Source organism: Streptomyces sp. NBC_01334, from assembly GCF_035983595.1.
GTDB classification, from domain to species: domain Bacteria; phylum Actinomycetota; class Actinomycetes; order Streptomycetales; family Streptomycetaceae; genus Streptomyces; species Streptomyces coriariae.
Genome location: NZ_CP130718.1, coordinates 5,882,178 through 5,939,848 on the forward strand (window position 1 = coordinate 5,882,178; position 57,671 = coordinate 5,939,848).

Below are 57,671 nucleotides of genomic sequence, written 5' to 3' on the forward strand. Positions count from 1 at the left end.
GGACTCCTCGCTGCCGGTGACCGACCCGCATGTGCCGGGCCGCCCGCACGACCACGACCATGTCCACGCCCACGAGACCGGCAAGGACAACCTCTACTCATGACGGTCGCGCTGATGTGGGAGGCCCGGGCGGTCACCGGCCGGGGCGAGGACCTGCTGGCCTGGGCGCGGGCGCAGGATCTCGCGCCCGCGCCCAGGCGCCGGGAGACCTTCCGCGCCCCGCAGGACCGGGTGCTGGTCATCACCTGGTGGGACGCCGACTACGACGCCGTCCTCCCCGAACTTCCCGATCCCGACGCGGCGTTGGTGAGCCGGGCCGCGCACCGGTGGCGGTTCGAGCCGGTGCCGGACCAGACGTGAGCGGCCGGGGCCCGTCCGCGAGGAGCGGGTGCGCAGGCCCCACCCCGGACGAACCGACCGACGAACCGACCGACGAACCGTCCTGGTACGGCGTCCGGTGCGTCTTCCGGCACGGCCCCCTGGGCGTCTACGAGGAGCGCATCACCCTGTGGACGGCGCGGTCGGCGGCCGAGGCGATCGAGCGGGCGGAGACCGAGGCCGCCGAGTACTGCGAGGACCTCGACGGCGTCGAGTACGCGCGGCTCGCCCAGGCCTTCACCCTGTTCGGGACGCCCGGCGACGGCGCCGAGGTGTTCTCCCTCATGCGCGCGAGCACGCTGCCGCCGGGGGAGTACGTGGACCGGTACTTCGCGACGGGGGACGAACGTACGGCGTGAGGTGAACGGCGTGAGGTGAACGGAGTCAGGCGAGCACCGTGCGGTGCGCTCGCCCTGCCTCGTCGCCCGCTACGGGCACGGTTGCGGCTACGGCTGTGGTGCCGACAGTGCCCACACCGACGTCGCCAGGGTTCCCGCGCAGAGGGCGAAGGTCACCGTCCGGACCAGGCTCCCGTCGGTCAGGACGAAGCCCGCGACGACACCGAGGACGGTGCTCGACGCGGCCGTCACGGCACCGCGCCGCCAGGGACCGGTCGGGCGTGCGACGGTGTCGGCGGGGAGCACGAACGCGTCCCGCAGATCCGCGCGGACGGCCTCCTGGTCGGCGAAGGACATGCCCGGCGGACGGCGGTGGCGCAGCCTTCCGAGCGGGACCAGGCGGGTGCCGTCGGGGAGGGCGACCACCGTCGGGCGGCCGGGTGAGCCGTGGGCGGTGACCGGGGCCCCGGCGGGCAAGCAGTCCAGGGCCGGGTGCCACATGACCCGCTGCCAGTGGTCCGTGCCCTCGGGGGAGGTGAGCCACAGCCAGCTCGTGGTCCGGTTCGGCCAGATCGCCGGGCGGCGGCTGCCGCAGCGGACCCGGGCCGTCATCGGGCGGCCCCGGCGGCGGGCCGTGAGGCGGAAGCGCAGGCCGCGCCAGAGCCAGATCCCGACCAGGGGGAGGGCGACCGCCGTGCCCAGGAAGACCGGGGCGAGGAGGTCGTCCTCCCGCGCCGTCTCGTCCGGGTCGGCCGGGAAGCCCTCGGCGGTGGCGGGGTCGTAGGCGACGGGGAAGTCCTCGCCCTCGGCGTGGCGGTCGGTGCCGTGGACGGCGAACCGCTGGAGGTGCGACCGGCCCTCGTCGTCCGTCCAGCGCACGCGGACGTCCCGGTCGTCGCCGATGCCGTCCGCGACGACCACGCCGACCGTCCGTGCGGTGGCCCGGTCGCGGGCGTCCGCGTAGCGCTCGGCGTGCCACCCCGCCCACGCGGCGAGCAGGGCGTAGCCGGTGAGGACGACGGCCAGGCCGAGGAGGCCGGTGCGCAGGGCGGGGCCGGGGCGGTTCATCCGGTCTTCTCCCTCGGTCCCGCGGACATCGGCAGCGCGCGCAGCGGCCCCGGGTCCCCGCTGTCCAGTGCCTCGCCCACCAGCTGGTGGACGTCGACGGCATCGCCTCCGTCGGGCGCGGTGAGGACGGTGTCGAGCCAGGGGCCCGCGGGTGTCCAGCCGGCCGCGCGCAGCGGCCCGACGAGCGTCCGGCTCACGGCGGCCATGAGGGCGCTCCGCGCGAGCCGGTCGCGTGCGGCGGCGGGCGCCCGCCGCAGGGACGGTTCGAGCCGACGGGCCAGCCGGGGCCAGGTCCCGTCGGCGATGGCGTCCAGGGCGACCGCCACCGCCTCCTCCGGGGCCTTCCGGCGGGTGGTGAGGCACAGCAGGAGGGGGCCCGTGCCGTCCTCCAGCTGCCGGCGTCGGTCCGCGTCCGTGCCGAGGAGGCGCACCGGGGTGCCGTCGGTGGCCGTCCCGCCGTCCTCGTGCCCGGTGATCTGCCGGAGGCACCACGTCTCCACCGTCGCCGCCGTGCGCAGACCGAGGGGCGCGGGGCCGTAGGGCGCCTCCGGGTGGGTGGGCAGGGCCGCCAGCCGCTGTCGCAGGGGCGGGTGGTCGGCCGTGGCGTACGGGTCGAGGGCGTCGTCCTCCGCGGCGGCGCGGGCCGCGCGGCGGGCCACGTGCGGGTCGCTGAGGGCGGCGTCCAGGGCGTCGTAGAAGTCCTCGGGGTAGGACTCCTCTTCGGCCAGCTGGGACAGCCAGGTCTCGCCGAGGCGCTCGAACACCGAGCCGACGAGGGCCGTCCGGCGCAGCGCCCCGGCCGTCGCCGCCGTACCGGCGATCCTGGCCGCGTCGGCGTCGGCGGCCGTCTCCGCGCGCCACAGCACGGGCTGGGAGGCGCGCAGCAGGGCGCCCGCCAGAGGGGCCAGGGGGCGGAAGCGGCCTTCCAGGCGCTCCGCCGACCGGGCTCGGGAGTACCGCAACAAGGTCGCGCGCGGGCTGGACACGTGCCGCTCGTGGGCGAGTTCGTGGGCGATCACGGACGCCAGCTGGGCCTCGGTCAGGGTGCGCAGCAGGGGCAGGCCCAGGAGAAGGACCCGGGTGCGCACCCCGGAGACCCGGGCGCGGCCCAGCGACGCCCGGACGTCCGGCACGATCCGCACGAGGAGCGGCCGGCGGAAGCCGAGCCGATCGGCGACGTCCTGGACCAGCGCGGCCAGCTCCGGTTCGTCGGCGGGGCGTACGACGCGGCCGGGGAGGGGCCCCGGCGCCCCCAGCACGCCCCTCGTGACGATGGCGACGAAGAGGATCAGCAGCGTCAGGGCGGGCGAATCCCTCCAGAGCACGAAGAGGACGAGCAGCCCCGCCCCGAAGCCGACCGGCGGCAGCCAGGCGAGGGTCAGCAGCAGCCCGCCGAGCAGCCACTGACGGCCCCTGTGCTCCGCAAGCTCCGCGTACTCGGGGGACTTCACCGCGTCAGTGTCACAGAGGGACAGCGCCCGCGAACACGTCAATCCCGCAGGACGTCCGCCTCGCCCCGCAGCCGCCGCTCCGCCCCGACCTCGCGCACCGGCCCGGCGAGCCGTACCCGCGCCACCTCCCGCACCTGCCCGCTGGACGTCCCCAACCGCAGCTCCAGATCCCCGGGTTCGACCACCCGGCGTCCCGCGCGGTCGGTGAACGCCGACAGGTCGGCGTGGAAGCGGAAGGTCACCCGCGCCGACCCGCCCGCCGCCAGCTCCAGCCGCTGATAGCCGATCAGCCGTACGTCGGGGCGGGTGACGCTCGCCACCGGGTCGTGCAGATACAGCTGCACGACCTCCGCGCCCGCCCGACCGCCGGTGTTGCGGACCGTGACGGACAGGTCGTACGAGCCGTCCGTGCCGATCTCCGCGTCCGGGCCGGAGAAGTCCTCCCACGCGAACTCCGTGTACGAGCGCCCGTGTCCGAACGGGTACAGCGGGGTCGGGTCCAGGTTGCTGACCTCGCCGGCCAGACCCAGCGGCGGCTGGAGGTAGGTCCAGGGCTGACCGCCCGGCACGCGCGGCACGCTCACCGGAAGCCGGCCCGAGGGATTCACCCGGCCCGAGAGCACGCCCGCCACCGCCGGACCGCCCTCCTCGCCCGGGAAGAAGGCCTGGACGACCGCACCCAGCCGCCCGTGCCAGCGGCCGAGCGCGTACGGGCGGCCGGTGAGCAGGACCAGGACGACCGGGACGCCCGTCGCGACCAGCGCGTCCAGCAGTTCGCCCTGGACGCCGGGCAGGGTCAGGTCCGCCACGTCGCAGCCCTCGCCCGAGGTGCCCCGGCCGAACAGGCCCGCCCGGTCGCCCAGGACGGCCACGCAGACGTCGGCCTCCGCGGCGCGGGCGATGGCCTCGGTGAAGCCGGAGGGGTCCGGGTCCGAGACTCCGCACCCTTCCGTGAACGTGACCTTCGCGTCGGGGAGTTCGCCCCGCAGGGAGTCCAGCACGGTGGGGATCTCGATGCCCAGGTCCACCTCGGGGTGGTGGGTGAGGACATGGGACGGGAAGGAGTAGCAGCCCAGCATCGCCAGCGCGTCGGCAGCCCGCGGGCCGACCACGGCGACGCGGGTGTCGGGAGCGAGGGGGAGCAGCCCGTCGGGGTTGTCCAGCAGGACCACCGACTCCTCCGCCAGCCGGCGGGCCAGGGCGCGGTTCGTCGCCGGGTCGAGATCGACCGACTCGGGGCTCGGCGGCTGCCAGTCCTCGTCCAGCAGGCCCAGTTCGCACTTCTGGAGCAGGACGCGGTGGGCGGCCCGGTCGACCAGCTCCTCGGGGAGTTCGCCGGCGCGCACGGCCGCGACCAGTGTCTCGCCGTAGTACTTCACGGTGGGCAGCTCGACATCGATGCCGGCCGCCAGGGCGAGGTGGGCCGCCTCCGCGGGGGTGCCGGCGACCCGGTGCAGGGTCTGGAGGAAGCCGATGCCGAAGTAGTCGGCGACGACCGTGCCGGTGAAGCCCCACTCCTCCCGCAGGAGGCGGGTCAGCAGTTCGGGGTCGGCGGAGGCCGGGACGCCGTCGCGTTCCGTGTAGGCCGCCATCACCGAGCGGGCGCCGCCCTCCCGCAGGGCCATCTCGAAGGGCGGCAGGGTCACATCGGCGAACTCCCGGGTGCCCGCCCGCACCGGGGCCAGGTTGCGGGCGCCCGCCGAGGAGGCGTACCCCGCGAAGTGCTTGAGCGTGGCGACGACCCCGGCGGACTCGAGCCCGCGGACATAGGCCGTGCCGACCGTGCCGACCAGGTACGGGTCCTCGCCGATCGTCTCCTCGACCCGTCCCCAGCGCGGGTCGCGGACGACGTCCAGGACGGGGGCGAGGCCCTGGTGGACGCCGACCGCGCGCAGGTCGCGGCCGATCGCCCGGCCCATCTCCTCCACCAGCGGCGGGTCGAAGGCGGCGCCCCAGGCCAGCGGGACCGGGTAGGCGGTGGCCCGCCAGGCGGTGAAGCCGGCCAGGCACTCCTCGTGGGCGACGGCCGGGATGCCGAAGCGGCCGGCCGCGGCGATCCGCCGCTGGGCGAGGGCCAGCGCACGGGCGCCGAGCGCGGGGTCCACGGGCGCGGTGCCGAAGGACCGGGTCAGCTGGCCGAGCCCCCGGGTGATCAGCTCGTTCCAGTCGTAGTCGGCGGTCATGTCGTGCTGATGCGGGGCGACTCCGTCGCCGTCCGTCGCGGCGCCGACCCACACGCCGTACAGCTGGGCGGTCTTCTCCTCCAGGGTCATCCGGGAGAGGAGGTCGTCGACACGGGCGGCGGCGGGCAGGGCGGGGTCACGCCAGGGGGCGGTGGTCATGAAACTCCTGTCAGAGGTCGGTGAGCCACCAGGTGGACAGTCGGTGCGGAGAGCAAGTGGTACGAATGTTTCGAGCTGTACTTCGAATGTTCCGGGAACCTATGGCGTCGCAATAGGTTCGTCAAGAGGTCGCGTGGCGATACGATCGCCGCCATGACACCCTCGGAGCCCGTGGAAACGCGGACAGAAGCGCGGCCGACGCAGACCGCGACGCTCGCGGAGATCGCCCGTGAGGCCGGCGTATCGGCACCGACTGTTTCGAAGGTCCTCAACGGCCGCGCCGATGTCGCCCCGACGACCCGCACCCGCGTCGAGGAACTGCTGCGCGCCCACGGCTACCGACGCCGCCGCGCCGAGGCGACCCGCTCCCCTCTGATCGACCTGGTCTTCCACGAGCTGGAGAGCGCCTGGGCGATGGAGGTCATCCGGGGCGTGGAGAACGTGGCGCGCGACGCCGGGCTGAGTGTCGTGCTCAGCGAGAGCGCCGGACGGCTCACACCCGGCCGGACCTGGGCCGACCAGGTGGCGGCCCGCCGCCCGCACGGGGTCGTGCTGGTCCTGTCCGGGCTCGACGAGTCCCAGCGGGCGCTGCTGACCAGCCGGTCCATCCCGTTCGTGGTGATGGACCCGGCCGGCGACCCGGGCGCCGACGTGCCGTCCATCGGGGCCACCAACTGGCAGGGCGGCCTCGCCGCGACCCGGCATCTGGTCGAACTGGGGCACCGACGGATCGGGGCGATCAGCGGGCCGCCGCAGATGATGTGCAGCCGCGCCCGGATCGACGGCTACCGGGCCGCGCTGGAGACGGCCGGGCTGCCGGTCGACCAGCAGCTGATCAAGACCGGGGACTTCCACCACGAGACCGGCTACCGGCTCGGCCGCGAGCTCCTCGACCGCCCCGACCGGCCCACCGCCGTCTTCGCGGGCAACGACCTCCAGGCGCTCGGCTGCTACGAGGCCGCCCGTGAGCTGGGGCTGCGCATCCCGGAGGACGTGAGCGTGGTCGGCTTCGACGACCTGCCGGTGGCCCGCTGGGTGGGCCCGCCGCTGACGACCGTCCGGCAGCCGCTCACGGAGATGGCCGAGGCGGCCGCCCGGCTGGTGCTGGAGCTGGGGCGCTCGGCGTCCCAGGAGACGCCGACGGCGACGCGGGTGGAGCTGGCGACGAGCCTGGTGGTGCGGACGAGCACCGGGGCGCCGCCCGCCCGGTAGGGCGCGGAAACGCGGGTGGCCGGAAGTTGACGTATTGACGGGTGTGACGGACACCTCCACACTCCTCCGAAGTCAATCGGTTGCACGACCGAAACTTTCGGAGGCACCCGCAATGAGATCCTCCAGTTCGTCGATACGTGCACGTCTCGCCGCCCTGCTCGCCGGGGCGGCCACCGTCGGCGCCCTCCTCAGCGGAGTGGCGCACGCCGCCGACACCCCGCTGCGCGACCTCGGGGCGGCCAAGGGCAAGGTCGTCGGCACGGCGGTCACCGGCTCCAAGCTCACCGGGACCTACGGCGACATCGCCGGGGCGCAGTTCGGCTCGCTGACCCCCGGCAACGCCATGAAGTGGGGCTCGGTGGAGCCGACCCAGGGCTCCTTCAACTGGGCGGAGGCCGACCAGATCGTGGCCTTCGCGCAGGCCCACAACCAGCAGGTGCGCGGCCACACCCTGGTCTGGCACAGCCAGAACCCCAACTGGCTCACCAACGGCACCTGGACGTCCGCCCAGTTGAGCACCCTGCTGCAGAACCACATCAACACCGAGGTCGGCCGCTACCAGGGGAAGATCGCCGCCTGGGACGTCGTCAACGAGCCCTTCAACGAGGACGGCACCTACCGCTCCACCCTCTGGTACAACGGCCTCGGCACGGACTACATCGCCAACGCGCTGACCTGGGCGCGGGCCGCCGACCCCGCCGCCGAGCTGTACATCAACGACTACAACGTCGAGGGCGTCAACGCGAAGAGCACCGCCCTCTACAACCTGGTCAAGTCACTGAAGGAGCGGGGAGTCCCGATCGACGGGGTCGGCCTGCAGGCCCATCTCATCCTCGGTCAGGTCCCGTCCACGTTCCAGCAGAACATCCAGCGCTTCGCCGACCTCGGCGTCGACGTGGCCATCACCGAGCTGGACATCCGGATGACGCTCCCGTCCGACAGCGCCAAGCTGGCCCAGCAGAAGGCCGACTACAAGGCGGTCACCGCGGCCTGTGTGGCGGTGGCGCGCTGCGTGAACCTCACCGTGTGGGGCTTCACCGACTCCGACTCCTGGGTGGAGAGCACCTTCCCGGGGCAGGGGGCGGCGACGCCGTACGACGCGAACTACGCGCCGAAACCGGCGTACTACGGCATCGCGGAGGCGCTGGGCGGCACGACGACACCTCCGCCGACCGGCGCGTGCACGGCGGCGTACGGCGTCGGCAGTCAGTGGAACACCGGGTTCACCGGGAACGTGACGATCTCCTGCTCGGGCGCTGCGCTCTCCTCGTGGAAGGTGACCTGGACGTACGGCGCGGGCCAGCAGATCACCCAGGCCTGGAACGCCGGCTGCACCCAGTCGGGGGCGGCCGTGACATGCGTGAACGCCTCGTACAACGGGTCTGTCCCGGACGGGGGTTCGGTGAGCTTCGGGTTCAACGCGAGCTGGAGCGGCAGCAATCCGGTACCGACGGTGACGCTGGGCTGAGGATCGTGAGATTTTCACAAGAAGTTCGCCGTGGGGCGGCTGTCCTAACAGTTCGCTCATAATTCGGACTTACGTTCCTGTGTGTGACGCGACACGAGGAGCAGGGCGACGGGGGCAGACAGGCCGGCCGGCGGTCGAGAGTGCTGAAGGCCGCCGGTCTCACCCTGGCCGCCGCCCTGGTGGTGGGCATCGGGACGGCGGGCTGGGCCTACTGGCACCTCAACGACAACATCAAGAGCGTCGACATCGACAACGCGCTCGGCGACAACCGCCCCGCGAAGGCGGTCACGGCCCCGTCCCCCTCCGGCTCGGCGTCCGCCTCCCCGCTGCCCACCGAGGCCGTGAACATCCTGGTGCTGGGCTCGGACTCGCGCAGCGGCGAGGAGAACCAGGCGCTCGGCGGCGGCGACAGCTCGGGCGCCCGTTCCGACACCGCGATGGTCGTGCACATCGACGCGGGCCGGACGACGGCCACCGTCGTCAGCATCCCGCGCGACACCCTCGTCACCCGCCCCTCCTGCCCGCTGTCCGACGGCGGCTCGACGGCGGTGGCGTACGGGGCGATGTTCAACACCGCCTACTCGGTCGGCGGTCCCGTCTGCGCCGTCAAGACGGTCGAGTCGATCACCGACATCCGCATGGACCACTACATCGAGGTCGACTTCTCCGGCTTCGCGAAGCTCGTGGACGCGCTCGGCGGGGTCACCGTCACCACCGACGAGGACATCGACGACGACGACAGCCATCTGCATCTCGCGGCCGGCACCCATCATCTGGACGGCACCCGGGCGCTCGCCCTGGCCCGCACCCGGCACGGCATAGGCGACGGCAGCGACCTCGGCCGCATCGGCCTCCAGCAGACGCTGGTGAAGGCCCTGCTGGAGCAGATCGCCTCGACCGACCTGCTGACCAGCCCCACCGAGCTGTACTCGGTCGCCGACGCGGTCACCGGCAGCCTCACGACGGACACCGGCCTCGACTCCCTCGCCGCGCTGATGGAGCTCGGCCAGAGCCTGCAGGGCCTCTCGGCCGCCCACCTCAAGACGGTGACCATGCCCGTGGTGGCGGCCCCCTCCGACCCCAACCGGGTGGTGGCACAGGAACCGGCGGCGAGCGAGCTGTGGGCGTCGCTGAGGTGAACCGGCCCCGCCAGGGCGCGTCCGACCATTCCCACCGGGCGCGCGGCGTCACGCCCTAGGTCAGACACGCCCTAGGCGCGGGTACGCCCCAGCAGACCGTCCACCACCGCCGCCAGCTGCGCGGCCACGTCGTAGTCGGCCGTCACCTCCTCCCACCGGTCCGCCAGCGCGGACAGCCGGGGGAGTTCACCGGCGTCGTCCGGGGTGACGAGGGCGGGGAAGAACGGCTTGCGGGCGGGGTCGGCGGCGCGGCGGGCGTCAGCGCGCCGGAAGACCAGGGCGCCGTGGACGACGTACCAGATCGTGCGGTAGGCGTGGATCGCCGCCTCGGGGGACAGTCCGCAGGCGATGGCCGAGTCGATGATCTCCTCGGGCATCCACAGCGCGCCCTTGTCGGTCAGATCGCCGAGGCTCAGTACGTCGACGACCCAGTCCACCTCGCTCAGGATCGCGTGCATGTGGACCGCGGTGGCGAGGACACGGTCGCGCGGATGCTCGGGCAGCGCCGGCCGCGCGAACGTCTCCGCCATGCCCGACAGCGTGAGCATCAGCAGCTCGTCCTTGTCGCGCACATGGTGGTAGAGCGCCATCGGGGTCGCGCCGACCTCCTTGGCGACCCGGCGCATGGAGAGCGCGCCGACCCCCTCCTCCTGGATGATCCGCCGGGCCACGTCCACGATCTGCCGCTTCTCGATGCGCGGGGGCCGGCCCACCGCACGCTTCTCCTCAGTCACCCTCCCCGTCGCACACCCCTCGCTGGTTACTGCCGGTGCTGCTCACCGTGCAGTTCCTGGTCTCCCTGGACGTGTCCGTCGTCAACGTCGCCCTGCCCGGCATCGGCCGCGGCCTCGGCTTCGGCGCCGAGTCACTGGCCTGGGTCGTCAACGCCTACGCCCTGACCTTCGGCGGGCTGCTCATGCTCGGCGGCCGGCTCGCCGACGTCGTCGGCCGGCGCCGGATCCTGAGGGCCGGCTTCGTCGTGTTCGGCGTCGCGAGCCTGGCCGGCGGGCTCGCCCAGACGCCGGGGCAGCTGATCGCCGCCCGGGCCGTGCAGGGCGTCGGAGCGGCCGCGCTCGCGCCGGTCGCGCTCGTCCTGATCACCGTCAACCACCCGGCGGGGGCGGCCCGCGCACGCGCCCTGGGGCTGTGGGGCGCGGCCGGCGCCGTGGGCGGGGCGGTGGGCGTGCTGGCCGGCGGCCTGCTCACCGACTGGGCGGGCTGGCGCTCGGTCATGCTGGTCAACGTGCCCGTGGTGGCGGCGGCGCTGCTCCTGGCCCGGTCCGCCGTACCGGCCGACACCGGCGGGGGCTCGCGCGCCCGCCTCGACGTCGTCGGTGCCTTCCTCGTCACCGCCGGGACCGCGCTGCTGGTGCTCGGTCTGGTGCGCACGGAGACCTACGGCTGGACGGCCTGGCAGTCGGCGGGGCTGCTGGCCGCGGCGGTCGTCCTGCTGGCCGCGTTCGCCGTGGCCGAGACACGGGTGCGGCAGCCGTTGCTGCGGCTCGGGCTGCTGGGCAACGGTCCGGTGCTCGCGGCGAACGTCTTCGCCCTGCTGATGTCGGCGGGCCAGTTCGCCGCGTTCTACTTCACCTCCCTCTACCTCCAGCAGGTGCTCGGCTACGGACCGACGGCCGCCGGAAGCGCGTTCCTGCCGTTCTGCGCGGGCGTCGTGGCCGGCACGGTGATCGCGACCCGCACGATCGGCCGGCTCGGCTCCGGACGGCTGCTGCTGGGCGGCGGCCTGATCGGCGCCGTCGGCATCGCGCTGTTCGCGGCCACCGTGGCGGTGGACGGCGGCTTCCTCGTCTCCGTGCTGCTGCCGCAGACGGTCGCGAGCGTGGGGATCGGCATGTGCTTCGTCCCGCTGGGCACGGCCGCCACCGAGGGGGTCGCCCCTGAGGAGACCGGCATGGCCTCGGGACTGCTCAACAGCTCGCGTCAGGTGGGCGGGGCCGTGGGGCTGGGCGTGCTGGTGACGGTCGCGGCGGGGCAGGACGGCGCGGGCGGCCGGCAGGGGCTGGTCGACGGGTACTCCGCCGCCTACTGGGTGGCGGCCGCGCTGCTCGCGGTGGGCGCGGTGGCGGCCGGGCTGACGTACGGGAAGGGAGCCGGGAAGCGGGCGCGGAAGGGGGCGCGAGCTGCGGAAACGCCGGCCGGAAAAGATTCCCCGGAAAAGTCCGGCGAGGGTGTCGATCCGGTGGTCCCCCGTTCGACGAAGGGATGAGAGGCCGGGAAGGACCCGGCTCACCGCATCCGAGGAGTCACCATGCCCCGCTACCTGTCGCTCGTGAAGATCGACGAGGCCACCGCCCCCGCCGAGGGCCCCAGTCCCGAGCTGATGCAGCGGATGGGCGAGCTGATCGAGGAGGTCACCAAGGCCGGCGTCATGCTCGACACCGCCGGGCTCACACCGTCCGCGCAGGGCGTCCGCGCGCACTGGGAGGGCGGGAAGATCTCCCTCACCGACGGACCCTTCACCGAGTCCAAGGAGGTCGTCGGCGGCTACGCGCTCATGCAGTGCAAGGACATGGCCGAGGCCGTCGAGTGGACGAAGCGGTTCCTGAAGGTGCACGAGGAGCACTGGACGGTGACCTGTGAGGTGCGGGAGATCGCGGAAGGCTGAGCCTTCCTTGGCCTGAACGACCGCCGGGGTGTTCGATGGTGGGCTGTGGAACAACAGCCCGCCTCGGACCCCCGCACCGCCCCGGATCCGCGTGCCGCCCCGGACCCCCGCACCGCCCCGGACCCCCGCGGCGCCCCGGATCCGCGTGCCCCGCGACCGCCGGACCCCCGTGCCGCCATCGAGACCGTCTTCCGCCTCGAGTCGCCCCGCGTCATCGCCGCCGTCGCCCGTGTCGTGCGGGACGTCGGCATCGCGGAGGAGCTGGCTCAGGACGCCCTGGTCGCCGCCCTGGAGCAGTGGCCGCGCGACGGGGTGCCGGACAACCCCGGCGCCTGGCTCACGGCAACCGCCCGGCACCGCGCCGTCGACCTGGTCCGGCGCCGGGAGAACTACGCCCGCAAGCTCCAGGAGATCGGCCGCAGCCTGGACCTGGCGGCCCCGCCGGAGGAGCCCGCCGACCCGGACGCCATCGACGACGACCTGCTCCGGCTCGTCTTCACCGCCTGCCACCCGGTGCTCTCCGCCGAGGCCCGCATCGCCCTCACCCTGCGCCTGCTCGGCGGCCTGAGCACACCCGAGATCGCCCGCGCCTTCCTGGTCCCCGAACCGACCGTCGCCCAGCGCATCGTCCGCGCCAAGAAGACCCTGGCCACCAGGAACATCGCCTTCGAGGTGCCGTACGGACCCGACCGCGAGGCCCGGCTCGGTTCGGTCCTCGACGTCATCTACCTCATCTTCAACGAGGGGTACGCGGCCACCGCGGGCGACGACTGGCTGCGCCCAGCGCTGTGCGAGGACGCGCTGCGGCTGGCCCGGCAGCTCGCGGCCCTGATGCCGAAGGAGCCCGAGGTCCACGGTCTGGCCTCGCTGCTGGAGTTCCAGGCGTCCCGCACGGCCGCCCGCACCGCCCCCGACGGCAGGCCGGTCCTCCTCAAGGACCAGGACCGGCGCCGCTGGAACCGCATGCTCGTCGCCCGTGGCATCGCCGCCCTGGACCGGGCCGGCGCCGTGGCCACCGGCGCTCCCGGCCCGTACGCCCTCCAGGCGGCCGTGGCCGCCTGCCACGCGCACGCCCACACCTACGAGGACACCGACTGGACGGCCATCGCCACCCTGTACGCGCTGCTGGCCGCCCGCACCCCGTCCCCGGTCGTCGAACTCAACCGCGCGGTCGCCGTGTCGATGGCGGACGGCCCGGGGCCCGCGCTGGAGATCGTCGACCGTCTCGTCGCCGAACCGACCCTGCGCGGCTACCACCTCCTCCCCAGCGTCCGGGGCGACCTGCTGCTGCGGCTGGACCGGACGGCGGAGGCGAGGGCCGAGTTCGAGCGGGCCGCGGAGCTGACGGGCAACGAGCGGGAACGCGAGCTGCTGCGGGCGCGGGCCGACGAGTGCCGACCGAACTGAGGGCACCTCGCAGCTCGCACCTCCGCAGCCCGCACCTAAAGCCCCGGCAATTTCGAACGTGTGTCGGCCGCAAATGCGTTCCCTTTGTGGCGGGGGCGACCTAGAGTGATCCGGCCGCTGTGAAACGACTGTGCGGCCGAGGGGAAACGGCGACGGGGGACGACGCCGACCCGACCCGGCCCACGCGCGGCTCCGACGACATCATGTGATCCCCGGGGGTCGACAACTTGAGACTGTTCACGCGCCGCCGTGCCGCGGCGCTCGCCACCGTGGCGGCGCTCGCCGCCGCGGGCACCCTGGCCGCCGTACCCGGCGCCGTCGCCGACGACGCCGGACCCTGGCCGGGCACCGAGGGCAAGATCCTCAACGACGGCGGGTTGCTCATCGACCCCGCCACCGGCCAGACCAGCACCATCCCCAACGTGGGCAGCTACGCCACCTGGGCACCGGACGGAAGCCGCGTGGTCAGCGTGTCCGGCCAGATCTCCAGCGTGCTGCCCAACGGCACCAAGAAGATCACTCTGCCGTGGGCGCAGGGCCTGCGCTCCAGCGCCCCGTACGAGGACCTGACCTTCTGGAACGGCGGCCGCTACGTCGTCTTCGCCAGCGGCGGCCAGCTCGCCTACGGCCCCTCCGACGCCTCGTGGGCGCCCGGCCCGCTGCTGCCGGCGAACCTGGAACCGGCCACCGTCTGTGACTCCGAGCCGAGCGTGAACGTCAAGGGCCTGGTCGCGTTCGAGCGCCGCGCCGGCAGCTGCAACGCCGGTGCCGGCGTGTACGTCTACGACGGCGCCGCGAACACGGTCAAGCTCGCCCTGGCCGACGCCGAGCAGCCCGCCTGGTCGCCGGACGGCACCAAGCTGGCGTTCGTCCGCAAGGACACCGACGGCAACCCGCAGATCTTCACGGCGAACGCCGACGGCACCGACGTCAAGCAGCTCACCGCCGGCCCGCGCCGGTACGCCGCCCCCTCCTGGTCGCCCACCGGCAAGCGGATCCTCTTCGACGCCCACACCTCGCCGAACAGCGACGACGTGCACACCGTCGAGTACGTCGACACGACGACCGGCGAGCTGACCGCGGTCACCGGCGCGACGCAGAGCAACCACGTCGGGAACCCCAGCTGGCAGCCGCTGCGCAAGAACGGCACCGCGCGGATCTGGGGCGCCAACCCCTACCTCACCGCCACCGCCTCCTCCCGCTGGACCTGGAACACCGTCGGCGGGAGCGAGCCCGGCCTGATGGACGCCAAGTCCGCGGTGCTGGTCAACCAGGACGACCCGGCGTACGCCGTCACCGCGCCCGCCCTGGCCGGCCGGAAGGAGGGCCCGGTGCTGATGACGCAGAAGACCGGGCTGTCCTCGACGACGAAGAACGAGCTGAAGCGGATGCTGAAGCCCGGCAAGCCCGTGTACCTGGTCGGCAGCACGTCCGTCCTGGACAACACGGTCCTCAACCAGGTGAAGGCGCTCGGCTACGTCCCCGTGCGGCTGACCGGCGCGGACCGCTACGCGACCTCGGTGATGGTGACCAGGACGATCACCTCCGCCCCCAAGTACGTCTTCCTGGCCGGCGGCACCGAGTACCGCGCTGCCCTCTCGGCGGCGGCCGCGGCCGGCTCGGACGGCGCCGCCAGCGCGGGCGGTGTCGTGCTCACCAACGGCAACAAGCTGACCGCGTCGGTGCAGTCGTACCTGAACAGCCTGAACCCCGACAAGACCATGATCATCACGGTCGGGGCGGCGGCGAAGTACGCGCTGACGCACTCGAGCTTCTCGCGCTGGCCGTCGACGTACTCGTACTACCCGATCTCGGGCACCACGGACCCGTCGATCTCGGTGGCCATCGCCCTGTTCTGGTGGTCCGCGCCGAGCCAGACCGCCCTCGCCTACTCCGGCTCCTGGCGCGACGGCGTGTCGGCGGCCTCGGCGATGAACGTCTTCGGACCGCTCCTGTGGACCACCAGCGCCGCCGCCCCGTCGGCCGAGCTCACCAGCTACTTCCAGCGTGAGACGGCCAGCGTCAACTTCACGGCGGCCTTCGGCATCAACAGCTCGATCTCCCCGGCCGCGCTGAACACCGTCGGCGCGACGATGGGCCCGGGCAGCGCCTACGTCACGTACACCCCGTACTTCAACGGCGTCATCCCGCCGAGCACGTCGGCGAGCGCCTTCGCCGCGCGCACCGACGGCGACGCCTCGGACACCACCGCGCAGCGTCCCGGCGCGGTCGGCGCCCAGCCGAACCTGGCACCGCTCAAGACGCTCCACCGGCAGTAACGGCCGACCCGGCGGGGGCCCCGACGAGCATCGTCGGCGCTCCCGCCACCCGCGTCAGGAACACGGTCGCCGAGTGCGGCCCCTGACCCTTGGGGAGCACCTTCCTGCGCAGTTCCTCCGGCTCCACCGCCGACCCCCGCTTCTTCACGGTCAGGATCCCGACCCCCCGCTCCCGCAGCAGCGCCTTCAACTTCTTCACGTTGAAGGGCAGTCGGTCGGTGATCTCGTAGGCGGTGGCGTACGGGGTCGGACGCAGGGCGTCGGCGGTGACGTAGGCGATGGTCTCGTCGATCAGCCCGCCGTCGAGCTCCCGGGCCACGTCGGCGACCAGATGGGCCCGGATGACGGCGCCGTCGGGCTCGTACAGATACCGCCCGACCGGCCGGACGTCCGGGTCGGGCAGCCCGGCGCCGAGCAGGGTCCGCGGCCCCGGGAGCAGAGTGGCCCGCACGGCCCCTGGCTCGGTGCCGAACCACAGCACCGCCTCCTTCACGTCCCCGCCGTCCGAGATCCACTCGGCCTCGGCCTCGGCCGGGATCGCCTCGTGCGGCACGCCGGGCGCGATCTTCAGGGCGGCGCGCGGGGCGGCGAGGGCGGCGCCGACCGCCCACGACAGGGGAGGCGAGTACGCCTCGGGATCGAAGATGCGCCCGCGGCCTCCTCGGCGCGCCGGATCGACGAAGACGGCGTCGTAGCCACCGGTGTCCACCTCGGTGACGTCCGCCTCCCGCACCTCGATCAGCGCGCTCAGCCCCAGCGCGTCGGCGTTCGCGCGCGCCACCTCCGCCGTGACCGGGTCCCGGTCCACGGCCAGCACCCGGATCCCGGCCCGGGCGAGCGCGATCGCGTCGCCGCCGATCCCGCAGCACAGGTCGGCGACCGACGTCACGCCCTGTGCCTTCATCCGCTCGGCCCGGTATCCGGCGACACTCGCCCGCGTCGACTGCTCCACCCCGTTCGGCGTGAAGAACATCCGCTCCGCGTCCGACGCCCCGAACTTCGCCGCCGCTCGCCGGCGCAGCCGGGCCTGGCCGAGCGCCGCGGACACCAGGCCGGCCGGGTGCTCGCGGCGCAGCCGGGTGGCGACGGCGAGTTCGTCGGCGGGAGCGGTGCCACGCACCAGGTCGAGGAGGGCACGGCCCTCGGTGGTGAGGAGGGGAGCGAGGTCGTTCACCACCTCATTGTCGACCAGCGGTCCGCGGCACCGGTCACCGCCCGCCGCTGCGGGTCCCTTTGGGCCAGTCGGTGGATGGTGTGTCTTCGGCGGAGGTGTCGGGCGGGGTTGCCGGGCGGCGGCTGCGAGGATCCGGCGCCATGGGACCTGTCGTACAAAATGATGACAAGCGCGACTGTTCTCGGGTATCGCGTCGGCGCGGGCCGGTCCGCCGACGCGCGGGCGTCCGGAGCCTGATCACCGTCCTCGCCCTGGCCACCATCGCCTCGGGCTGCGCGGGAGGCGGCGAGGACGCCGGCCGCGCGGCCCGCCCCGCGCCGGGCCAGCAGCCCCGGAAAGCAGGGCCTCCCCCCGCGGCGCCCCCCGCCCGCGCCCTGCACTCGTACGCCTCCAGGCTCCGCGCCGCACACCGGGCCCGGGTCGCCGCGGCGAAGCGCTGGGGCCTGAAGCAGGTCCCGTTGACACCCCCGGCGCCGCCCGCGAACAGGCCGGAGATCACCACCCGCAAGGGCTTCGAGGTCGACGATCACGAGGCACTCGGCCTCCCGCCGGTCTTCACCACGATCCCGACCAGGGACCGGATCGTCTTCCTCACCATCGACGACGGCGCCGAGAAGGACCCGGCGTTCCTGCGCATGATGAGCGAGCTGAAGATCCCGTACACCGCCTTCCTCAGCGACTACCTGGTCAAGGACGACTACGACTACTTCAAGAAGATGCAGGACCGGGGCGTGGGACTGAACAACCACACCCTGCGCCACCCCTACCTGCCCGCCCTCTCCTACGCCCGCCAGAAGCGCGAGATCTGCGGCATGCAGGACGTGATCGAGAAGCGCTACGGCAAGCGCCCCACCCTCTTCCGGCCGCCTTTCGGCAACTACGACCAGGACACCCTGCGCGCCGCGAAGACCTGCGGCGTGCGCTACGCCCCGCTCTGGGCCGAGGAGGTCTTCGTCGACCACTGGGAGTACCGCGAGTGGGACCAGGACCTCCACCCCGGCGACATCGTCCTGAGCCACTTCCGCGGCCGCGGCGACTGGAAGGGCACGATGCCCGACATGGTCCGCCGGTTCCTGAACAAGGTCACGGCGAAGGGGTACGCGGTGGCGCGGCTGGAGGACTACCTGTGAGGACGCGGGGGCTGCCGGCCGTACTGCTGATCCTGACGACACTGGCGACCCTGGCGGGCTGCGCCCAGTCCGTCGACCCGATCGAACGGCTCGGCAAGAAGGCCGCCGCCCGGGTCCGCCCGCACGGCCCGGCCGGACAGGACGCGTACCGCCACTGGGGTCTGACGGCCCCGCTGGCCCCCGCGCCGCGCCACCCCGCCCGCTCCCTGGCGGGCAGCCCGGGAGCGGCCTTCCCGCCGGTCGTCGACCACGTCCCGACCACCGACAGGGTCGTCTTCCTCACCTACGACGACGGCGCCGAGCGCGACCCCCGTTTCGTCGACATGGTCCGCGAGCTGCGTCTTCCGGTGAGCATGTTCCTCACGGACAGCGTGGTGGGCCCGGGCTACGCCCACTTCGCGCGCCTGCGGTCCGTCGGCGCGAACATCCAGAACCACACCCTGGACCACCCGGCCCTGCGCGGCCTGCCCTACGCCGGCCAGCGCGCCGAGATCTGCGGCCAGCAGGACAAGCTCCGCGCCCGCTTCGGCCTGCGCCCCCGGTTCTTCCGTCCGCCCTACGGCACCTACGACACGACCACCCGACGCGCCGCCGCCGACTGCGGCATCGCGGCCATCGTCCTGTGGCGTGCCTCGATGGGCCCCACCGACCTCACCTACACGCACGGCCCCCACCGCCTCCACCCCGGCGACATCATCGCCGTGGCCCCGGACGAGTCGACGGGCCCGGGGCTGAGGGAACGGACGACACGCCTGCTGAGGCGGGTACAGGAGCAGGGCCTGACGGTGGCCAGGCTGGAGGACTATCTGTAGGACGCGTGCGTTTCAGCCCGTCCGGCGATTGAGGACGAGGCCCCTTCGGGGCCGAAGCGGGGGCCCGGGGGCGGCAGCCCCCGGTACGGGACTCACGCGGGCGCACAACGGCAAAAGGGCCACTCACCCAGGCTGAAATCCGGCCGACGCGCCGCAGGCATTGGCACTCCGCTTGACCGAGTGCTAATCGCGGTCATAGTCTCAGTTCTGGCACTCCCCCCTGGAGAGTGCCAACACGCGACGGGCAGGTCCGGCACCCGCGACGACGGATCCACCTGGTCGCCACCTCAGACAGTTAGCCCCGTGAGATCTCCGAAGGGGGAGGTCGGATCGTGACGACCACCAGCTCCAAGGTTGCCATCAAGCCGCTCGAGGACCGCATTGTGGTCCAGCCGCTCGACGCCGAGCAGACCACCGCCTCTGGCCTGGTCATCCCGGACACCGCGAAGGAGAAGCCCCAGGAGGGCGCTGTCCTCGCGGTGGGCCCGGGTCGCTTCGAGAACGGCGAGCGCCTGCCGCTCGACGTCAAGGTCGGCGACGTAGTCCTGTACAGCAAGTACGGCGGCACCGAGGTGAAGTACAACGGCGAGGAGTACCTCGTCCTCTCGGCTCGCGACGTGCTCGCGATCATCGAGAAGTAATTCACCCAGTTTTGCAGTGAACTGCGCTCCTGGCCCCGCGACTTTGTGAAGCCGGGTGCTGGGGGCGCAGTTCGTTTCTCCCACGTTTTCCGAGAGGGCTGAACCGCTCCCATGGCGAAGATCCTGAAGTTCGACGAGGACGCCCGTCGCGCCCTCGAGCGCGGCGTCAACAAGCTTGCCGACACGGTCAAGGTGACGATCGGCCCCAAGGGCCGCAACGTCGTCATCGACAAGAAGTTCGGCGCCCCCACCATCACCAACGACGGTGTCACGATCGCCCGCGAGGTCGAGCTCGACGACCCGTACGAGAACCTCGGTGCCCAGCTGGTGAAGGAGGTGGCGACCAAGACCAACGACATCGCGGGTGACGGTACGACCACCGCCACCGTGCTCGCCCAGGCGCTGGTACGCGAGGGTCTGAAGAACGTTGCCGCGGGTGCCTCCCCGGCCGCCCTGAAGAAGGGCATCGACGCCGCCGTCAAGGCCATCTCCGACGATCTGCTGGCCACCGCCCGCCCGATCGACGAGAAGTCCGACATCGCCGCCGTCGCCGCGCTGTCCGCCCAGGACCAGCAGGTCGGCGAGCTCATCGCCGAGGCGATGGACAAGGTCGGCAAGGACGGTGTCATCACCGTCGAGGAGTCCAACACCTTCGGTCTGGAGCTGGACTTCACCGAGGGCATGGCCTTCGACAAGGGCTACCTGTCGCCGTACTTCGTGACGGACCAGGAGCGCATGGAGGCCGTCCTCGAGGACCCCTACATCCTCATCAACCAGGGCAAGATCTCCTCCATCGCCGACCTGCTGCCGCTGCTGGAGAAGGTCATCCAGACCAACTCCTCCCGCCCGCTGCTGATCATCGCCGAGGACCTCGAGGGCGAGGCCCTGTCGACCCTGGTCGTGAACAAGATCCGCGGCACCTTCAACGCGGTCGCCGTGAAGGCCCCCGGCTTCGGTGACCGTCGCAAGGCGATGCTGCAGGACCTCGCGGTCCTCACCGGCGCCACCGTCATCTCCGAAGAGGTCGGCCTCAAGCTCGACCAGGTCGGCGTCGACGTGCTCGGCTCCGCCCGCCGCGTCACCGTCACCAAGGACGACACCACGGTCGTCGACGGTGCCGGCGACTCCGCCGAGGTCCAGGGCCGGGTCGGCCAGATCAAGGCCGAGATCGAGAACACCGACTCCGACTGGGACCGCGAGAAGCTCCAGGAGCGCCTCGCGAAGCTGGCCGGCGGCGTGTGCGTGATCAAGGTCGGCGCCGCCACCGAGGTGGAGCTGAAGGAGAAGAAGCACCGTCTCGAGGACGCCATCTCCGCGACCCGCGCCGCGGTCGAGGAGGGCATCGTCTCCGGCGGTGGCTCCGCGCTCGTCCACGCCGCGAAGGTGCTCGAGGGCGGCCTCGGCAAGACCGGCGACGAGGCGACCGGTGTCGCCGTCGTCCGCCGCGCCGTCGTCGAGCCGCTGCGCTGGATCGCCGAGAACGCGGGCCTCGAGGGCTACGTCATCACCTCCAAGGTCGCCGAGCTCGACAAGGGCCAGGGCTTCAACGCCGCGACCGGCGAGTACGGCGACCTGGTCAAGGCCGGCGTCATCGACCCGGTCAAGGTCACCCGCTCCGCCCTGGAGAACGCCGCCTCCATCGCCTCCCTCCTCCTGACGACCGAGACCCTGGTCGTCGAGAAGAAGGAAGAGGAAGAGCCGGCCGCCGCGGGCCACTCCCACGGTCACTCCCACTGACGCAGCGCGTCGGTACACCGGCCCGGGTCGACAGGTACTGACCCAGGTCGCAGGCACGGCAGAGGCCCGGCACCCCACGAACAAGGGGTGCCGGGCCTCTGCGTCGCCTACCGCTCCAGCGCGTCCAGCGCCCCCAGCTGCTCCATCAGCCCCAGCCGGTCGTACTGCCACCAGGCCTCGACGATCTTCCCGTCCTCCCGGCACCGGAAGACGGTCGTCCCGGTCATGCCGACCTGCTTCCCGGTCGCCGGGATTCCCATGAAGTCACCCTTGTGGGTGCCGCTCCAGGTCCACCGGTTGCACACGCGGTCCCCCTGCTCGATCTGGTCGTCGAGGGAGAAGGCGAAGTCGAACCCGCCCCGCCACATCTCGACCTCCCGGCGCATCGCGTCCATCCCCATGGTGTCCTGCTCGTTGGCGGGATCGTGGTCGTGATACTCCTCGGCCAGCAGACCGTCGAGCGGCGGCAGTTCGCCCCGCGTGCCGATCGCCTCGAAGAACCGCCGTGCCGTCCCGGCGTACAACTGCTCGTCCCGTACGACATCGAGATCCGTGAAGGTCGGCATCTCGTCGCACAGGGCCACCAGCTCCCGGAAGACCTTGTCGGTCTCCGGAAGGTTCGAGTTCCGCATCGCCTCCTCGTACGAAGGGAACTCCACGATCTCGATGAAGTGCGAGGCGTCCGCGCGGTCCTTGCCGACCACCGCGTGCGACGCGGTCCGCTTGCCCCTGGTCTGTTCGACCCAGGTGTCCATCAGCCGGTCCATCTCGTCGAACCGGCTGGTCTTGCAGTCGATGAGCTGTACGAACGTCATGACGCCGCCTCCGGCCCCCCTGGGTCCGGTCCCTGTCACGCCCATTTTCCCACCGGAGCGCCGACGCCACCCGCCCACCGCCCGGCCCGCTACTGCGGCCCGTACTTCCGGCCCGTCCTCGAACTGATCCCGCCCAGCAGCGAGCGGGGCGTCACCTTCACCAGGCCCATCAGAGCCTTGTAGCGCGGGTCGGGGATCGACAGCGACTTCCCGCGCGCCAGGTCGTGCAGCGCCGCCGCGACCAGCTTGTCCGCGTCCAGCCACATCCAGCCCGGGATGTTGTCCGTGCCCATCCCTGCCCGCTCATGGAACTCCGTGCGCACGAACCCCGGGCACAGCGCCATCAGCCGCACCCCGCTGCCCGCCAGGTCCTTCGCCGCGCCCTGGGTGAACTGCACGACCCAGGCCTTGGACGCCCCGTACGTCCCGCGCGGCACGAACGCAGCCACCGAGGCCACGTTGACGACACCCCCGCGCCCGCGCTCGCGCATCGCCGCCGTCGCCGCGGACGTCAGCCGCAGCACCGCCTCGCAGTGCACCTTGAGCATCTTCAGCTCGTCGGCCATGGACACGTCGAGATAGCGGCCCTTGTTGCCGAAGCCGGCGTTGTTGATCAGCAGGTCGACGGGGTGCTTGCGGTCACCGAGCCGGGCGGCCACCGCCTCGATGCCCCCGTCCGTGGCGAGGTCGGCCGTCAGCACCTCCGCCTCGATGCCGTGCCGGTCGTGCAACTCGGTCGCCTGCTCGCGCAGCCGCTTGATGTCCCGTGCCACGAGGACGAGATCATGCCCGTCCGCCGCCAGTCTGCGCGCGAACGCGGCACCGATGCCCGCGGTCGAACCCGTAATAAGAGCCGTTGTCATGGCAGAAGATTAGTGACCCGGAGTACGGGCGTCCGTTCTCTGCACGCGGCCTCCCGAAGGTGAAGACTCCGTGCGCACGCCCGCGCACGCCGCGCCGCGCCGCGTCCCGCGAAACCGGCTCGGCTGATGCCGACTCAGCACCCGCAACCGCCACCGGACTTGTCCCCGAACCCGCCCCGGATCCGTTCCCGGACCTGTCCGATGGACGAGTGGCGGAACTGCTGATCCCTGCCGCAGCCGTCCCCCCGGACCCGAACCAGCCCCCGGTCCCGGACCCGGTCCAGCCCCCGGACCCGGTCCAGCTCCCGGACCCGGTCCAGCCCCCGGACTCGGACCAGTCCCCGGTCCCGGACTAGTCCCCGGGCCTGTCCCCGTTCCCGTACTTCGCCACGTACTCCCTGGCCGCCGCCAGTGACTCCGAGTGCAGCGCCTCGCCCGCCGCGAGCAGCCGGGGCAGCAGCTCCCGGTGCGTGGTGGCGGCCTGGAACTGCATCCTGGCCGTCACCTCGTGATCCGGCAGGTGGACGATCCGCACCGGATCCCCGGCGCGGATCTCACCCGGCACGACGACCCGCAGATACGCGCCCGTGGCCGCCTTCTCGGTGAACCGCCGCACCCATCGCTTCTCGCCCACGTGGCCCTGGAAGGTGTTGCACGGTATCCGCCCGGACGTCACCTCCAGCACCACCTCGGGGCCGATCCGCCAGCGCTCGCCGATCCGCGCGCCGGAGACGTCGAGACCCGTGGTGGTGAGGTTCTCGCCGAACGCGCCGTTGGCCAGCGTGCGCCCCAGCTCGCGCTCCCAGTCGTCGAGGTCCTCGCGGGCGACGGCGTACACCGCCTGGTCGTCGCCGCCGTGGTGGCGCAGGTGGCACACGCTGTCCCCGGCCAGTCCGCTCGCCCCGACCCCTTTGGGGCCGGGCGCCGCGACCCGCACGGGTCCCTCGACCGGTCGCTTGTCGATCCCGGTCAGGCCCTGCGGCTGGTCGGTGTAGGGCACGGCCTTCGGGCGGCCCAGATTGACAGACAGAAGCCTCATGGCGGCACGGTACGAGCCCGGAGGTCAAAGTGTCGACGCATTATTCGCGCGGCTGTCCAAGGCTCGCTTATGCTCGGCGCATGATCGAGGCCCGTCATCTCCGCGTCCTGCGTGCCGTGGCCGCAACCGGCTCCTTCTCGGCGGCCGGGCGAGAACTGGGCTGCACCCAGCCGGCCGTCAGCCAGCAGATGAAGGCGCTGGAGGCGTCCGTCGGCACTCCTCTGCTGATCCGCAGCGGACGGGAGATGCGCCTGACCCAGGCGGGCGAGGCCCTCGTCCGGCACGCGGCCGGCATCCTGTCCGGACTGACCGCCGCGGAGGAGGAGGTCGCCGCCATCGCGGGACTGCGCGCCGGCCGGGTCCGTCTGGTGTCCTTCCCCAGCGGCAGCTCCACCCTCGTCCCCACCGCCCTCGCCGCCCTGCGCGCGGCCCACCCCGGCACCCGGGTCTCCCTGGAGGAGGCCGAACCGCCGAAGTCGGTCGAGCTGCTCCGCGAGGGCGACTGCGACATCGCTCTCGCCTTCCGCTACGAACGGGTGACGGGCACCGGTGACGCCGAGCAGGCCGGTGAGGGGGAATGGGACGACCTGGTCGTACGGCCGCTGCTGACGGACCGGCTGGTCGCCCTCGTCCCCGAACGGCACCGCCTGGCGCGCACGGGGCCCTCGGGGTCCGTCGCCATCGGCGACCTCGCCGCCGAGCCGTGGATCGCGGGCTGTCCACGCTGCCGCGGCCAGTTGGTGCAGGTGTGCGAGAGCGCCGGCTTCACGCCCCGCATCGACTTCGCGACCGACGACTATCCGGCGGTGGTCGGCCTGGTGGGCGCCGGCCTCGGCGTCGCCGTGCTGCCCCAGCTCGCGATCGAGTCCGTCCGGCCCCGTGGCGCCCGCGCGGTGACCCTGGAACCGGCGGTGCGGCGGGAGATCGTCGCGCTCACCCTGCCCGACCTGGCCCAGGTGCCGGCGGTGTCGGCCACGCTGGAGCAGTTGGGGCGGGCGGCGGCGCGCCTCGGCTGACAACAGCCGAAAAAACGGCGGGCACACACGTGTGTGCCCGCCGTTTTGAGAACCCGCCGCTTCACAGCGCTTTGAAGAAACGTTCCTTCATGTGTTCGAGGAAGCGTCTCTCGCGCCCGACGACGCCGACACCAGGCGATTGCGCGCCCGGCCCATCAGCTCCTCGCGCTCGTCCTCGGTCAACCCGCCCCACACGCCGTACGGCTCGCGTACCGCCAGCGCGTGCGCCGCACACTGCGCGCGGACCGGGCACCTCATGCAGACCTCCTTGGCCGAGTTCTCTCGAGCGCTCCGAGCCGCCCCGCGCTCACCCTCCGGATGGAAGAAGAGCGAACTGTCCACCCCGCGGCAGGCGGCCAGAAGCTGCCAGTCCCACAGGTCCGCGTTCGGTCCGGGAAGGCGGGAGAAATCTGCCATTGCGTGACCCCTTGTAGCCGTTCAGAGCGGATACGGTGCCCACGACCGTACAACTACGATCTAAGGAGATGAAAATATGACTCATTGCGAATCTAGCCTCAGACACCAGTAAAAGGGAAGAAATGGGGCCGAATGGGGCATCGCTTGTGATGAAAGCTTGAGGGTCCGTGTGGTTGCCTCCTCTGTATCCGCCCCCTCACGTAGAGTGCCGAAGAATGCATGCAGCCCCGTAACTCTTTCGAGTGACCGTCGTTGAGAGTGCGGTGGCGGTTGAAAACACAAACGCTCGGGCAGGCGTCCGAGACGGTCGACCGCACAGGTGACGATTCGTAACAGCCTGGAGGCACAAGGTGACGCGCATCAGCTGCGGAGGGCGGCCATGACTTCCGTCCTCGTCTGCGACGACTCCCCGCTTGCCCGAGAGGCGCTCCGCCGCGCGGTCGCGACCGTGCCCGGCGTCGAGCGCGTGACGACGGCGGCCAACGGCGAGGAAGTCCTCCGCCGCTGGGGTGCCGACCGCTCGGACCTGATTCTGATGGACGTACGCATGCCCGGCCTGGGCGGCGTCGAGACCGTGCGGCGGCTTCTGTCAGCCGACCCCGGAGCACGCATCATCATGCTGACCGTCGCGGAGGACCTCGACGGCGTCGCCCTCGCGGTGGCCGCCGGCGCCCGCGGCTATCTGCACAAGGACGCCTCGCGCGCGGAACTGCGGGCGACCGTCACGCAGGCGCTCGCCGACCCGACCTGGCGGCTCGCCCCGCGCCGACTGCGCTCGGCCGAGATGGGCGCCGCGCCCACACTCACCGCGCGTGAGATCCAGGTCCTCGAGGGAATGAGCCACGGCCGCTCCAACGCGGAGATCGGCCGTGAACTGTTCCTCTCCGAGGACACCGTCAAGACGCACGCCCGCCGGCTCTTCAAGAAGCTCGGCGCCTCGGACCGCGCGCACGCGGTGGCGCTCGGCTTCCGGTGGGGACTGGTCCGTTAGGCCGCGTCCCCGCCTTCCCGTCCCCGCCGCCCGCCCGTGCGGGTCCGGACCTGTCCGGAGGGGGACGGGGCCGGACCGGTTCGAGGCGGGGCGGCCCCCGGCCGTCCGGCAGATCCGACCGGGTTCGGGTGACATCCGTCATTCAGTGAGGAGAGCGGGGTCATGGGTGAACCTCCCTGCTCAGACGCGGTGCGGAGGTCGGACGAGGACCCCTCCCACCGCACGGCGGACGGGGGCGGCACAGGCTCTCGCCGGGTGCCCGCTGCTCGTTTCGCCGCGGATGCCGCATCCTTGAGGTGTGGAGTTCCTCGGGGACGAGTCGGTCGAGCGGGAGGGGAGGGCGCAGGGGATGAGTTCCGGCGCACCTGCTCATAACGCTTCGGTGCACAACGACGGGCACGGTGCCGCGGCCGGTCCGGCCGCAGTGCACCATGGACCGATGCGCGATGACGAGGCGGTCACTGCCGTGGGGACGATCGGGTCGCTCGTCCATCGCGCCGTGGACGGTGACGAGCAGGCCACCCACGACCTGCTGGCCCATGTCCACCCCTTGGCGCTGCGCTACTGCCGCACCCGGCTGTCCCGGCTGCCCGGCGACGCGCGCCACTTCGTGGAGGACCTCGCCCAGGAGGTCTGTGTCGCGGTTCTCCTCGCGCTGCCCCGCTACCGGGACACCGGCAGGCCCTTCGAGGCCTTCGTCTTCGCCATCGCCGCGCACAAGGTCGCCGACCTCCAGCGCGCCGCGATGCGTCACCCGGGCTCGACGGCGGTCCCCTCCGACGAGATGCCCGAGCGGCCGGACGACTCACTCGGCCCCGAGGAGCGCGCCCTGCTCAGCAGCGATGCCGAGTGGGCCAAGAAGCTCATGGCCAACCTGCCGGAGAACCAGCGGGAGCTGCTCCTGCTGCGCATCGCGGTGGGCCTCACCGCCGAGGAGACCGGCCAGATGTTGGGAATGTCACCCGGGGCGGTCCGCGTGGCCCAGCACCGGGCACTGAGCAGACTGCGGGCGCTCGCCGAGCAGTAGCGGTCCGTAGCAGCCCCTTCGGAACAGGCGTCGATGAACGGGGCGCCGACCGTTTCCGTACGAACATACGAAGCCCGGAGTCACACTCCACCGTGGAATTCGGGAGGTGCGCTTCCCGTTAGCATGGACATCCGCACCGATCAAGGCCATTTGGGGAAGGTGTCATGACTGCCAACGTCGACGGAGTGCCCGGAAAATTCGCGACCCTCGGGCTCACCTACGACGACGTGCTGCTGCTGCCGGGCCCGTCGGACATGGCTCCCGACGAGATCGACACCGCCTCGTACGTCTCCAAGAACGTGCGGGTGAACATCCCGCTGCTGTCCGCCGCCATGGACAAGGTCACCGAATCGCGCATGGCGATCGCGATGGCCCGCCAGGGCGGCGTCGGTGTTCTGCACCGCAATCTCTCCATCGAGGACCAGGCCAACCAGGTCGACCTCGTGAAGCGCTCCGAGTCCGGCATGGTGACCGACCCGATCACCATCCACCCGGAGGCCACGCTCGCCGAGGCCGATGCGCTGTGCGGCAAGTTCCGCATCAGCGGCGTCCCGGTCACCGACGGCAACAAGCGGCTGCTCGGCATCGTCACCAACCGCGACATCGCCTTCGAGACCGACCGCACGCGCCGCGTGCACGAGGTCATGACGCCGATGCCGCTGGTCACCGGCAAGGTCGGCATCTCCGGTGTCGAGGCCATGGAGCTGCTGCGCAAGCACAAGATCGAGAAGCTGCCGCTGGTCGACGACGAGGGCCTCCTCAAGGGCCTCATCACGGTCAAGGACTTCGTCAAGGCGGAGAAGTACCCGCACGCCGCGAAGGACGCCGAGGGCCGTCTGCTCGTCGGCGCGGCCGTCGGCGTCGCCGGTGACTCCTTCGAGCGGGCCCAGGCCCTGATCGAGCGCGGTGTCGACTTCATCGTCGTGGACACCGCCCACGGCCACTCGCGGCTCGTCGGCGACATGATCGCCAAGATCAAGTCGAACCACACGCGGGTGGACGTCATCGGCGGCAACATCGCCACCCGCGACGGCGCCAAGTCCCTGGTGGACGCGGGCGCCGACGCCATCAAGGTCGGCGTCGGTCCGGGCTCCATCTGCACGACCCGAGTGGTCGCCGGCATCGGCGTCCCGCAGGTCACCGCCATCTACGAGGCCGCGCTCGCAGCCAAGGAGGCCGGAGTCCCGGTCATCGGCGACGGCGGCCTCCAGTACTCCGGCGACATCGCCAAGGCCCTGGTCGCGGGCGCCGACACGGTGATGCTGGGTTCGCTGCTCGCGGGCTGCGAGGAGTCGCCGGGCGAGCTGCTGTTCATCAACGGCAAGCAGTTCAAGTCGTACCGCGGCATGGGCTCCCTGGGCGCCATGCAGACCCGGGGCGAGCGCAAGTCGTTCTCCAAGGACCGCTACTTCCAGGAGGGCGTCGCCTCCGACGAGCAGCTGATCCCCGAGGGCATCGAGGGCCAGGTGCCCTACCGCGGCCCGCTGTCCTCCGTCGTCCACCAGCTGGTCGGCGGTCTGCGCCAGTCGATGTTCTACGTCGGCGGCCGGACCGTGCCCGAGCTCCAGGACAACGGCCGCTTCGTCCGGATCACGTCCGCGGGTCTGAAGGAGAGCCACCCGCACGACATCCAGATGACGGTCGAGGCGCCGAACTACAGCCGCAAGTGACCCCCACGCGCGCGTGAAGCGTTCGTAAGGCGTACCGAGGGCGGTCCCGGAGACTCCGGGGCCGCCCTTGTCGTACCCGTCGGCGATACTGGAAGACGCTGCAACGCATCAGGGAAAGGCCACACACGTGACTGAGATCGAGATCGGGCGCGGCAAGCGCGGCCGCCGGGCGTACGCCTTCGACGACATCGCCGTCGTCCCCAGCCGCCGTACCCGGGACCCGAAGGAGGTCTCGATCGCCTGGCAGATCGACGCCTACCGGTTCGAGCTGCCCTTCCTGGCCGCCCCCATGGACTCGGTCGTCTCCCCGGCCACCGCCATCCGCATCGGCGAGCTGGGCGGCCTCGGCGTCCTCAACCTCGAGGGCCTGTGGACCCGGCACGAGGACCCGCAGCCGCTGCTCGACGAGATCGTCGAGCTGGACGCGGAGACCGCGACCCGCCGCCTCCAGGAGATCTACGCGGCCCCCATCAAGGAGGAGCTGATCGGGCAGCGCATCAAGGAGGTGCGCGACTCGGGCGTGGTCACCGCGGCCGCGCTCTCCCCGCAGCGCACGGCCCAGTTCTCCAAGGCCGTCGTGGACGCGGGCGTGGACATCTTCGTCATCCGCGGCACGACCGTGTCGGCGGAGCACGTCTCCGGTTCGCACGAGCCGCTGAACCTGAAGCAGTTCATCTACGAGCTCGACGTGCCGGTGATCGTCGGCGGCTGCGCCACCTACACGGCGGCCCTGCACCTGATGCGCACGGGCGCGGCGGGCGTCCTGGTCGGCTTCGGCGGCGGCGCGGCGCACACCACGCGCAACGTGCTGGGCATCCAGGTCCCGATGGCGACGGCGGTCGCGGACGTGGCGGCGGCCCGCCGCGACTACATGGACGAGTCCGGCGGCCGGTACGTGCATGTGATCGCGGACGGCGGCGTCGGCTGGTCCGGCGACCTGGCCAAGGCGATCGCCTGCGGTGCCGACTCGGTGATGATGGGCTCGCCGCTCGCGCGCGCGACCGACGCGCCGGGCCGCGGCCACCACTGGGGCATGGAGGCGGTCAACGAGGAGCTGCCGCGCGGGCAGAAGGTCGACCTCGGCACGGTCGGCACCATCGAGGAGGTCCTCACGGGCCCCTCGCACACGCCCGACGGCTCGATGAACCTCTTCGGCGCCCTGCGCCGCGCCATGGCCACCACCGGCTACAGCGAGCTGAAGGAGTTCCAGCGCGTCGAGGTGACGGTCGCGGACTCGGTGCACCGGCGATAGGCGCTTTTCCGTAGGACGTCGGCAGGGGCCGGTCAACTCACTCGGGTGAGGTGGCCGGCCCCTTTCGCATGCCCGGACGGCCCGGGGCGTGTGACGCGGAGCGGGGGCGGGCGGTTGCCTTCAGGGCGGAACCGGGCTGGTCAGGGAGGTCGCGGGCGATAGCGTCCGGGTCGGCGCCCCAGTTGTGTGGGGTGCCCCCTTCCAAGGACATGGTTCCGGACCCCGGCCCTCGGGGCCCGGCCCGAGTTCCTGAACGTGCCGTCCACCGGGTCATGGGCGGCGTCGTGGAAGGGGGCGCCCATGGGCCGTCACCGCAAGCCCACCCGCTGGGACCGGCTCCGTCTTCGGACGATGCAGTGCCGGAGGAGGTGGATCTTGCGTCTTTTCGGATGGTGAGCGGCCGCCCCCATACCAACTAGGGGCGGACACTCCGTGATCCATCCTGGAGCCTGCCGCAGTGGCCACTGCGGTGGGCTCCGCCTGTTTTCGGATGGTGAGCGGCCGCCCCCAACACGACTAGGGGTGGACACTCCGTGATCCATCCTGGAGCCTGCGGCAGTGACCGCTGCCGTGGGCTCCGCCTGTTCCGTACGTTACCGGCGGGCCGTGGCGCACGCCAGCAGTCCCCGGAGCCCGGGGCGGCCGTGTGCGCCCCGGCTCACAACCGGTGCGCCGCTCCCGTAGGGGTGGCTCCCCGCGTGTCCAGCAGCAGCTGTGCCTTCACCGACAGGCCCTGGAGGTCGTACGTCCGGTGCTGCTGGAGGAGGATCGTCAGATCGGCGTCCGCGGCGGCCTCGTAGAGGGAGTCGGCGCGGGGCACCGGGCGGTCCAGGACGCTCCAGGACGGGACGTGCGGGTCGTTGTAGCTGACGGCGGCGCCGAGCTCCATCAGGCGGATCGCGATCTCGCGCGCGGGGGTGTTCTGCTGGTCGGCGAGGTCGGGCTTGTAGGTGACGCCGAGCAGCAGCACGCGTGCGCCCCGGGCCGACTTGCCGTGCTCGTTGAGGAGGGCGGCGGCGCGCTGGACGACGTAGCGGGGCATGCGGCTGTTGACCTGTTGGGCGAGTTCGACCATGCGCAGCGGGCTGCCGGGGTGGCCGGTGCGGTCCAGCGGGACGGAGTGGCCACCGACGCCGGGGCCGGGGCGGAAGGTCTCGAAGCCGAAGGGCTTGGTCTCCGCGCAGCGGACGACGTCCCACAGGTCGACGCCCAGGTCGTGGCAGAGGACGGCCATCTCGTTGACGAGGGCGATGTTGACGTGCCGGAAATTGGTCTCCAGGAGCTGCACGGTCTCGGCCTCCCGCAGGCCACGCGCGCGTACCACCTTGTCGGTGAGACGGCTGTAGAAGGCGGCGGCGGACTCGGTGCAGGCGGGGGTGAGGCCGCCGATGACCTTCGGGGTGTTGGCCGGGTTGAAGGCGCGGCTGCCGGGGTCGACCCGGCTGGGGGAATAGGCGAGGTGGAAGTCGCGTCCCGCGCGCAGGCCGGAGGTCTCCTCCAGCAGCGGCCGCAGGAATTCCTCCGTGGCGCCGGGGTACACGGGCGACTCGAGGATCACGGTGGTGTGCGGGCGCAGGTGCCCGGCGAGGGTGCGGGCGGCCGTCTCCAGCTGGCTCAGGTCGAGTCCGCCGTCCGCGTCGCGCGGGGTGGGGGCGCAGATGACGGCGGTGCGTACCCGGCCGAGCTCGGCCGGGTTGGTGGCGGGCCGGAAGCCTCCCGAGAGCATCCGGCGCAGTTCGGCGGGGCTGAGGGAGCCGGCCTCGGGGCCGGTGCGGTAGCCGATGGTGGGGATTCCGGCGGCCACGGCGGCCTGGGCCAGGGGCAGGCCGAACGGGCCGAGTCCGATGACGGCGAGATCTGCGGGCATGGCGTATGCCGTCCTTCCCAGTAACCGAGGTGGGACAGGTGCGCAAGCCCGGTGGACAGAGTGGACGAGCGCAATGTCAGACTAGGAGTAAATATGACCGTTATGCGGGATTGATCGACTGTGTTGGCCGGTTGTGTCGACCGGCCTGCTCGGGCGGTGTGCCGACCGGCCGTGACCGGCCGTGTCGGCCGCTGCGTTTTCCGCCGTGTTCTCCGGAAGGCCGGTTCAGGTTCCGTGAGAGTTGTCCACAGGCTGGGGGCGAGTGGTGGCTGAAGCCGGGCATCGCGGTCAGAATTTGGGCATGGGGGATACGAACCGGATCTCGCCCTGAGGGTGCGGCCGGCGCGACCTACAGCGGGAGGCAGTGGTGAGGACAGCGACACTGGGGCCGGCACAGCGAGCCGAGTCACTGGCAGCCATGGCCGAGCGAGAACTGGACGTGCTGGTGGTGGGCGCCGGCGTGGTCGGCGCGGGCACCGCCCTGGACGCCGTGACGCGCGGCCTGTCCACGGGGCTGGTCGAGGCGCGCGACTGGGCGTCGGGCACGTCGAGCCGGTCGAGCAAGCTGATCCACGGTGGCCTGCGCTATCTGGAGATGCTCGACTTCGCGCTCGTACGGGAGGCGCTGAAGGAGCGCGGGCTGCTGCTGGAGCGGCTCGCCCCGCACCTCGTGAAGCCCGTGCCCTTCCTGTACCCGCTCCAGCACAAGGGCTGGGAACGGCTGTACGCCGGTTCGGGCGTCGCGCTCTACGACGCGATGTCCATGGCCCGCGGGCACGGCCGGGGCCTGCCGACGCACCGCCACCTGACCCGCGGTCATGCCCTGCGGGTCGCCCCCGCCTTGAAGAAGGACGCGCTGGTCGGTGCGTTGCAGTACTACGACGCCCAGATGGACGACGCCCGCTTCGTCGCCACCCTCGTGCGCACGGCCGTGGCCTACGGGGCCAAGGCGGCCAACCGCGCGCGCGTGACGGGATTCCTCCGCGAGGGCGAACGGGTCGTCGGCGCGAGGGTGCAGGACGTCGAGGGCGGCGGGGAGTACGAGATCCGTGCCCGGCAGATCGTCAACGCCACGGGTGTGTGGACCGACGACACCCAGGCGATGGTGGGGGAGCGCGGGCAGTTCCACGTCCGCGCGTCCAAGGGCATCCATCTCGTCGTGCCGAGGGACCGGATCAGCTCGTCCACCGGTCTGATCCTGCGCACCGAGAAGTCCGTGCTGTTCGTCATCCCGTGGGGCCGGCACTGGATCATCGGCACCACCGACACCGACTGGGACCTCGACAAGGCCCACCCGGCCGCCTCCAGCGCGGACATCGACTATCTGCTGGAGCATGTGAACTCGGTCCTGCGGGTGCCGCTGAGCCGCGACGACGTCGAGGGCGTGTACGCCGGGCTGCGGCCGCTGCTGGCCGGCGAGTCCGACGCCACCAGCAAGCTGTCGCGGGAGCACACCGTCGCGCATCCGGTGCCGGGACTCGTGGTCGTGGCGGGCGGCAAGTACACGACGTACCGGGTGATGGCGAAGGACGCCGTCGACGAGGCGGTGCGCGGGCTCGACCAACGGGTCGCCGACTGCGTCACGGAGGACGTGCCGCTGATAGGCGCGGAGGGCTACCGGGCGCTGTGGAACGCGCGGGCGCGGATCGCCGCGCGGACCGGGCTGCACGTGGTGCGGGTGGAGCATCTGCTGAACCGCTTCGGGGCGATGGCGGAGGAGGTGCTGGACCTCATCGCCGCCGACCCGACGCTGGGCGAGCCGCTCCAGGCCGCCGACGACTACCTGCGCGCCGAGATCGTCTACGCCGCCTCGCACGAGGGAGCACGGCACCTGGACGACGTCCTGACGCGCCGCACCCGCATCTCCATCGAGACCTTCGACCGCGGCACGCGCAGCGCCCGCGAGGCCGCCGAGCTGATGGCGCCGGTCCTCGGCTGGGACAAGGACCACATCGAACGCGAGGTCCAGCACTACGAGAAGCGGGTGGAGGCCGAGCGCGAGTCCCAGCGCCAGCCCGACGACCTGACGGCGGACGCGGCACGCCTGGGAGCGCCGGACATCGTGCAGCTCTGACGTTCCGTTCGCCTCCCTGCTCGGGTCCAGGTCGGTCCCCGGCCGGGCACAGGTCGGGGGCCGGCCGGGCACAGGTCGGGGGCCGGCCGGGCCCTGCCCGATTCCTGCCCGGTCGGGTCCGTCCGGGGAATCGGCTTTCGCGTGGTCGTTTCACTCGAACGGGTGTAGCGATCCGGGATCTCCGTTCGGGACCGGCTCGTTCTACGTAGTGCGAGGGCAGAACTCGGCGGCGAGCAGGGCCGGTTCGAGGACGGGGTCTGCGATCGCCGTCGTGTTCACCCGGAAAGTGAGGATACGCCGACCGTCGACGGTGGCCGCGGTGCGCACGTAGCTGCCGGAGATCCGGCCGTTGTGCCCCCACACCGTGACGCCGCACGGGAGCTTCGTGGGGAACAGGCCCATGCCGTACGAGCCGTGTGCGGTACGGGTGTCGAGCATCTCGCGCAGCCGGCGCGGGGGCAGCAGTTCGCCGCCGAGCAGCGCCGCGTAGAAGCGGTCCAGGTCGGTGAGTGTGGTCACCAGTTCTCCCGCGGCCCCGGCCACCCGCGGGTCGAGTTCGGTGACATCGGTCCCGTCCGGGGTGTAGGCGCGGCCGTGCGGGGAGGGCAGAGAGGTGCGGGAGCCGGGGAAGGAGGTGCCCGTCAGACGCAGGGGAGCGATGATCCGTTGCTCCGCCTCCGTGGCGTACGAGCGGCCGGTGACCTGCTCGACCACCAGGCCGAGCAGGACGTAGTTGGTGTTGGAGTAGGCGAAGCGGCCGCGGTCGACCGGAGGGTGGGTGACAGCGATACGGACGGCTTGCAGCGGGAGCAGGGGGACGGTGCCCTCGGTGTCCCGGGTGAAGTCGTACAGGCCACTGGTGTGGGTGAGCAGGGAACGCAGGGTCAGCGCGCGCCCGTCGTTTCCCGCCCCGCGCACCAGACCCGGCAGGTGCGACTCCACGGTGTCGGACAGCGACAGCCGCTGCTCGGCGGCCAGTTGGAGCACGACGGTCGCGAGGAACGTCTTCGTGACACTGCCGGCCCGGAAGTGGTCGGACCGGGAGACGCCCGGACCCGCCTCCGCGTAGCGGGTACCGCTCTCCTCCAGGGCCAGCAGGGCGGCGGCGGGCGCCTTGCCCCGGGTGAGGAGCAGCGGGAGAAGGGAGTCCGTGGGAGGTTCGGGGGTCGCCTGTGAGCCGGTCGTGAACAGGCCGAGGATCGCGAGGGCCACGGGTACGGTCACCAAGCTCCGAAGCGGTCGCATCACGGCTCCTCCCTTCTTCTCTTCACTCCCGGAAGGCTCATCATCCAGGGCCGGTCGCGCCTCACTTCATCCGGTCCCCGGCCGACGAAAGGGGCTCGTGGGGGCTCCGTGGCCGGAGTGCGCTGCACCTTCTGGCCGGAATGCACCGCTCCTGAGTGCGGTCGGGAGGGGACGAGGGGCACCCTGGGCGTCGGGCACTTGTCGGGTGAGGGACAATGGAGGCTCTGTCAGGGCGGGTTGCATGAGGGGACGCATGTCGGAGGCGGAGCGGGCGGGAGCATCCCGTCAGGACAAGAGCGCACGTCTCCTCGCCGGGCGGTACCGGCTGGGAGATGTACTCGGCCGCGGCGGCATGGGGACGGTGTGGCGCGCCGAGGACGAAACCCTCGGACGCACGGTCGCCGTCAAGGAGCTGCGGTTCCCGGGGAACATCGACGAGGACGAGAAGCGCCGGCTGATCACGCGGACGCTGCGCGAGGCCAAGGCCATCGCGCGGATCCGCAACAACAGCGCGGTGACCGTCTTCGACGTGGTCGAGGAGGACGACCGGCCGTGGATCGTGATGGAACTCGTCGAGGGCAAGTCGCTCGCCGAGGTCATCCGTGAGGACGGCGTGCTGGAGCCGAAGCGTGCGGCGGAGGTCGGGCTGGCCATCCTCGACGTGCTGCGTTCGGCGCACCGCGAGGGCATCCTGCACCGTGACGTGAAGCCGTCGAACGTGCTGATCGCCGAGGACGGCCGGGTCGTGCTCACCGACTTCGGTATCGCGCAGGTCGAGGGCGACCCGTCGATCACCTCCACCGGCATGCTCGTGGGCGCGCCCTCGTACATCTCCCCGGAGCGGGCCCGCGGCCACAAGCCGGGCCCGGCGGCCGACCTGTGGTCGCTCGGCGGTCTGCTGTACGCGGCGGTCGAGGGCTCGCCCCCGTACGACAAGGGTTCGGCGATCGCCACGCTCACCGCGGTGATGACCGAGCAGTTGGAGGAGCCGAAGAACGCGGGTCCGCTGAGGGACGTCATCTACGGCCTGCTCACCAAGGATCCCGCGCGGCGGCTCGACGACGCCGGAGCGCGGGCGATGTTCAACGCGGTGCTGCACGCGCCCGAGCCGCGGCACGCAGAGCCGGCGGACGCGACGAAGGTCGTGCCGTTGCCGGTGCTGCCGGACGCCGCCGGAGGCAGGGGCAGTTCGGCGGGCGCCGAGGCGGGCGAGAAGCTGCGCGGCGCGTTCCGTTCCGTGCGCAAGGCCGCCGTCGCGGCGGGCGCCGCGACCTCGGCGGCCGCGGCCCGCGCCAAGCCGGCGAACAGTACGAGTGCTTCCGGTTCCGTGGGCGCGCCCGAGACGCGGAAGAGCGAGACGCGGAAGAGCGAGGCGCAGAAGGGCGGTGCGGCCCGGGGAAGCGGGGCCACCGCTTCCGCCGCCGCGCCCGCGGCCCCGGCCTCCCGGGCCACGACGGGGTCGGCGCCGACCTCGGCGTCCAGGCCGTCGTCCGGGCCGGTGTCCGGTGCGGCGCAGGCGTCGCCGTCCGTACCGGCGGCGCGTTCCGGTTCCGGTTCGGGCACAGGTGCAGGCAGCGGCACGGGTGCTGGCTCCGGGGGTAATGGCGGGGGTGTCGGGCGGAGTTCCGGGTGGCCCGTGATGACGCCGCCGGATCTGCCGCCGCGGTCCGTGCCCAGGGCACCGCTGACCGATGTGGTGCCCAAGCGGACGCTGGTGATCATCGCCGTCGTGGTGACGCTCGCGGTGCTCGGTACCGTGCTGGCCCTCACCCTCGGTGGTGGCGACGACACCGCCGGCGGCCCGAAGGGCGGCGGCGGTTCCCGGACGGTGGCCGGCGGGAGCGCGAGTGCGAGCGCCGACACCAAGGAGGACGAGGACAGCGGGACCCGTACGGACGGATCGTCCTCGGAGTCCGCCACCGCGTCCTCCGGTTCCGTGTCGGGCGACACCTCCGCGGCCGGGGGCGCCGGATCCGGCGTCTCCGCGTCCGGGGACAGCAGGACGACGACGCACAAGGGCGGTCAGGGGTACTCGATCGGGCTGCCCACGGGGTGGAAGTACCAGTCCTCGGACTCCGCGGGCGACCGTTTCACCGGGCCCGACGGACAGAAGCTGCTCGTCGCCTGGACGACCACGCCCAAGGGTGATCCCGTCGCCGACTGGAAGAACCAGGAGCGCTACATGACGCGCTCTCAGTACAAGAAGATCCGAATACAGGCGGTGGACTACCGCGGCTGGAACACGGCCGACTGGGAGTTCACCTACACGGACGGCGGGACGGCGTACCGCACCATCGACCGCGGCTTCGTCGTGAACGACAGCCTCGGGTACGCGCTGATGTACACGGCCAAGTCCGCTGCCTGGGGTACCGACCTGCGGCAGACCACCTGGACGACGTTGACGGAGACGTTCACGCCCAAGAAGTAGCGGCCGCCGAGCAGCCGTGTTCGGGCGTGAGATCTGGCATCCCCTCTTTGCGAGTTGCCTCCGGCACGTATCGTGAGTGCTTGCGGACCGTACGCATCCAGCTATACGGCCGGATACGGCTGTAACGGCACGCAACGCGAACGGAATTGACCGACCGGGCGGCCGGGGGAGGCAACGTGGACGACTACGCGGGTCGAGTACTCGTCGACCGCTACCGCCTGCCGTTGCCGCCCTCCGACGAGTACGAACTCACCGAGACGCGCGCCTTCGACACCTACAGCGGGCAGGAAGTCCTGGTCCGCCAGGTGCCGTTGCCGGAGGTCGTCGAGGCCGAGGTGCTCGACGCGGAGGGGTTGCCCGAGGGCTTCACGGCGCGCGAACGCGGGGCACGGGGACCGAGGTCCCGGGGCGTGGGTGGGGATGAGGGAACGCGACGGCCCGCCGACCCCGTCGTCCGGCGTGCCATGGAGGCGGCGCAGGCCACGGCGAGCATTCCCGACCATCCGCGGCTCGACCAGGTCTTCGACGTGTTCGCCGAGGGCGGCTCGCTGTGGATAGTGAGTGAACTGGTGGCCGCACGGCCGCTGTCGGCGCTGCTCGCCGAGAAGCCGCTGACGCCGTACCGGGCGGCCGAGGTCGCCTCCGACGTGCTCATGGCGCTGCGGGTGCTGCACGCTCACGGCTGGGTGCACCGGAACATCACCGCGCGCACGGTCCTCGTCTGTGACGACGGGCGGGTCATGCTGACCGGGCTGGCGGTCGGCGCGGCGGAAGAGGCGCTGTGCGGCTACGACCCGGTGCCGGCACCGGACGCGGCGGAGCGTGAGCGGGGCGCGGCGGGCCGCGGGAACGCGGGCGCGGGCCCCGGCGGGAGCGTCGTCGGGCCCCGGGCTTCCGCGACTCCGACCCGACAGGGACAGGACGGACCGGGCGTTCTCGGCGGCCCCGGTGGCTCGGGCGGCTTCGGTGGTTCCGTCGGTGCCGTCGGGGTCGGCCCCGGTGGGGGTGGGCTCGGTACCGGTGCGGTCGATCCCGAGGCCGCTCGGCGGGCCGCCATAGAGGCGCGGGCGTCCGGCGCCTTGCCGGTGCCGGCGAGCGAGCCGTCCGGTGGCGGCGGGGCGTCCGGGGCGGTGGCCCGCAGGGCGCCCGTGGAGACCGGCGGAGACATCCGGGCCGCGCGTGCCGGGGCGATCGCCGCGTACCGCGCGGGAGCGCGGGCGGCGGCCCGGGTGCAGGAGGCCCAGGAGGCGCAGCAGAACGGACGTGCGGCCCTGCCCGGCGCCCGTACCCCGGCCGACGACGGCCACGGGAGCCCGGGAGGCAATCCCCCCGGGCAGATCGCCGACCCCTACGGCGTCACGGGCGCGCCCGTGCCCGGCCCCGCCGGGTACGGTCAGGGACAGCCCGCTCACCGCCACACCGCCGGCCCGGGCCCCGGTCCTGGCGGCGCACCGTATGCCACCCCTCCGGCGTCGCACCCTTCGCTCCCGCCCGTCCCCGGTGCTCAGGTGCCCGCACAGGGCCAGGGCCAGGTGCCGTCGGGTGAGGTGCGGGGCGGGACCCGGTGGGACGAGCCGGTGGCCGGGACGCCCGGGAGCGTGCCCCGGCGCGGGCCCGCCACCGCGTTGGCCGCCGAGCGGGCGCGTCAGGCGCGGATGGCCGTGGTCGGGCCGGTCACCGAGCGGTGGGCGCCCGAGCAGGCCGGACCGGTGCACGAGAACTGGCAGCTGGCCGCGCCGATCGGTCCCGCGACCGACCTGTGGGCCCTGGGCGCGCTGCTCTTCCGGGCCGTACAGGGGCATGCGCCCTACCCGGAGGAGTCGACGGCCGAACTGGTGCAGATGGTGTGCGCCGAGCCGCCGGCCTTCGCCGAGGAGTGCGGACCGCTCAGGCCGGTCGTGGAGTCGCTGCTGCGCCAGGACCCGACCGAACGCCTCGGCTTCGAGGAACTGCGGGGCTGGCTGCGTTCGCTGGTGCGGTCCGCGCCGGAGCCGGAGGCGGGCACGTACGTCGTCGCCGCGCCGCCGACCGATCCGCGTCGGCTGCCGATCGTCCGCCGCCGGGGCGAACTGGTGCGCAGACGCCGTGCCCGGCTGCCCGCCACCCACGCGCGGCACAAACGCGGCCGGCCGGAGACGAGCGGTTCGCCCCGCAGCCTGGGCCGAACCCTGCTGGTGCTGATCCTGCTCCTGCTGGCCGGGGCGATCGCGTACGCCCTGATGTTCATGCCCAAGGCGGACGAGGAGGGCGCGGCCGGTACGGACGGCTCCCAGCGGACCGGGGCCACCGGAGCACCGGGCGGCCAGGCTCCCGAGGCGAGCAGCGAGCCCCGGCCCGACCAGACCTCGCCGGGCACCGGCGCCTCCCCGTCCTCCGCGTCCTCGGGCGCGGAGGCCACCCAGACGCAGACCGGCGGGTCCGGGGCGGAGGCCGCCGACGGGTTCACCGTCCGCGCGGACGACGCCGGCTTCCGGGTCGCCGTGGCCAACGGCTGGGACCGCACCCCGAAGAACGGGCGCGGCCAGGTCGTGTACACGCACGGCGACTTCGAGCTGATCGTCGTACCCGGCCGCGACAGCGCGGCGTCGAACGGCAGCGACCCGATGGTCTACCAGCGGGAGAAGGAGAGCGAACTCCAGCCGTACCGTGACTCCAGCTGGGCGACGGCCTCCGGGCTGCGCACGACGACGGTGGGCGCTCGGACCATGGCCGAGGGGCAGTTCACCTGGACCGGCGGCGACGGGCGGGCGCTGTACGTGCGCAATGTCGCGATCCTCATCTCGGGGCGGTACCACATCGTGCAGGTCAGGGGTCCGGAGGCCGAGCGGGACGAGGTCACCCGGCTGTTCGAGCAGGCGTCGGCCACCTACCAGTACACCGGCTGAGCGCCCTACCGGGTCCACCCGGTCCCACCCGGTGCCGTTCGGCTCCCCGCCGGCCGGGGACGCGACAACCGTCACAGTGCTGTCACCTTGGCACCCTGCTGGTTCCCCGGAAGCTGCCCGGTCCTTAGGCTTGCGCTGTCAAGAGCATTGCGGGGCAACGTGAATCAGATGCAGGGCCTGCTCCTGGCGGGTCGCTACCGGCTCGCCGACGCCATCGGGAGCGGCGGTATGGGCCGGGTGTGGCGTGCGCACGACGAGCTGCTCCACCGGGCGGTGGCCATCAAGGAGTTGACGGCGGCGCTCTATGTCGCGGAGGGCGACCAGGCCGTCCTGCTGGCGCGGACCAGGGCGGAGGCCCGCGCGGCCGCGCGGATCAACCACTCCGCCGTGGTCACCGTGCACGACGTGCTCGAGCACGACGGCCGGCCCTGGATCGTGATGGAACTGGTCGAGGGCCGTTCGCTGGCCGACGCCGTCAAGGAGGACGGGCGGGTCGAGCCCACCGAGGCGGCCCGGATCGGTCTGTGGGTGCTGCGCGCCCTGCGCGCCGCGCACTCCGCCGGCGTCCTGCACCGTGACGTCAAGCCCGGCAACGTGCTGCTCTCGCACGACGGCCGTGTCCTCCTCACCGACTTCGGCATCGCCCAGATCGAGGGCGACAGCACCATCACCCGGACCGGGGAGGTGGTCGGCTCGGTCGACTACCTGGCCCCCGAGCGGGTGCGCGGTCAGGACCCCGGCCCGTCCTCCGACCTGTGGGCGCTGGGCGCGACGCTGTACACGGCGGTCGAGGGGCGGTCGCCGTTCCGGCGCACCTCGCCGCTGACCACTCTTCAGGCCGTCGTCGAGGAGGAGGCCGCCGACCCCCGGTACGCCGGCCCGCTCGGCCCCGTCATCACCGCCCTGCTGCGCAAGGACCCGGCCACCCGTCCCGACACCGCCGAGACCGAGCAACTCCTCGCGGAGGCGGCCGAGGGCCGGCGCCCCAGCGGGGCACAGGCCTACGTGCCGACGCAGTACGGGGGGCCCGACCGCGCTGCCGGGGGTCATCACTCCGGGGCGCACCAGTCCCACCCGACGGCCGGCACCGCGTACGTTCCGGTGGCGCCGGAGGCGGCGACGCCCGTTCCCGGTCACCCCGTGACCGCCGCGACCGCCGTGGGGCCGACCGACATCGGCCCGGGCCCGGACACCCGGCCGTCCCAGCCGCCTCGTCGCCGTCGTCGGGTGCTGGCGCTCGTGGTCGTCCTCGCCGCGCTGGTCGGCGGGGGTACGGCCGTGGCGTGGCAGAAGTGGGACGAGGGGCGGCAGGACACCGACGGGTCCGCGACGGCGTCCACCTCGCCGAGACCGAGCAACCCCACCGGGACGAGCACCCCCGGCGAACAGGGAGCCGACTCCTGGCAGGAGATCAACGACCCGCTGGGCTTCGGGCTCTCGCTCCCCAAGGGCTGGGAGCGGGAGGTGTACCAGGACGACGGCGACCTCAAGCAGATCGACTACACGCCCGACGGCGGCGAGCACTTCATCCGTATCGCCCTCGACAAGTCCCCCGACTTCAGCGACCCGTACGCGCATCAGGTCGACCTCGAACAGCAGCTCGAGCGGCTGGTCGCCTACAACCGGGTCACCCTGGAGAGGAACATCTACCGGGACCGGGACGGCGCCGAGTGGGAGTACACCTGGACCGCGCAGGCGAAGGACACGAAGTTCCCGGGGCCGCGCCGCGCGATCGAGGAGACGTACGTGTCCCGCGACGGCACCGAGTACGTGATCTACATGTCCTCGCCCGCCGAGGACTGGACCGAGGCGGCCAAGCAGTTCAAGTCCGTCCTGCAGAGCTGGCGGGAGCCGACTTCGTAGAGTTCCGTCCGTCCCGGTAGTTGGCCGGACGGCGCCCCGGAGGCGTGACGTCCGGTGGGGCATGATGAGCCCATGGGGACAGAGGGGGGCGGGGACACCGTACGGGTCATCGCGGGCCGTTACCGGCTGGACGCGAGACTCGGGCGCGGAGGCATGGGGGTCGTGTGGCGCGCCACCGACCAGCTGCTCGGACGGCGTGTCGCCGTCAAGGAGCTGACCCGGGACGACACGCTCTCCGACGAGGAGGCGCGTGGCCGCCGCGACCGGACCCTGCGCGAGGCCCGCGCGGTGGCCCAGCTGAGCCACCCGCACATCATCGTCGTGCACGACGTCGTCGAGGACGGCGAACGCCCGTACATCGTGATGGAGTTGATCGACGGCGGCTCGCTCGCCGACCGGATCGCCGCGCGGGGACCGATCGAGCCGGCCGAGGCGGCCCGGATCGGCATCGCCCTGCTCGGGGCCCTGCGCGCCGCGCACGCGGCCGGGGTCCTGCACCGGGACATCAAGCCCGCCAACGTCCTGCTCGAACGCGACAGCGACCGCGTCGTCCTCACCGACTTCGGCATCGCGCAGGTCGCGGGCGCCACCACGCTCACCGAGACCGGGTCGTTCGTCGGCTCGCCCGAGTACACCGCGCCGGAACGGATGTCCGGGGCGCGGACCGGCGCGGAAGCCGACCTGTGGTCGCTGGGCGCGCTGCTGTGCACGGCGCTGAGCGGCGAATCCCCTTTCCGCCGCGACTCGTTGGGCGGCATCCTGCACGCCGTCGTCTTCGCCGAGATCCGGACACCCGCGCAGGCCGAGCCGCTGCTGCCCGTCGTCCGGGGGCTGCTGGAACGCGATCCGGACCGCCGACTGGGCGCCGAGGAGGCGGAGCGGCTGCTGCGCGCCTATCTGGACACCGGGCGTACGCCGACGCCGGTGTCGTCGAGGTACACGCCGACCCAGGCGGACCTGCCCCGGCCGCGCTGGGAGGCACCGGCCAGGGAGCGCTCCACGCGGGGTGTGCTCGTGGCCGCGCTGCTGGTCGCCGCGATGGCGGGGGCGGGGGTGTCGGCGGCGGCGCTGCTGCTGAACGGCGACGGCGACGGCGGGCGCACACCCACGAGTTCGGCGCCGGGGTCCTCGGCGAGCGGCTCGACGAGCCCCACGCCCACCGGGGCCTCCTCGGCCACCCGTTCCCCGTCCGGTGCCACCCCGTCCTCCCGGCCCTCCCGGCCGGGCGCGTCCTCCACGGCCGGCTCCGCCTCCCCCGCCTCGGACGACCGTCCCGGTACGCCCACCGCACCCTCCGGCTACCGCGTGGCGGTGGACCCCGCCGGGTTCTCGCTCGCCGTGCCGGAGGACTTCACCCGCGTACCGCAGGGCGAGCGGGTCTTCTACATGTCCCCCGGGCAGGTCTTCCGGCTCGGCATCAAGGTCGCCGCCGCACCACCCGGCGGCCCGCTCGCCGTGATGGAGTCGGCCGCCGCCAAGGGCCCGGACACCAACCCGGGCTACCACGACGGCCGGGTCATCGAGACCAGCCACGGCGGGGGCCCCGCCGCCCTCTGGGAGTTCACCTGGAACGGCTTCAGCGCGGCGGAGGGTCCCCGGCACACGTACGACCTGTGCTGGGAGGAGGGCGGGCTGCTGTACGACGTGTGGGTGTCGGCACCGGTCGGGAAGGTGCGGGAGGCGCGGGAGTACTTCGACGTCGCGGTCGACACGTTCGCCGTATCGACCTAAACGGGAGATAAGGAACGTTGCGCGTCACGGGTCTGTGACCGGTGGACGCCGCCGGTGGATACCGGCCTGCCTGGCGCGATATGGATGGACCCATGAGTTTCGACGGGGGCGCCGGCCACGAGGCCGACGAGACGACGAGTTTTGTTCTGCAACCGCCCAGGCCGGCACCGCAGCAGCAGGCCGCGGTGCCCGTCCAGGTCGCCCCGCCGCAGGAGCCGGGCGTCGGGCGGCTCATCGCGGGACGCTACCGGCTGCTCGCCAAGCTCGGGCACGGCGGCATGGGCACGGTGTGGCGTGCCAAGGACGAGACGGTGGACCGCGAGGTCGCCGTCAAGGAACCCCGCGTACCGGACCACCTTCCCGAACGTGAACAGGCCAACGTGTTCGAGCGGATGCGCCGCGAGGCGCGGGCCGCGGCCCGGCTGGACCATCCGGCCGTGGTGAACGTGCACGACGTGGCGGTCGTCGACGGCCGGCCGTGGATCGTGATGGAGCTGGTCCACGGACGCTCGCTCGGCGACGCCCTCCAGGAGGGCACGCTCGGCGCGCGGGAGGCGGCCAGGGTCGGCTTGGAGGTGCTCGGCGCGCTGGAGGCCGCGCACGCGGCGGGCATCCTGCACCGGGACGTGAAGCCGGACAACATCCTCCTCGGCCGCCACGACCGGATCGTCCTCACGGACTTCGGCATCGCCCAGATCGAGGGCGAGACCAATCTGACCGACACCGGCGGCTTCGTCGGCTCGCCCGAGTACATCGCCCCCGAGCGGGTGCTGGGCCAGCGCCCCGGCCCGGCCTGCGACCTGTGGTCCCTGGGCGTGGTGCTGTACGCGGCGACGGAGGGCGTCTCGCCGTTCCGCCGCAGCAACACCCCGGCGACACTCCAGTCCGTCCTCAACGCGGTGCCCGCGCCGCCCGCCGCCGCCCAGGGCCCGCTCGCCGAGGCCGTCAACGGTCTGCTGGAGAAGGACCCGGCGCGCCGTCCGGCCGCCGCACGGGTGCGGGCCCTGCTGGAGGCCGCCGCGAACCCGCCGGCGCCCCAGCCCACCCAGGTCGTACGGCAGGTGGAAGTCCCACGCGCCCGGCGCCGGTTCGGCCGCGCGGTGTGGACCGGGCTCGGCGCGGCGCTCGTCGCGGCGGCGGTGGCGGCGTACCTGGTGCTCGCCGACCCGTTCGCGGGGCCGCTGCCGGACGGCTGGGAGAAGCACCAGGTGAAGGACGTCACCGCGAAGGTGGCGGTCCCCGACACCTACAAGGTGGGCGTCCCCGACCGGGAGTCGGACGACAGCCACTGGGTCAGCTACACCGACCCGAGCGGCGCCATCTCGGTGGTGCTGTCGGTGGACCGCAAGGCGGAGGACACCGGCAAGGAGATCAAGGCGTCCGCCGCCGCCGAGATGTACGCCGACGACGGCGTGTTCAAGGAGAACGGCAGCTACAGCCTCGACATGCCGAAGGCGCCGAAGACCCGGCCCGACGACAATGCCACGTTCCACGGCCGGAAGGCCGCCGGGAACACCGTCACCTACACCACCGACGACACCCAGGACCCCCGCCCGCGCGAGCTGCGGATCCTCTACTACAAGTCCGCCGCCGGCGACATGTACCGGCTCACCATCGGCTACCCGGGCGCGGGCGACTTCACGGCGCGGGGCCGCGAGGTGGCCCGCACGGCGATCGCCAACCTGGACCTCGACAAGCTCTAGGTCAGGTCAGGTCGGGTCAGGTCCTGGCCGGTGGCGGCCCGGTACCTCCCCGGGGTCGTCCCGAACTCCCGGCTGAAGGCGTGGGAGAGGGCGTACGGGCTGCCGTACCCCGTCTCCCGGGCCACCGCCGCCAGCGGCGCGTCCGTGTCGCGCAGCCGGGCCGCGGCCAGCGTCAGCCGCCACCACGTGAGGTACGCCATCGGCGGGCGGCCGACCAGCGCGGTGAAGCGGCGCGCCAGGGTCGCCCGGGAGACCCCTGCCCGGGCCGCGAGACTGTCGTTGCTCCAGGGCGCGGCCGGGTCCGCGTGCAGCGCGCGCAGCGCGGCCGTGGCCACCGGGTCGCCGAGGACGGCCGGCCAGGTGCCCGTCGCGGCCCGTGCCAGCCACGCCCGGACCATGTAGACGAGCAGCAGGTCGAGCAGGCTGGGCAGGGCCAGGGAGGAACCCGGCCCGCGGCCGTCGAGCTCATGGGCCAGCAGGTCGACCGCGCCACGGAGTTCGGACGGCCGGTCGGCCCGGTTCGCCAGGTGCACCACCTGGGGCAGCTCCGCAAGGAGCGGGTGCGTACGGCTGCGGTCCAGCCGGTACTTGCCGCACAGCAGCTCCACGTCACCCGCCGTGTGACGCGGTCGGACCTCTTCGAACGGCACCGCACGGGCCGCCGTCGCCGCGTCCACCGGCCCGTCGGCCAGCACATGCCCCGCACCGTGCGGCAGCAGCACGACGTCTCCCGGGCCGAGAGGGATCCCCGTACCGCCCTCCGGCAGCAGCCAGCAGCTCCCCGCCAGGACGACATGGAAACCGGCCCCGTCGTAGGCGGCGATCCGGGTGCACCAACTCCCGCTCACCCCCAACCGGTCGGAGTGGGGCCGTCCGGTGCGCACCGAGGCGATCGCGTCGCTCACCACGTCCATGGGGGAAGCGTAGGTGAGGCGGACGCGTATCCGGTTGAGCGGTTCGGGCATCGAAACGCTCACGGGTGCCTCCCTAGGCTCGCCGACATGACTGACGAACACGTGCAGAGCTTCACGGTCGGGGACGTCGAGATCCTCCGGGTGGTCGAGTGGCAGTCCCTCTTCGTGCCCGCTCCCGACCTCGTCCCCGGTTGCGGTCCCGAGGTGTGGAAGGAGCACCGGGAGCTGCTCGCCCCGGACCACTGGGACCCCGACAGCGACCGGGTGATGTCGGCGCTGCAGACCTGGGTCGTGCGCAGTGCCGGCCGGACGGTCCTCGTCGACACCGGTGTCGGCAACGGGCGGGAGCGGCCCGGCTTCCCGCACTTCCACCGGCGGCAGGGAGACCTGCCGGGGCGGCTGGAGCGGGCCGGGGTGCGCCCCCAGGACGTCGACCTCGTGGTCAACACGCATATCCACGCGGACCACGTCGGCTGGAACACCCTGGACGTCGAGGGGGAGTGGGTGCCGACCTTCCCTCGCGCCTCGTACCTCCTCCCGGCCGCCGACGACGCCCACTTCGGTCCTGCGGGCGGTTACGGCGGCGGCGTACGGGAGGACGACCGCCTGGTCTACGAGGACAGCGTCGCTCCCGTGCACCGGGCCGGGCAGGCGGTGCTCTGGGAAGGGGAGCACCGCATCGACGAGCACCTCACCCTGGAGTCGGCCCCCGGCCACACCCCGGGCTCGGCCGTCCTGCGGGTCGCCTCGCGCGGCGAACGGGCCGTGTTCGTCGGGGACCTGCTGCACAACCCGGTGCAGGTGCTGCGGCCCGAGTGCAGCAGCTGCTTCTGCCTCGACCCCGCGCTCGCGGCGGCTCAGCGGACCCGGATCCTCGAACGTGCTGCAGAGAAAAGGGAGTTGGTGATTCCCGCACACTTCGCGGGGCAGGGTGCGGTGGAGGTGCGACGGCTGGGAACGGGACGGTTCGCCGTGGGCAGGTGAGGGCGCCGGAGATCGTGGTAGTCATGGAGGCATGAGCAACGACGGGGATCCCGGCGGCGCCGAAAGCCGGACGGTGGGCGGGCGCTACCGGCTGCTGGAACGTATCGGCTCCGGCGGTATGGGCACCGTCTGGCGGGCCCGCGACGAACTCATGGAACGCGAGGTCGCCGTCAAGCAGCCCCGGCTGCCCGGTGATCCCGAGGACGACTTCCACCGCCGGGCCGCCCACCGCCTCCACCGCGAGGCCAGGGCCGCCGCCCGGGTCGACCACCCCTCCGCCGTCGCCATCCACGACGTCGTGGTCGAGGAGGGTGCGGGTGCCGACCCGGAGGGCGGACTCCCCTGGATCGTCATGGAGTTGGTCCGCGGCGAGTCCCTGCACGAGGTGCTGAAGCGCGGCCCCCTCGACCCGGCCGAGGCCGCCCGGATCGGCCTCGCCGTCCTCGGCGCCCTGCGTGCCGCGCACGCCGTCGGCATCGTCCACCGGGACGTGAAGCCCGCCAACGTCCTGCTCGGCCCTCCCCCACTCTCGAGTTCGCTCGAGCGGGAGCACCCCCATGGCCGGGTCGTTCTCACCGACTTCGGCATCGCCCACATCCAGGGCGAGGAGTCCCTCACCGTCAGCGGCGAGTTCATCGGCTCGCTGGAGTTCGTCGCGCCCGAGCGGATGGCCGGGCGGGGCGGCGGCCCCGCCTCCGACCTCTGGTCCCTGGGCGTCCTGCTGTACGCGGCCGTGGAGGGCTGGTCCCCGTTCCGCCGTACGACCGTGGAGTCCACGCTCGCCGCGGTCATCGCCGCGGACCCACCGGAGCCGAAACAGGCCGGCCCGCTCGGCCCGCTCGTCGTACGGCTCCTGGTACGCGACCCGGTACAGCGACCCGACCCGGCGGAGGTCGCCGAGATCCTCGCGGCGGTCACGGAGGGCCGACCGGTCCCGGCCGGGGAGCGCGGGGAGCGCGGGGAGCGCGGGACAGGGGAGTCGGAGGAGGCGGAGCACGCGCAGGAAGCGGCGGAGGAGAAGGCGGAGGGGGAGAAGGCGGAGGGGGTCGAGCCTCAGGACATGGGGGCCTTGCGGGAGTTCGGTGAGGACGCGGGAACGGTGCGCGTGGGGGCGGCACGGTCCGACCCGGCGCGACCGAGTGCGCGGCCCGAGGCGAACGACCGCCCCGGACCGCAGTCCCACCCCGCCTCGGCCACCGAGCCCGGCCCGGCCAGTGCGGGCCGCTTCCGGTGGCCGCCGGCGCGTCGCTCGCTGACTCTGGCCGTGCTCGTCGGGCTGCTCGCGGGCGGGACCTGGTGGGGGAGCGCCCGGCTCGGCGGAGCCGACAGCGGGGCGGCGGGGCGGCCGGTGACCTACGCCGGTTCGGCGCCGACGGAACCGTCCGCCTCCGCCGCTGCCTCCACCTCTCCCTCCGTCTCCGCCTCCGTGCCTGCCTCCGCCGTCGCGGGGGCGCGGTGGGTCGCTCACCGCGAGGCCGGGCTGGCCGCCGTCCTCTCCCTCCCGAGCCGGTACCGGCAGTCCGCCCGGCAGACCGACGCGGATCGGCAGCCGCGCCTGGTGGTCTACTCGGCGGGCGCGGTCGACGTACGCCTCACCCTCTGGGACAAGGCGCCCGCCGCCCCGATGGCCAGGGCCGCCGAGGCGCACGAGACCTGGAGCGGCCACGCCCCGGACGCACGCACCCAGACCACCCGCACCAGCTTCCACGGCGACCGGGCCGCCCTCGCCGACACCACCTACGGCCTGGACGACACCCCCACCCGTGTCATGGAGCTGTTCGTCCTCACCGCCGACGCCCGCATGTACGAGCTGCGCGTGGACATGCCCAAGGGGACGCCGGAGGAGAAGCAGGGCACGGCGGTGTTCAAGGAGGCGCGCGACCGCCTGGAGATCGGCAAATGACCGGGCATGACGTCCTGATCAGCAGGTTTGTTGCCAGTGAACGCTGGCGCCATGTGTGCGGTCGGTGAAACCGTATTACCGGCGGGTACCCAAAGTCTTCCCCACGTCATACTCTGCGCCTCATGACGGACTCGCAGGCCCCGGAAAAGACCGGCACCGAGATCAGTGGGACGACCACGACCGGTACCAACCCCCTCGCCCCCACCCCCACCGGCGTCCGTACCGCCGCGGACGTGGTCACGCCGGAGCTGGTCGCCCAGCTCACCAAGGGGGTGACCGGCTCCGGCCGTACCGCCAACCACACGCCCTTCACCGGCGACAAGCTGGCCGACCTGCCCGAGTCCACGCCCGACGACGTACTGAAGGCCTTCGAGGCGGCCCGCAAGGCACAGGCGGTCTGGGAGCGGACGCCCGTGCGGGAACGCGCCGCCGTCCTGCTCCGCTTCCACGACCTGGTGCTGGAGCGCCAGGCCGAGGTGCTCGACCTCATCCAGCTGGAGACCGGCAAGGCCCGGCTGCACGCCCACGAGGAGGTGCAGGCGGTGGCCGTCGCCGCCCGGCACTACGGCCGCAAGGCCCCCGCCTACCTCCGCCCCAAGCGGCACGCGGGCGCCATGCCGACGCTGACGAAGGTGACCGAACTGCGTCACCCGCGTGGTGTCGTGGGCCAGATCGCCCCCTGGAACTACCCGCTGGAGCTGTCGGTCGGCGACGCTCTGCCGGCGTTCGTCGCGGGCAACGCGGTCGTGATGAAGCCGGACACGGAGACCTGCCTGACCGCTCTCTGGGCCCGTGACCTGCTCGTCGAGGCGGGTCTGCCCGCCGAGGTCTTCCAGGTCGTCCTCGGTGAGGGTCCCGTCGTCGGCCCGGAGGTCGTCCGGCACGCCGACTACGTCTCGTTCACCGGCTCCACCCGTACCGGCCGCGAGGTCGCCCAGGGCGCCGCCGCCCGTCTCGTCGGTGTCTCCCTCGAACTCGGCGGCAAGAACGCCATGCTGGTCCTCGAGGACGCCGACATCGAGAAGGCCGCGGCCGGCGCCGTCCGCGCCTGCTTCTCCTCCGCGGGTCAGCTCTGCATCTCCATCGAGCGGCTGTACGTCCACGAGTCGATCGCGGACGCGTTCGTCGAGCGTTTCGCCGCCCGCACCAAGGCCATGCGCCTGGGCACCTCCCTGGCCTACGGCGCCGACATGGGTTCCCTGGTGGGCGAGCGCCAGCTGGAGACGGTGACCCGGCACGTGGAGGAAGCCGTCGCCAAGGGCGCCAAGGTCGTCGCCGGCGGGGTGGCCCGCCCTGACATCGGCCCGTACTTCTTCGAGCCGACGATCCTCGACGGAGTGACGGAACCCATGTCCGTCTGCACCGAGGAGACCTTCGGCCCGGTCGTCTCGATCTACCGCTTCAAGACCGACGACGAGGCCGTCGAGCAGGCCAACTCCACGCCGTACGGGCTGAACTCGTCGGTCTGGACGAAGGACGGCCGTCGCGGCCGCGACGTCGCCTCCCGCCTGCGCACCGGCACGGTGAACGTCAACGAGGGCTACGCCCCGGCCTACGGCAGCGTCCAGTCCCCGATGGGCGGCATGAAGGACTCCGGCCTCGGCCGCCGCCACGGCTCCGAGGGAATCCTCAAGTACACCGAGGCCCAGACGGTGGCCCAGCAGCGCCTCCTCCCGATGGCCCCGGCACTGGGCATGAACGACGAGAAGTACGCGGAGTTCATGAGCCGGAGTCTGCGGCTGATGAAGGCGTTCCGCTTCCGCTAGGGCGCCCGCGCCGGCGCGCACCCCCTCACACCCGTTCTCAAAGAGGAGAGCACGTGTCCCAGGACACCTACGACTACGACGTCCTCGTCGTCGGATCCGGCTTCGGCGGCTCGGTGACCGCCCTGCGCCTGACGGAGAAGGGCTACCGAGTCGGTGTCCTGGAGGCGGGCCGCCGTTTCACCCGGGAGTCGCTGCCCAAGAACTCCTGGGATCTGAAGAACTACCTCTGGGCCCCCAGGCTCGGCATGTACGGCATCCAGCGCATCCATCTGCTGGGCAACGTCATGGTGCTGGCCGGCGCGGGCGTGGGGGGCGGCTCGCTCAACTACGCCAACACCCTCTACGTACCGCCGAAGCCCTTCTTCGACGACCCCCAGTGGCGTGACATCACCGACTGGCAGGAGGAGCTGAAGCCGTACTACGACCAGGCGCGGCGCATGCTGGGCGTACGGCTCAACCCGACGACGACCCCCTCCGACGTGCATCTGAAGGCGGCCGCGGAGCGGATGGGCGTCGGAGACACCTTCCACATGGCGCCCGTCGGCGTGTTCTTCGGCGACGGCGAGGACGCCGACGGGACGGCGAAGGCCGAGCCGGGGGAGCAGGTCGCCGACCCCTACTTCGGGGGCGTCGGCCCGGCCCGCAAGGCCTGCACCGAGTGCGGCGAGTGCATGACCGGCTGCCGGCACGGCGCGAAGAACACCCTGAACGAGAACTACCTCCACCTCGCCGAGAAGGCGGGCGCGGTCGTGCACCCCCTGACGACGGTCGTCTCGGTCACGGACGACTCGCAGGGCGGCTACGCGGTCGCCACACTCCCCACCGACGACCGCCGCAAGGCGAAGGGCAGGGTCTTCAAGGCCCGCCGCGTGGTGATCGCCGCGGGCACCTACGGCACCCAGACCCTGCTGCACCGCATGAAGACAGGCGGTCAACTCCCCCACCTCTCGGAGCGGTTGGGTGAGCTGACCCGTACCAACTCGGAGGCGCTGGTCGGTGCGCAGACCGACGACCGCCGCTACCGCAAGGCGACGGGCGCGGCGAAGGTGGACTTCACCCGCGGAGTCGCCATCACCTCCTCCGTCCACCCGGACGACAGCACCCACATCGAGCCGGTCCGCTACGGCAAGGGCTCCAACTCGATGGGCGGCCTGTCGATCCTGCAAGTGCCGTACGCGGAGGGTTCGTCGAGGGTGGCCGGCTGGCTCGCCAACGCGGCCCGCCACCCGCTCCTCGTCCTGCGCTCGCTCTCCAACCGCCGCTGGTCGGAGCGGACCATCATCGGCCTGGTGATGCAGTCCCTGGACAACTCGCTGACGACGTATCTGAAGCCGACGGGTGTGGGCCGCGGTCTGCTGACGGCACGCCAGGGACACGGCGCCCCCAACCCCAAGCAGATCAGGGCCGCTTCCGAGGCCGCCTCCGCGATAGCCGCCGACATCAACGGCTTCGCCGGCTCCAACGTGGGCGAGCTGATGGGCACCCCGCTCACCGCGCACTTCCTCGGCGGCTGCCCGATCGGCGACTCGCGCGAGACGGGTGTCATCGACCCGTACCACCGCCTCTACGGCCACCCCGGCATCTCGGTCGTCGACGGCGCCGCGGTCTCGGCGAACCTGGGCGTGAACCCGTCGCTCACCATCACCGCCCAGGCCGAGCGCGCGATGTCGTACTGGCCGAACAAGGGCGAGACGGACCCGCGTCCGACGCAGGGCGCGGCCTACGAGCGGCTGAAGCCGGTGGAGCCGGTCAGTCCGGTGGTCCCGGCGGAGGCGTTCGGCGCGCTGCGCCTGCCGTTCCTGGGCATGCCGGCCGTCCCGCCCAAACAGTAAAGGCGAAGGGACCTGCGCCCCCCTCCGAGCGCAGGTCCCTTCGCTGGTCTGTACGCGCGTTACGCGTGCGTGCCCGCCTTGCGGCGACGGACCGCGAACACCGCACCGGCGCCGGCCACCACGGCGACCCCGCCGACCAGTCCGATCATCGGCAGAGCGGAGTTCGAACCGGTCGAGGCGAGGCTGCCGCTGATCGGCTTGGCGCCGCCCTGGGGCTTGGCGCCGTCGGTGGGCTTGTCACCGTTCGGCTTGGCGTCGTCGACACCGTCCGCGTCGCCGCCGGCGGCGAGGATCTCGACGTCGTAGTAGTCACCGTTGCCGTAGCAGGTGGAGTTCTTGCCCGCGTAGACGGCCTCGCTCAGCGCGAACGAGGAGCCCGCCGGCGCGGACGCCTTGACCTTCACCCGCAGGTCGAGCGTGGCGGTCGAGCCCTGCTCCAGCGAGTCGAGCAGACCCACGAACGACCCGGTGACGTTGACCTTCTTGCCGTCCTCGTCCTCGTAGTAGTCCTGGAAACCGTCGGTCCACTTGCCGTCCTCCTTGACCTGGATGACGGCAAGGCCCTCGGACAGCCATTCGTCCGTGTCGTCGCCGTACTCCATGAAGGAGTCGATGTACACGTTCTTCAGGTCCTGGTCGGAGTCGTTCTCGACGACGAACTCGAAGTCGTGCCAGCCGGAACCGGCGACGATCTTGCTCGGCAGACCCTTGATCTGGGCGGTGAGCTTCTCGTCGAGTTCGAAGGACTTGCAGTCCGTGTACGGGTCGAACCCGTCCTCGCTCTCGCTCGCCGACGGGCTCGCGGAGGCCTTGCCCGAGCCGGACGCGGACGGCGACGAGCTGCCGGACGGGGAGCTGGAGGCGCTCTGCGATCCGGACGCCGACGGGGACGAGGTGTCGGACTCCGAGGCGGAGGCGGACGGGCTCGAGTCGCTCGAACCGGACGGCGACGCGGAGGTGCCGTCGGACGCGCTCGCGGACGGCGAGCCGCTCTCCTCCGCGAAGGCGGCGGGCGCGGACAGCAGGGCGAGCGGCGCGATGACGGCCGTCGCGGCCACGGTGACGAGCGTACGGCGAAGCTTCATGAAGACCTCGGTGGATCCGGTGGGAGGCCTTCCGCATGGGGGTTGGGATGTGGCCTTTGGTTCGGTAGGTGTGACAGGCCACGGCTGTGAACAGTTGTACTGGGCTCACAGAATCTTTATGTGGCACGCGTCACGCCTGTCGGCGGAGGCGGGTTCGTCATGTGGCGCGCGTCACGCCTGTCGGCGGAGGCGGGTTCGTCCGGCGTGTGACGGCCGCCCTCGGACACCGGGGCATGACGAAGGGCCCCGCGGGACGGATCCGCGAGGCCCTTCTTTATCGTCAGCACCGGCGTCAGGGCAGCGCCGGTGCCTGGGAGCGGCGCCGGGGGGTCGCGCCGCTGGCCTGGACCTGTGGCAGTGCGGGCAACGCACGGAAGATGGTTGCCCGGAGGGGGATTTGGGGCTGGTCGGGGCTTTCTACGCATCGTGCTGGATGAGCGCGGCGCCCGCAACCGTTTGACCCAGCCCTTGTGCATTTTTGCATTTTTCGCCGGTCGGCTCGGCCCCGGGCGTCCCCGAGGCCGGCCGTTCTCTTGGGTGACCGGGCTGCTGTCCCCTGCCGTCCGGTCACCTTGCCCGGAGCGAGGTCCCACGGCGCACGGCACGATCCGTACGCCTCATCGCTCCGGCGAGCCACGCGTGGTTATTCCGGGCCCGCCCCTGGCTGGAACGGACACCGGTACCAACGAAGCCGTCCGGGATGCGGTCACGCGCCCGTACGGGTGAGAAGGGGTCTGACGGGGGCCGAGCTGACGCCCGACCTCAGACGCGTCCCCGGGACAGTTCGAGCAGCGTCATCGCCAGGGACGTGCCGGGCTTGCCGAGGGCGTCCCTGTAGTGGCCGAGGATCTCCATCTCGCGGGAGAGGTTCACGCGCCGGCCGCCGGAGGTGATCCGCGCTTCCTGGATGACGGCGGAGACGGCCATCCGTTCCTGGATCAGACCGATGATCCGGTCGTCGAGCGAGTCGATGCGCTCACGGGCGCCGGTGATCACGTCTGCCGCCTCGGGGGTGCGGGCGCCGGTCAGGTCGATGGTGGTCATGGGGGCTCCTGTGGTGGATACGGGTGCCCCGGAGCGGCAGGACCCGGGAGAAACGACAGGCGCCCCGGGCCTTGTCGGCCCGGGGCGCCTGGGAAGTCGCTCGTCAGTTGCTCAAGCAGCACGACCATGGCAGCCGGTGGGCCGGTTGCCATAGGTAAAGACGAAGGTCGGGTGCGTGAGCATGGGGTCAGTATGCAGGGTCGCCGGATGAGGTCCAAGGCGGTTCGCGAGGCGGTTCGCATCCTGAGACGCGGTGGTGGGTCCGGTGCCGGGACCGGTCCCACGTCCACCTCGGTAGAATCGGGTTACACAGAGACCCCGCCCCACCGCCGGAAGGCCCCCGTGTCATCAGCGACTCCTACTGCCGCCGCCCCCGACACCGTCCTGGTCGTCGACTTCGGCGCGCAGTACGCCCAGCTCATCGCCCGTCGAGTCCGCGAGGCGCGGGTCTACAGCGAGATCGTGCCGAGCACCATGCCGGTCCGGGAGATGCTCGCCAAGAACCCGGCGGCGATCATCCTCTCCGGCGGCCCCTCGTCCGTGTACGAGGAGGGCGCCCCCCGCCTCGACCGCGCGATCTTCGAGGCCGGCGTTCCCGTCTTCGGCATGTGCTACGGCTTCCAGCTGATGGCGCAGACCCTCGGCGGCACGGTCGACAACACCGGCGCCCGGGAGTACGGCCGCACCGAGCTGCACGTCTCCCGCTCGTCCTCCACCCTCTTCGAGGGCACCCCTGCCGAGCAGGCCGTGTGGATGTCGCACGGCGACGCCTGCTCCGCCGCCCCCGAGGGCTTCAGCGTCAGCGCCTCCACGGACGTCGTCCCGGTCGCCGCCTTCGAGAACGACGAGAAGAAGCTGTACGGCGTCCAGTACCACCCCGAGGTCATGCACTCCACGCACGGCCAGCAGGTGCTGGAGCACTTCCTGTACCGCGGCGCGGGCCTCACCCCGGACTGGACCACCGGCAACGTCATCGACGAGCAGGTCGCGGCCATCCGTGAGCAGGTCGGCGACAAGCGCGCCATCTGCGGCCTCTCCGGCGGCGTGGACTCGGCGGTCGCCGCTGCCCTCGTCCAGAAGGCCATCGGCTCCCAGCTGACCTGCGTGTACGTCGACCACGGCCTGATGCGCAAGGGTGAGACCGAGCAGGTCGAGAAGGACTTCGTGGCCGCCACCGGCGTCCAGCTGAAGGTCGTGGACGCGGAGGAGCGCTTCCTCACCGCCCTCAAGGGCGTCTCGGACCCCGAGGAGAAGCGGAAGATCATCGGCCGCGAGTTCATCCGGGTCTTCGAGCAGGCCCAGGCGGAGATCATCGCGGACGCGGGTCCGGCGGTGGAGTTCCTGGTCCAGGGCACCCTGTACCCGGACGTCGTCGAGTCCGGCGGTGGTACAGGCACCGCGAACATCAAGTCCCACCACAACGTGGGCGGGCTGCCGGAGGACCTCGAGTTCCAGCTGATCGAGCCGCTGCGCAAGCTGTTCAAGGACGAGGTCCGCATGGTCGGCCAGGAGCTCGGCCTGCCGGAGGAGATCGTCCAGCGCCAGCCGTTCCCGGGCCCCGGCCTCGGTATCCGGATCGTCGGCGAGGTCACCAAGGACCGTCTGGACCTGCTTCGCGACGCCGACGCGATCGCCCGCGAGGAGCTGACGGCCGCCGGTCTCGACCGTGAGATCTGGCAGTGCCCGGTGGTCCTCCTCGCCGACGTCCGCAGTGTCGGCGTGCAGGGCGACGGCCGCACCTACGGCCACCCGATCGTCCTGCGCCCGGTCTCCTCCGAGGACGCGATGACCGCCGACTGGTCGCGCCTGCCGTACGACGTCCTGGCGAAGATCTCCACCCGGATCACCAACGAGGTGCGCGACGTCAACCGGGTCGTCGTCGACGTGACCTCGAAGCCGCCGGGCACCATCGAGTGGGAGTAGGCACGTAGGCCCTTCCGAGGGAAGGGTCACGTCCGTCTGAGAGTGCGCACCGGCGCTCCGGGCTGCCAGACCTGGGCGACCAGAAACGTGTCGTCCTCGACGTAGGTCCGTACGACCTCCGTCAGCTCGGTGCGG

45 protein-coding genes (2 of these 45 cut by a window edge) are annotated in these 57,671 nt (G+C 72.3%); 30 read left to right on the forward strand and 15 right to left on the reverse strand.

Annotation, left to right across the window (positions count from 1 at the left end; translation table 11 throughout):
* The 3 genes in view from tsaD to OG736_RS26575 are tightly spaced (each overlapping or abutting the next) and all read left to right on the forward strand, a layout consistent with a single transcriptional unit that may run on beyond the window.
* Positions 1–103, forward strand: partial view of a tRNA (adenosine(37)-N6)-threonylcarbamoyltransferase complex transferase subunit TsaD gene (tsaD, locus tag OG736_RS26565; protein ID WP_327184630.1) — the final stretch only. 1,001 nt of this gene lie to the left of the window's left edge; only the last 103 of its 1,104 coding nucleotides appear in the window; the start codon falls outside the window, past its left edge; its stop codon occupies positions 101–103.
* Entirely contained in the window at positions 100–360 is a 261-nt protein-coding gene (locus OG736_RS26570; RefSeq protein ID WP_327184631.1) for a hypothetical protein, read from the forward strand. The genes tsaD and OG736_RS26570 overlap by 4 nt, the downstream gene beginning before the upstream one ends.
* A complete protein-coding gene (locus OG736_RS26575; RefSeq protein WP_327184632.1) occupies positions 357–737 on the forward strand; it encodes a hypothetical protein in 381 nt (126 codons plus the stop codon). The genes OG736_RS26570 and OG736_RS26575 overlap by 4 nt, the downstream gene beginning before the upstream one ends.
* An 87-nt stretch (positions 738–824) precedes the next feature.
* On the opposite strand, the gene OG736_RS26580 is transcribed toward OG736_RS26575, so the two are convergent.
* The 3 genes from OG736_RS26580 to OG736_RS26590 are packed head-to-tail and all read right to left on the reverse strand — an operon-like array spanning position 825 to position 5,577.
* Positions 825–1,784, reverse strand: a complete 960-nt coding sequence (locus OG736_RS26580; RefSeq protein ID WP_327184633.1) for a hypothetical protein — start codon at positions 1,782–1,784, stop codon at positions 825–827.
* Entirely contained in the window at positions 1,781–3,235 is a 1,455-nt protein-coding gene (locus OG736_RS26585; protein ID WP_327184634.1) for a M48 family metalloprotease, read from the reverse strand. The genes OG736_RS26580 and OG736_RS26585 overlap by 4 nt, the downstream gene beginning before the upstream one ends.
* A gap of 38 nt (positions 3,236–3,273) precedes the next feature.
* Complete coding sequence (locus tag OG736_RS26590; protein WP_327184635.1) at positions 3,274–5,577, reverse strand: beta-xylosidase/alpha-l-arabinosidase; 2,304 nt, start codon at positions 5,575–5,577, stop codon at positions 3,274–3,276.
* Between the two features lie 153 nt (positions 5,578–5,730).
* On the opposite strand from OG736_RS26590, the gene OG736_RS26595 reads away from it, so the two are divergent.
* The 3 genes from OG736_RS26595 to OG736_RS26605 all read left to right on the forward strand — a co-directional run bounded on the left by OG736_RS26595 (position 5,731) and on the right by OG736_RS26605 (position 9,396).
* The gene (locus OG736_RS26595; protein ID WP_327184636.1) at positions 5,731–6,789 is read left to right on the forward strand and encodes a LacI family DNA-binding transcriptional regulator; all 1,059 of its coding nucleotides are present in this window, start codon (positions 5,731–5,733) and stop codon (positions 6,787–6,789) included.
* A gap of 112 nt (positions 6,790–6,901) precedes the next feature.
* Positions 6,902–8,257, forward strand: coding sequence for a glycoside hydrolase family 10 protein (locus tag OG736_RS26600; RefSeq protein ID WP_327184637.1), 1,356 nt, complete (start codon positions 6,902–6,904; stop codon positions 8,255–8,257).
* Positions 8,258–8,340: 83 nt separating this feature from the next.
* Positions 8,341–9,396, forward strand: a complete 1,056-nt coding sequence (locus OG736_RS26605; RefSeq protein ID WP_327184638.1) for an LCP family protein — start codon at positions 8,341–8,343, stop codon at positions 9,394–9,396.
* Positions 9,397–9,467: 71 nt separating this feature from the next.
* On the opposite strand, the gene OG736_RS26610 is transcribed toward OG736_RS26605, so the two are convergent.
* On the reverse strand, positions 9,468–10,130 hold the full coding sequence (locus tag OG736_RS26610; protein WP_327184639.1) for a TetR/AcrR family transcriptional regulator: 663 nt from the start codon (positions 10,128–10,130) through the stop codon (positions 9,468–9,470).
* 29 nt (positions 10,131–10,159) lie between these two features.
* On the opposite strand from OG736_RS26610, the gene OG736_RS26615 reads away from it, so the two are divergent.
* From OG736_RS26615 to OG736_RS26630, 4 genes are all read left to right on the forward strand, one after another.
* A complete protein-coding gene (locus OG736_RS26615) occupies positions 10,160–11,620 on the forward strand; it encodes an MFS transporter (protein ID WP_327187718.1) in 1,461 nt (486 codons plus the stop codon).
* A 42-nt stretch (positions 11,621–11,662) separates the two neighbouring features.
* The gene (locus OG736_RS26620) at positions 11,663–12,019 is read left to right on the forward strand and encodes a YciI family protein (RefSeq protein WP_327184640.1); all 357 of its coding nucleotides are present in this window, start codon (positions 11,663–11,665) and stop codon (positions 12,017–12,019) included.
* A 177-nt stretch (positions 12,020–12,196) separates the two neighbouring features.
* Positions 12,197–13,426 (forward strand): RNA polymerase sigma factor, encoded by a 1,230-nt coding sequence (locus OG736_RS26625; protein ID WP_327187719.1) that lies wholly within the window; start codon positions 12,197–12,199, stop codon positions 13,424–13,426.
* Between the two features lie 227 nt (positions 13,427–13,653).
* Complete coding sequence (locus OG736_RS26630; RefSeq protein WP_327184641.1) at positions 13,654–15,705, forward strand: cell wall-binding repeat-containing protein; 2,052 nt, start codon at positions 13,654–13,656, stop codon at positions 15,703–15,705.
* On the opposite strand, the gene OG736_RS26635 is transcribed toward OG736_RS26630, so the two are convergent.
* On the reverse strand, positions 15,683–16,879 hold the full coding sequence (locus OG736_RS26635) for a class I SAM-dependent methyltransferase (protein WP_327184642.1): 1,197 nt from the start codon (positions 16,877–16,879) through the stop codon (positions 15,683–15,685). The two genes, OG736_RS26630 and OG736_RS26635, sit on opposite strands and share 23 nt — an antisense overlap.
* Before the next feature lie 140 nt (positions 16,880–17,019).
* Here OG736_RS26635 and OG736_RS26640 point away from each other — a divergent pair, with 140 nt between their 5' ends.
* The 4 genes from OG736_RS26640 (at position 17,020) to groL (ending at position 21,199) form a co-directional block, all read left to right on the forward strand.
* On the forward strand, positions 17,020–18,009 hold the full coding sequence (locus OG736_RS26640; protein ID WP_327184643.1) for a polysaccharide deacetylase family protein: 990 nt from the start codon (positions 17,020–17,022) through the stop codon (positions 18,007–18,009).
* Entirely contained in the window at positions 18,006–18,821 is an 816-nt protein-coding gene (locus OG736_RS26645; RefSeq protein ID WP_327184644.1) for a polysaccharide deacetylase family protein, read from the forward strand. The genes OG736_RS26640 and OG736_RS26645 overlap by 4 nt, the downstream gene beginning before the upstream one ends.
* A gap of 332 nt (positions 18,822–19,153) precedes the next feature.
* The gene (groES, locus tag OG736_RS26650; protein WP_020132158.1) at positions 19,154–19,462 is read left to right on the forward strand and encodes a co-chaperone GroES; all 309 of its coding nucleotides are present in this window, start codon (positions 19,154–19,156) and stop codon (positions 19,460–19,462) included.
* A 111-nt stretch (positions 19,463–19,573) separates the two neighbouring features.
* Entirely contained in the window at positions 19,574–21,199 is a 1,626-nt protein-coding gene (groL, locus tag OG736_RS26655; protein ID WP_020132157.1) for a chaperonin GroEL, read from the forward strand.
* Positions 21,200–21,306: 107 nt separating this feature from the next.
* Here groL and OG736_RS26660 read toward each other — a convergent pair whose 3' ends face one another.
* The 3 genes from OG736_RS26660 to OG736_RS26670 form a co-directional block, all read right to left on the reverse strand.
* A complete protein-coding gene (locus OG736_RS26660) occupies positions 21,307–22,014 on the reverse strand; it encodes an ester cyclase (protein ID WP_327184645.1) in 708 nt (235 codons plus the stop codon).
* 89 nt (positions 22,015–22,103) lie between these two features.
* Positions 22,104–22,877: an SDR family NAD(P)-dependent oxidoreductase gene (locus tag OG736_RS26665; protein ID WP_327184646.1), complete on the reverse strand. Its 774-nt coding sequence runs from the start codon at positions 22,875–22,877 to the stop codon at positions 22,104–22,106.
* 352 nt (positions 22,878–23,229) lie between these two features.
* Positions 23,230–23,916 (reverse strand): MOSC domain-containing protein, encoded by a 687-nt coding sequence (locus OG736_RS26670; RefSeq protein ID WP_327184647.1) that lies wholly within the window; start codon positions 23,914–23,916, stop codon positions 23,230–23,232.
* Positions 23,917–23,996: 80 nt separating this feature from the next.
* On the opposite strand from OG736_RS26670, the gene OG736_RS26675 reads away from it, so the two are divergent.
* Complete coding sequence (locus OG736_RS26675) at positions 23,997–24,932, forward strand: LysR family transcriptional regulator (protein WP_327184648.1); 936 nt, start codon at positions 23,997–23,999, stop codon at positions 24,930–24,932.
* An 87-nt stretch (positions 24,933–25,019) separates the two neighbouring features.
* Here OG736_RS26675 and OG736_RS26680 read toward each other — a convergent pair whose 3' ends face one another.
* The gene (locus OG736_RS26680) at positions 25,020–25,349 is read right to left on the reverse strand and encodes a WhiB family transcriptional regulator (RefSeq protein ID WP_020132152.1); all 330 of its coding nucleotides are present in this window, start codon (positions 25,347–25,349) and stop codon (positions 25,020–25,022) included.
* A gap of 379 nt (positions 25,350–25,728) precedes the next feature.
* On the opposite strand from OG736_RS26680, the gene OG736_RS26685 reads away from it, so the two are divergent.
* The 4 genes from OG736_RS26685 (at position 25,729) to OG736_RS26700 (ending at position 30,289) form a co-directional block, all read left to right on the forward strand.
* Positions 25,729–26,340 (forward strand): response regulator transcription factor, encoded by a 612-nt coding sequence (locus OG736_RS26685; protein WP_003948568.1) that lies wholly within the window; start codon positions 25,729–25,731, stop codon positions 26,338–26,340.
* 439 nt (positions 26,341–26,779) lie between these two features.
* Positions 26,780–27,367 (forward strand): sigma-70 family RNA polymerase sigma factor, encoded by a 588-nt coding sequence (locus OG736_RS26690; RefSeq protein WP_028807228.1) that lies wholly within the window; start codon positions 26,780–26,782, stop codon positions 27,365–27,367.
* Positions 27,368–27,531: 164 nt separating this feature from the next.
* Positions 27,532–29,037, forward strand: a complete 1,506-nt coding sequence (gene guaB, locus OG736_RS26695; protein WP_327184649.1) for an IMP dehydrogenase — start codon at positions 27,532–27,534, stop codon at positions 29,035–29,037.
* Positions 29,038–29,164: 127 nt separating this feature from the next.
* Positions 29,165–30,289, forward strand: coding sequence for a GuaB3 family IMP dehydrogenase-related protein (locus tag OG736_RS26700; protein WP_020132149.1), 1,125 nt, complete (start codon positions 29,165–29,167; stop codon positions 30,287–30,289).
* 658 nt (positions 30,290–30,947) lie between these two features.
* Here the strand turns inward: OG736_RS26700 and OG736_RS26705 are convergent.
* A complete protein-coding gene (locus OG736_RS26705; RefSeq protein ID WP_020132148.1) occupies positions 30,948–32,156 on the reverse strand; it encodes a nucleotide sugar dehydrogenase in 1,209 nt (402 codons plus the stop codon).
* Positions 32,157–32,523: 367 nt separating this feature from the next.
* On the opposite strand from OG736_RS26705, the gene OG736_RS26710 reads away from it, so the two are divergent.
* The gene (locus OG736_RS26710) at positions 32,524–34,230 is read left to right on the forward strand and encodes a glycerol-3-phosphate dehydrogenase/oxidase (protein ID WP_327184650.1); all 1,707 of its coding nucleotides are present in this window, start codon (positions 32,524–32,526) and stop codon (positions 34,228–34,230) included.
* Positions 34,231–34,431: 201 nt separating this feature from the next.
* On the opposite strand, the gene OG736_RS26715 is transcribed toward OG736_RS26710, so the two are convergent.
* Positions 34,432–35,475: a serine hydrolase domain-containing protein gene (locus OG736_RS26715; RefSeq protein WP_327184651.1), complete on the reverse strand. Its 1,044-nt coding sequence runs from the start codon at positions 35,473–35,475 to the stop codon at positions 34,432–34,434.
* 253 nt (positions 35,476–35,728) lie between these two features.
* Between OG736_RS26715 and OG736_RS26720 the strand changes: the two genes are divergently transcribed.
* The 5 genes from OG736_RS26720 to OG736_RS26740 all read left to right on the forward strand — a co-directional run bounded on the left by OG736_RS26720 (position 35,729) and on the right by OG736_RS26740 (position 46,085).
* A complete protein-coding gene (locus OG736_RS26720) occupies positions 35,729–37,903 on the forward strand; it encodes a serine/threonine-protein kinase (protein ID WP_327184652.1) in 2,175 nt (724 codons plus the stop codon).
* 176 nt (positions 37,904–38,079) lie between these two features.
* Positions 38,080–40,788, forward strand: coding sequence for a serine/threonine kinase C-terminal domain-containing protein (locus OG736_RS26725; protein WP_327184653.1), 2,709 nt, complete (start codon positions 38,080–38,082; stop codon positions 40,786–40,788).
* 168 nt (positions 40,789–40,956) lie between these two features.
* On the forward strand, positions 40,957–42,651 hold the full coding sequence (locus OG736_RS26730; RefSeq protein ID WP_327184654.1) for a serine/threonine-protein kinase: 1,695 nt from the start codon (positions 40,957–40,959) through the stop codon (positions 42,649–42,651).
* 72 nt (positions 42,652–42,723) lie between these two features.
* Positions 42,724–44,382, forward strand: coding sequence for a serine/threonine-protein kinase (locus OG736_RS26735; RefSeq protein ID WP_327184655.1), 1,659 nt, complete (start codon positions 42,724–42,726; stop codon positions 44,380–44,382).
* 92 nt (positions 44,383–44,474) lie between these two features.
* A complete protein-coding gene (locus OG736_RS26740; RefSeq protein WP_327184656.1) occupies positions 44,475–46,085 on the forward strand; it encodes a serine/threonine-protein kinase in 1,611 nt (536 codons plus the stop codon).
* Here OG736_RS26740 and OG736_RS26745 read toward each other — a convergent pair.
* Complete coding sequence (locus tag OG736_RS26745) at positions 46,082–46,999, reverse strand: AraC family transcriptional regulator (RefSeq protein ID WP_327187720.1); 918 nt, start codon at positions 46,997–46,999, stop codon at positions 46,082–46,084. The genes OG736_RS26740 and OG736_RS26745 overlap by 4 nt on opposite strands.
* 87 nt (positions 47,000–47,086) lie before the next feature.
* On the opposite strand from OG736_RS26745, the gene OG736_RS26750 reads away from it, so the two are divergent.
* The 4 genes from OG736_RS26750 to OG736_RS26765 all read left to right on the forward strand — a co-directional run bounded on the left by OG736_RS26750 (position 47,087) and on the right by OG736_RS26765 (position 53,484).
* Entirely contained in the window at positions 47,087–47,983 is an 897-nt protein-coding gene (locus OG736_RS26750) for an MBL fold metallo-hydrolase (protein WP_327184657.1), read from the forward strand.
* Positions 47,984–48,014: 31 nt separating this feature from the next.
* Entirely contained in the window at positions 48,015–49,886 is a 1,872-nt protein-coding gene (locus OG736_RS26755) for a serine/threonine-protein kinase (protein WP_327184659.1), read from the forward strand.
* Positions 49,887–50,008: 122 nt separating this feature from the next.
* Positions 50,009–51,652: a succinic semialdehyde dehydrogenase gene (locus OG736_RS26760; RefSeq protein ID WP_327184660.1), complete on the forward strand. Its 1,644-nt coding sequence runs from the start codon at positions 50,009–50,011 to the stop codon at positions 51,650–51,652.
* A gap of 53 nt (positions 51,653–51,705) precedes the next feature.
* Positions 51,706–53,484 (forward strand): GMC family oxidoreductase N-terminal domain-containing protein, encoded by a 1,779-nt coding sequence (locus tag OG736_RS26765; protein ID WP_327184661.1) that lies wholly within the window; start codon positions 51,706–51,708, stop codon positions 53,482–53,484.
* Positions 53,485–53,543: 59 nt separating this feature from the next.
* Here the strand turns inward: OG736_RS26765 and OG736_RS26770 are convergent, their stop codons facing one another.
* Positions 53,544–54,569 (reverse strand): LPXTG cell wall anchor domain-containing protein, encoded by a 1,026-nt coding sequence (locus OG736_RS26770; RefSeq protein ID WP_327184662.1) that lies wholly within the window; start codon positions 54,567–54,569, stop codon positions 53,544–53,546.
* 762 nt (positions 54,570–55,331) lie between these two features.
* Positions 55,332–55,613 carry a chorismate mutase gene (locus OG736_RS26775; RefSeq protein WP_057602927.1) on the reverse strand — a complete coding sequence of 94 codons (282 nt, stop codon included), beginning with the start codon at positions 55,611–55,613 and terminating at the stop codon, positions 55,332–55,334.
* 342 nt (positions 55,614–55,955) lie between these two features.
* Here OG736_RS26775 and guaA point away from each other — a divergent pair, with 342 nt between their 5' ends.
* On the forward strand, positions 55,956–57,536 hold the full coding sequence (gene guaA, locus OG736_RS26780) for a glutamine-hydrolyzing GMP synthase (RefSeq protein ID WP_327184663.1): 1,581 nt from the start codon (positions 55,956–55,958) through the stop codon (positions 57,534–57,536).
* Positions 57,537–57,562: 26 nt separating this feature from the next.
* Here guaA and OG736_RS26785 read toward each other — a convergent pair whose 3' ends face one another.
* A protein-coding gene (locus OG736_RS26785) for a pyridoxamine 5'-phosphate oxidase family protein (RefSeq protein WP_327184664.1) crosses the window boundary here: on the reverse strand, positions 57,563–57,671 show its 3' portion. The gene runs 365 nt beyond the window's last position; only the last 109 of its 474 coding nucleotides appear in the window; the start codon falls outside the window, past its right edge — the gene reads right to left on this strand; the stop codon is at positions 57,563–57,565.

Excerpts from the sequence above, each read along its gene's own strand:
- OG736_RS26570 (WP_327184631.1), top strand. The coding sequence starts at position 100 with ATGACGGTCGCGCTGATGTGGGAGGCCCGGGCGGTCACCGGCCGGGGC.
- OG736_RS26580 (WP_327184633.1), bottom strand. The coding sequence starts at position 1,784 with ATGAACCGCCCCGGCCCCGCCCTGCGCACCGGCCTCCTCGGCCTGGCC.
- OG736_RS26590 (WP_327184635.1), bottom strand. The coding sequence starts at position 5,577 with ATGACCACCGCCCCCTGGCGTGACCCCGCCCTGCCCGCCGCCGCCCGT.
- OG736_RS26595 (WP_327184636.1), top strand. The coding sequence starts at position 5,731 with ATGACACCCTCGGAGCCCGTGGAAACGCGGACAGAAGCGCGGCCGACG.
- OG736_RS26600 (WP_327184637.1), top strand. The coding sequence starts at position 6,902 with ATGAGATCCTCCAGTTCGTCGATACGTGCACGTCTCGCCGCCCTGCTC.
- OG736_RS26620 (WP_327184640.1), top strand. The coding sequence starts at position 11,663 with ATGCCCCGCTACCTGTCGCTCGTGAAGATCGACGAGGCCACCGCCCCC.
- OG736_RS26640 (WP_327184643.1), top strand. The coding sequence starts at position 17,020 with ATGGGACCTGTCGTACAAAATGATGACAAGCGCGACTGTTCTCGGGTA.
- groL (WP_020132157.1), top strand. The coding sequence starts at position 19,574 with ATGGCGAAGATCCTGAAGTTCGACGAGGACGCCCGTCGCGCCCTCGAG.
- OG736_RS26660 (WP_327184645.1), bottom strand. The coding sequence starts at position 22,014 with ATGACGTTCGTACAGCTCATCGACTGCAAGACCAGCCGGTTCGACGAG.
- OG736_RS26665 (WP_327184646.1), bottom strand. The coding sequence starts at position 22,877 with ATGACAACGGCTCTTATTACGGGTTCGACCGCGGGCATCGGTGCCGCG.
- OG736_RS26670 (WP_327184647.1), bottom strand. The coding sequence starts at position 23,916 with ATGAGGCTTCTGTCTGTCAATCTGGGCCGCCCGAAGGCCGTGCCCTAC.
- OG736_RS26675 (WP_327184648.1), top strand. The coding sequence starts at position 23,997 with ATGATCGAGGCCCGTCATCTCCGCGTCCTGCGTGCCGTGGCCGCAACC.
- OG736_RS26680 (WP_020132152.1), bottom strand. The coding sequence starts at position 25,349 with ATGGCAGATTTCTCCCGCCTTCCCGGACCGAACGCGGACCTGTGGGAC.
- OG736_RS26685 (WP_003948568.1), top strand. The coding sequence starts at position 25,729 with ATGACTTCCGTCCTCGTCTGCGACGACTCCCCGCTTGCCCGAGAGGCG.
- OG736_RS26690 (WP_028807228.1), top strand. The coding sequence starts at position 26,780 with ATGCGCGATGACGAGGCGGTCACTGCCGTGGGGACGATCGGGTCGCTC.
- guaB (WP_327184649.1), top strand. The coding sequence starts at position 27,532 with ATGACTGCCAACGTCGACGGAGTGCCCGGAAAATTCGCGACCCTCGGG.
- OG736_RS26705 (WP_020132148.1), bottom strand. The coding sequence starts at position 32,156 with ATGCCCGCAGATCTCGCCGTCATCGGACTCGGCCCGTTCGGCCTGCCC.
- OG736_RS26715 (WP_327184651.1), bottom strand. The coding sequence starts at position 35,475 with ATGCGACCGCTTCGGAGCTTGGTGACCGTACCCGTGGCCCTCGCGATC.
- OG736_RS26720 (WP_327184652.1), top strand. The coding sequence starts at position 35,729 with ATGTCGGAGGCGGAGCGGGCGGGAGCATCCCGTCAGGACAAGAGCGCA.
- OG736_RS26730 (WP_327184654.1), top strand. The coding sequence starts at position 40,957 with ATGCAGGGCCTGCTCCTGGCGGGTCGCTACCGGCTCGCCGACGCCATC.
- OG736_RS26735 (WP_327184655.1), top strand. The coding sequence starts at position 42,724 with ATGGGGACAGAGGGGGGCGGGGACACCGTACGGGTCATCGCGGGCCGT.
- OG736_RS26740 (WP_327184656.1), top strand. The coding sequence starts at position 44,475 with ATGAGTTTCGACGGGGGCGCCGGCCACGAGGCCGACGAGACGACGAGT.
- OG736_RS26745 (WP_327187720.1), bottom strand. The coding sequence starts at position 46,999 with ATGGACGTGGTGAGCGACGCGATCGCCTCGGTGCGCACCGGACGGCCC.
- OG736_RS26750 (WP_327184657.1), top strand. The coding sequence starts at position 47,087 with ATGACTGACGAACACGTGCAGAGCTTCACGGTCGGGGACGTCGAGATC.
- OG736_RS26755 (WP_327184659.1), top strand. The coding sequence starts at position 48,015 with ATGAGCAACGACGGGGATCCCGGCGGCGCCGAAAGCCGGACGGTGGGC.
- OG736_RS26760 (WP_327184660.1), top strand. The coding sequence starts at position 50,009 with ATGACGGACTCGCAGGCCCCGGAAAAGACCGGCACCGAGATCAGTGGG.
- OG736_RS26770 (WP_327184662.1), bottom strand. The coding sequence starts at position 54,569 with ATGAAGCTTCGCCGTACGCTCGTCACCGTGGCCGCGACGGCCGTCATC.
- OG736_RS26775 (WP_057602927.1), bottom strand. The coding sequence starts at position 55,613 with ATGACCACCATCGACCTGACCGGCGCCCGCACCCCCGAGGCGGCAGAC.